Origin of the sequence: Paenibacillus sp. 1A_MP2 (genome assembly GCF_052244825.1) — a bacterium.
GTDB lineage: Bacteria > Bacillota > Bacilli > Paenibacillales > Paenibacillaceae > Paenibacillus > Paenibacillus vandeheii.
The window spans coordinates 2189162-2246832 of the sequence record NZ_JBQQCS010000001.1; the positions used below are offsets into that span (position 1 = coordinate 2189162).

The following is a 57671-nucleotide window of genomic DNA, read 5'->3' on the forward strand; positions in this document are numbered from 1 at the left end:
TGCTTTAAATATGCTGGAAATGTTCCTTGCTCGAACAGGTAAAGTACACGTCGCAGGGCGTGCGGCTAATGGCTTCGATGCGCTTGCTGCACTTGGGGACATCCGGCCGGATATCTGGTTTTTGGATATTGAGATGCCAGGAATGAGCGGATTGGAGTTAGCGGCGAACATACACGATGTGGAACCGGATGCCGTGATCGTGTTCACGACCGCTTATGATCAGTATGCTGTGGCCGCTTTTGAACATGAAGCACTGGATTATTTGCTCAAACCGATCGAGATGGACCGCTTGTCACGGACCATTGAGCGATGGACGAAGGAGAAGAGCAGATCCATGGATCCCGTTGTCGTCAATTCCGATAGTACGGATAAGTTGTTTGTCCAATTGCTCGGAACCTTCCATGTTGCAATCACAAACGGAAAGACGCTGATGTGGCGAACAGCCAAAGAGAAGGAGCTTTTTGCGTATTTGCTGCTGAATAACCCTGCGACAAGTGCGGTTCACCGTGATCGTATTATCGAAAAGTTATGGCCTAATGAACCTTATGAGAAAGCTAAAATTTATTTGCATACCTGTGTGAGCTTGTTACGAAAAAACTTGCGGAACGTTGGTATTGAACATTTGTTGAGATATAAAAGTGAGCACTATATCCTGGATAAGGAACGGATCAGAGCAGACGTATATGATTTTCTGGACGTTTCGTTCAGGATGGAGCAAGAAGTAGATATGCCGATATCGCTAATCGAGCAAACCTTACATTTGTATCAGGAGGAACTGTTACCGCAGGAGGATTATCCATGGGTATTGGAGCTAAGTCATCGGCTGGAGCAATTTTCCTTGGAGCTTAAGTTGAAGCTTTCCGAGAAATATCTGAATTCCAATAACGGCAGAAAAGCAGCAGAGGCAGCAGAACGTGCAATCAGCCAATCACCATACGAAGAAGAAGCCTACCGTCGTGCCATGCAGGCATACTTGTACATGGGCAAACATGATCATGTGCTCCGAATCTATCGCAATCTTAAAGAAAGATTGACCGAGCTTAATATTCAGCCCTCTCTTGTCACGAGACAATTATATGAACAAATTGAGGTCTGAAGAATCAACATTTTCTGTAATACTGCAGCCGCATATTAACACAAAAAACGAGTCGTGGGTCGTATTCCAGCGACTCTTTTTGTGTGTTATGAAAACATTGACAATTCGTTAACAATTCCAGGATTTCCCGTTTACAAATCTCTCCTATAATTACAATCGTGATAGGTAATTTTTACTATGAACGTGGAAGTTTGGGGGATGAGCCGGACAAGCTCTCATAAAGACGATACATGCATTGAATACCAGACAGCAGGGCACGACAAAACAAGTCAAATTAAATGGAATAGAGAAGGGTGACAAGAGATAATGTCAATGAAAAAGGCGTTAGTAGTGTCCATGGTAGCCACAGTGTTAGGAACTTCTGTGGTTAGTGCAGTATCGGCTGCTCCTGCAGCCAAACCTGCGGCTAGTGCAGCCCAGGTACAAAATTCCACGCTTACAATAAACGGTAGCAGTATCATCGTCCGTTCCATCGTTAAAAATGGAGAGACTCTCGTGTCACTTCGTGATGTGATCAAAGCCATTGGCGCGCAAGCAGAAGTAAATAGTGGAACGACAGTGATCAAGTTGAATGATCACACCGTAACACTGCAAAACAAAAGCAAACAAATCGTGGTAGATGGCGCCAAAGTAAATTTGAATCAACCAGTTACCATTATTGGTGGTACAAGTTACGTTGCACTTCGTCCACTGGTGTCCGGCGTTGGCGGTACGATCGTCAAACGAAACGGACTGCTTGAAATCAGCACGGTATCCTTGCTCGAAGAAGTTGAGAATCCACGTTTTGCCGGAGCGGACAAGTTGATTGTTTCCAAGAGCAACAACGATGGCAGAACGGATTATCTCGTGAATACGACAAGTGGTAAATACGATCTGTTGTTAACTACAGACGGGGATCAGATCTCGTCATTTCTCCGAGCGGTGATCAAGCGGCTTATACAAATGCAGAAGGAGCCGTATACGTCATTGATCTGAAGACCAAGTCTTCCAAACTGATCACGAGCGACAACAGCATTAAGCCGGAACTGGTATGGTCTGCTGACGGGAATGCAATCTATTTCCTGCAAGGGGATAAAGGTTCCGTCATTGCCAAGCTGAATTTGGCCGATGGCGCGATTACGAAAGTGGTCGAAGACAAGGTGGACTATAAGGAAAACCTGAATGTTTCTGCTGATGGCAAGAAATTCATCTATACGGTAACGACACTTGGTACAGTAACTTCCGATACAACCAATGTGGATGAAGACAATGTATCCATTGATTTTTCAGCCAATCAACAGCAGGTATTTTCGTATAACACAGAAAGTTCAAAACCAGAGGCGGTGAAGCTTACAACATCAACCGATGATAAGGTGTTTGTATGGTCTGCTGACGGACAAAAAGCTTACTACGTGAGTGTACCTTCCGAAGATGGTAAAGCATCATTGCTGTCTGTGGATTCATCTCAAAAGTCTACGTCGGTGTATGCCGAGTACGATGTAGAACAAGCGATTCTGTCGGGTGGCATCTTGTATGTACTTGCGGCCCAGGATGACAGCAATAGTGTGATCCTTTCGATTGACCCGGTAACTGGCAAACAAACCAAGCTGTACACCGTATCTTCCGACGTATCCTCCATTTCCGTTGCCGGATCGCAAATCTCAGTGGTGGAGAATGGCCGAGTTCTGGTACAAGCTGGCGGCAGCTGGAGAGCTGTTACGAAGTAAGGTTTGACATGAAGTAACATTAAAGCTTTTTAATTCGAGAGGAGTTTAGTTAACATGAAAAAATGGATCAAACCCTTCACAGCAATGCTTATGGCTGTATCTCTAATTGGTGGACTTGGTGGCGCAACGACGGCATCTGCTGCCAAGAGCACAGAGAAAGGCAAAATTGTCATTAACGGTTCCTCAGCGCTGCTTCCGCTCACACTTCAGGCTGCCAGTGAATTCAAGAAAGATAATCCAAAAGTCAAAATCTCCGCTTCCGCAGCAGGTTCCATCACAGGTCCTCAATCCGTTCGTAAAGGGATCGCAGACATTGGCGCTGTAGACTGGGATGCATCCAAAGATGTACCTGGCTTCAAGAAATTTGATGGTTTGGTAGCCAATCCGGTAGCTGTAACAGTGTTTACGGCTGTTGTGAACAGCAATGTGGGTGTAAGTAATCTGACAACCAAACAACTGCAGGACATCTTCTCCGGCAAAGTGACAAACTGGAAGGAAGTTGGCGGATCGGATGCCAACATCGTTGTGGTTAACCGTAAGTTTGGTTCCGGCACACGAGTTAACTTCCAACAAAAAGCACTGGATGGTAAGGACTTCATGAGCAAAGGAGATAACTACAAAGAGGTTGGCTCCAGCGGTGATATGAAAACAACGATTGAAACGACACCTAATGCGATTGGTTATATTGACCTTCCTTATGTAACTAGCAAAATGAAGGCTGTATCGATCAATGGTGTAGCACCAACTGAGAAAAACGTCCTGAACAAAACATATAAAGTATGGGGCATTGGATATTACATGACCAAAGGTCAACCTACTGGAGCAACCAAAGCGTTCATCCAGTATATCCAAAGCAGCAAGTTCCAGAACGGTTCCCTGAAAAAGCTGAAATTCATTCCGCTTGCTGCCGTAAAATAACAAGGCTGCGAACGTTCGCCATTTGTGTATTTCATAAGGAAAGGGATAGCCAGCTTCTGCGCACGGTCGCCAAGCTGGCTTCTCTATGTGAAAGGAAGAGTCCTTCATGATCGATTTAAATCCATCCTCGAACAGCGCTGCTCCGAGTGAGCTCGGCTCAAGCCTTGGCAAGGCTCCCGGTTCGGGAACAAGGTTCGACCGCAAGGCTCGTTTAAGGTGGTCCAACAAACTGTTTCGTATGGTCTGCATCGGCAGTACACTGTTTGTTTGCCTGGTCCTGTTATGCATTCTGGTTCTTATGCTTCGCACAGGCGTGCTCACCTTTGCGGACGTTTCCCTGACCGAATTCTTCTTCTCCACCAACTGGGACCCGGAAAATGAACATTACGGGGCGCTAATCTTTATCCTGGGAACGCTGGCCTTGACCGGTCTTACCATGCTGTTTGCCGTTCCGATCTCCGTCATTATTGCCGTGTTTTTGGCCGAGATGACGCCAAAATGGCTTCGCCAAACGCTGCGTCCTGTCCTGGATTTGCTGGTTGGTATTCCTTCCGTGGTGTACGGTTTCTTGGGACTGACAATTCTCATTCCCTGGCTCCGGAATCTCAGTGGACATGATCTGGCGGACGGTTTACTTGCGGCGTCCATCGTTCTTACGATCATGGTTCTTCCTACAATCAGCCGGATCAGTGATGATGCTATATCCGCTGTACCGAACAAGTACCGGGATGCTGCATATGCACTCGGTGCCAACCGGTTTCAAACTGTAATCCGTGTAGTTTTGCCTGCGGCGAGAAGCGGGATCATGTATGCTGTCATTCTCGGAATGACCCGCGCCATTGGGGAGACGATGGCTGTAGTAATGGTTATCGGGAATACGGCACAGCTTGCAAACAGTCTGTTCACGCCCACCGCAGTGCTGACCAGTAATATTGTCATGCAGATTTCTAGTGTGGAATTCGATTCGATCTGGAATCATGGCCTGTACATGATGGGCTTTATCCTGCTCGCCATTTCCATCTTGATGATCGTAGCAGTGAGAATGCTTCAGAAGAAAGGGGGACACTCCTCATGAGTATAAAAAGCAGGCAACTCCGGTCCCCACCTATTCATTTGCCAAACGGCGGAGCAGTTCTATGTTCATGGACAAGCTTTTTACAGGTTTGGTATGGGGTATAGGCATTATCGTCATTTTATTTATCGTCGGCTTGTTGTTCTTGCTTCTGGAAAAGGGGCTGCCTTTGCTGAGCTGGGATTTCCTGTACGGGGTGCCGAGCGAGATTGAAGAAGGGGGCGGAATTGGCCCGGCGCTGTTCAACTCGTTTTATGTGTTGATTCTCTCCCTGCTCATCTCCATTCCGATTGGCATGGCAGCCGGAATCTATCTGGCAGAATTTGCGCCAAACAACAAGCTCATGGAGATCGTTAGAATTTGCGTGGAGGGTCTGTCTTCGGTGCCCTCCATCATCTTCGGATTGTTTGGGATTGCGCTGTTTGTCGAGTATTTTGAGATTGGTCTTACGATTCTGGGCGCAGCGGTCAGTCTTGCCTTCCTGAATCTACCTGTGCTCACCAGAGTGACGGAGGAATCGGTCAAGGCGGTTCCGGTTGAACTTCGCAATGGATCCTTTGCGCTGGGTTCCACCCACCTGCAAACGATTCGTCATGTATTGCTGCCTGTAGCCCTGAACGGAATCATGACAGGCATCTGTCTGACAGCAGGACGGGCATTCGGGGAGAGCGCGGTCATTATTCTAACCGCAGGGGTATCCACTTCAGGAGAGATGTGGGACTTCAATCTGTTTTCGCCGGGAGGAACCCTGGCTGTGCATCTGTGGTACATCCAATCGGAAGCGATTGTGCCGGATGCGGAGGAAATTGCCCAGAAGGCTACGGCAGTGCTGATTTTTGTGGCCTTGCTCATTAATATTTTGTTCCGTGTGCCACTTTGGCTGAATGCACGCAAAACACAGGTTTAAGACGTCAAAGGCGTACGCACCAGACCTATCGGGTGGGTGCATCGCATTCAATAGACGCATCACACATCACACCAACAGAATATAAGAATCTTATGGAGCTCACCGTATTCATCCAGCAATATACTCTAATTCAACACCGGGAGGGCACGTTGTGCAGCCAATCATTGAAATCAACAAACTGAATTTATATTACGGCGAGTTCCAAGCGCTTAAGGATGTTTCCATTGAAATCCCGGAGCGGGCCATTACCGCTTTTATCGGGCCGTCCGGGTGTGGGAAATCCACGCTGCTGCGTACACTCAACCGCATGAATGATCGGATCCCTGGAACACGGATCGAAGGTAAGGTGGCTGTGGGCGGAACGGATATCTACAATGGTGAAGTGCATGTGGAATCCTTACGCAAGAAAATCGGAATGGTGTTTCAACAACCGAATCCTTTTCCGAAATCCATCTATGAAAATGTGGCCTTTGGCCCAAAACAGCACGGTATTCATGGCAAAAGAAGCTGGATGAAATTGTGGAGCAGAGTCTTCGATCCGCTGTCCTGTGGGACGAAGTGAAGGATAACCTGAAGCGTTCAGCGCTAAGCCTGTCCGGAGGGCAGCAGCAGCGCCTCTGCATCGCACGTGCACTCGCGGTCGAGCCGGACATTCTGCTGATGGATGAAGCTACCGCATCGCTCGATCCCGTCTCGACGTTCAAAATTGAGGAACTGACGCATGAATTGAAGGAACGCTATACCATCGTGATGGTTACGCACAATATGCAGCAAGCAGCTCGGGTTTCCCAGCAGACGGTGTTTTTCCTGAATGGGGAGGTCGTGGAATACTCCGCTACCCAAGACATGTTCGCCGAGCCCGTTGATTCGCGTACGCAGGACTATATTAGTGGCCGATTTGGTTGAGTATGAATTTTTAAGAGGTGGAAGTCTTTCAGACATGATCTGAAAGGCTTTTTCTATTTTCGATTATTCCAACAGACCACGTTGTTTCAGTAATTGTGTCGTCACCTTCCACAGCTTGTTTTGCATTCCAGCATCTCCGCCCGGATACACAGGAGTAATGGATGCCCCGCTTCCAACATTGAAATATCCTCCCGAAACTTCACTATATTCCGATTCCACTGCCAAACGAGTCATGATATCCGCACCCCGCCGTGGGTCGCCGATATGCAAAAACGTTAGAATATGCTCAAGCACACTCGCAAACCATAACTCTCGTCCAAGACCTGTAACATTAAAACCTGGATTCAAAGCATTCACTCGAATTCCAGTTCCATCCCATTGACGGGCAAGCTCGCCAGTAAACATAATATTGAGCAGTTTGGTTTTGCCATAGATGGCGGAGGAGCCGCGTGCAGTAAAGGGATTGGTATCCGTCAAATCATCGGGCAGCATCAGTTTTCCATGATTCCGCGAGGCTTCAGATGCAACATTGACGACTCTGGCGTGGCCTGCCTGAACCAGAGACGTATGCAACGTGTGCGTTAGGAGCCAAGGAGCCAAATAGTTCACGGCCATCATCTCGGAAAACCCTTCGGAAGTGACTCTTTGTTCAAAAGCATGAAGACCCGCGTTATTCAAAAGAACATTGATACGCGGATAAGTGGCTGCAATTTCAAGCCCTATACGTTTTACATCGCTCAGTAAAGACAAATCTCCAAAGAAAAAGTTGATCTTGGCAGATGGCGCAATTTCCCTGATTTTGTTTCTGGTGGTCTCGGCGCGTTCTTCGCTTCGGGCTGTGAGTAAAAGGTGTGCACCGCGTTTCGCAAGTTCCATGGCAGCAAGCTGACCTAAGCCGCTGGTTGCTCCGGTGATCACAATAATGGGGTGTGTTGTTTTCATAATGAGGTCTCCTTTTGACACGAATAGGGTTGGAATATATAATGGACATAAATCAACTATAAATATTAATTGATATTTGTCAACTATATATTTAAAATCCTGTTTTGCTGTATCGAGGAGAGGGGAACCATAATAATGAGTGAAAATCCAGTTAAAACAAAAGACAGAGAAACCCTGGAACTGGCACTTGGTGAGCAGATCCATGCGCTAATTAGTGCTTCGCATGCGCTTAATGTTCGATCTGCCGAGCGTTTTGATGCGACTATGCAGCCTGCCGCTTTTCATTTGGTGCGGTGGTTGTATTCTTACGGTCCTACAAGCGCAGCAGCTTTGGCAGAAGCGACGGCAATGGACCGCAGTTCGGTAAGCCGTCTGATTAAACAACTTGAGAAGGCAGGGTATGTAAGCAAGGAGCCGGACCCCGAAGATCGGCGCGGCGTTTTGTTGTCTTTGACGGAGCTTGGTCAACAATCAACGGTGGGTGCGCTCAAGGAGAAGGAGTCAACTTTTTATGAACGCATATCGGGATGGAATGATGAAGAACTGGAACGTTTCACCTCTATGCTTCGGCAGTTTAATGGGTTTAATGGTTAGTGAGGGGGATCCTCACAGTTTCCAAGGAAGCTGTGGAGGCTTATATCTGAAAAAGGTAGTGTTTTCTTTTCCATCGTTTTTTTCTCATTTAGTGACCTCCACTACCTAGGGAATCATTCCCTTATAGTTGATGTCTTTTAATGACATGATCTCGTCGGATATGTTATTGAGTTTGGCTGAATAAGGTTTGATCGCTTGAAGGAATTCATTAAGAATTTTCTTGCGATCCTTATCAAAGGTGGCCAACGTTATGTAATTCTCTTTTAATACATTATCGTTCTTTACGACTTGTTTAGAATAACTAACTGAATTACCATAATCGATTAGATACGTAGACCCCGTGAATTTGCCGCTGGTTATTGTGCCTTTGGAGAATTCGGATGGTTTAATCCCCATATATATATCTGAAGAATCGTGTTTCTTTTGAAAACTGATAATCGTGTCAAAAAAGTACGGGTCCCCGCTTACCTTTCCATTGAAATAATAATTTTCGAGAGTAATTGTCGTCGTGTGATCCTTATACCCTAATGAGACAATATCTGAAGAGTGGATTGCGTAATATCCCTGAGACATCTTGCCTTGATTGAATGTTCCATCATTAATTGAGTTTATGTAACTCCCAAGTATAGGGTGAACTTCACCATCAGCAGTGAGATACTGTACTTCTAACCATTGCGTAATTTCTTTTCCTTTGCCATGATATGTACCATTAATCCACGATCCGGTGTAGGTTCTTGTAGTGAATTCACCTGTTCCGTGACCCATGTTAGATTCATCATAATCATCAAAGGGCACACCCGCACCTTCGACTAATTTATATGTATACTTGCCTTTACCTTGCCGCCTTCCATTCACCCAGTCCCCTGAGTACATTTCAGATTTCCCCAGCGGGCGGTTCCTTTTCCATGAGGCTTCCCGTCTAGAACTTCGCCATAATACGTTGATCCATCGGACAGTTTTAAGGTTACTTTCTTCAATGCTGCTTCTGTTGGAGCAGAGCCTAGTAATAGTAAAATTAAAGCTATAATAGTTAGCCCCAAACCTGGATAAAATCTTCTCAAAAGTGTGCAACTCCTTCTATGTATCTTGTTCTATGTCTAATGAGCCAGTGCCATCTTCAACATTATCGGTTTATTGGGAGAATATTTCTAGTTAAATATTAAGTGGAGAATGCCCACATTTCACAACTCGTTAACTCTCGCTTCACAGAAGTAAACATGTAAAAGCTAAGTCAAAATCCAGTCCAAACCCAGGGTACTTACGGATTCAGGACGCATTGCGCCTATGCATTCGTAGGTTCTTTTTTTTATATCCGGCCAATGCTCTACGCTCAGATGTTTACAAAGCCCTTCATTATCAGCTCTTTATCGCCCCTGTTACGCCAGTCATCTTCCTAATGATCCACTAGCTGTGGTGGAACTTTCCTGAATGGTGAACAAAATCTGAATTTTTATTCACCCTCTTGCAACCTCTCTCTAGTACATTTCAACTCCTCAATATGGAGTAAGACAGAGCATGATTTTCTTAGATACAGCAAAAAGAATTCGTTAACGAAATGTAAATCGATGCAGGGGGATGTCAAATTTTTAATAGGCGCTTTCAATGCGTTGACCCTGCCCCCCAAAGTCTCTTATATTATTCCCGACACAACAACTCAGAACGGGTGGTGGGATGATTTTGTTCAATAATAAAGGAAAGAAAATGCTCGCTATGCTTACGCTTATACCACTGGCTACAGGCCTGGTTATGGGTGCTTTTCCTGCTGCAGTAACGTATGCAGATGCGGGAGATAACACACCAACCAACAGCTCGGCAACAGGTTCATGGCAAACGGGAGATTTGCACGTACATACCTTTGAGTCCGATGATGCGCAGAATTCGCTGGAAAATGTACTCGACGCGGGTCTGACGAAGTATGGTCTGGACTGGATCGCGCTTACGGATCATTTGCGGTTATCCAAGCGGGATCACAACGGAGTAGACATTCCAGGCGGATCGATTCCGATGTCCCAGGGGATGAACGAATATCAGGTGCCACAGATCAAAGCACTTCAGGAAGCAGGCAAATACGCAGGCAAGACGATTTTCTCCGGTTTCGAATGGGACATGCCGACGCATGAACACGTTGGAGTGGGGATTCTGACGGATGAGCCGAATTCGACCGAAGCGCTGGAAGCTGCAAACGAATTTGAATATCGTTTTACCAATCGGGATGCGAATCTGTTCGATGCGGCTGACGTAGCGAATTGGAATCTGACGGGGGACGTGCCTATACGACTCATCAGGATGCACTGGCTGCTATCAATTGGCTGGCAACCAAGTATCCAACGACAAGTTATGCGATGATCAACCATCCTTCACGCGGCAAAAACAAATATACCATCGCGGACTTCCGTGAGTTCAACGATCTGGCCCCGCAAGTTGTATTCGGGATCGAAGGCATGCTGGGCAACCAGATGGAACCGGATCGCGGCGGGTATAACACAACATACAACGTTGCTAATCCAACAGCAGATGATGGATACAAATATCGTACATACGGCGGTGTGGACTATATGGTCGCCAAGGTGGGCGGTCTGTGGGATGCATTGCTGGGAGATGGGCGTCATTTCTGGAACTACGGCAATTCGGACTACCATTTCAAGACCATTGGCACGAATTCCAGCGGTTATTTTCCGGGAGAATATGCCAAGACTTATTCGTGGGTTGATGGTACAGGTATGCAAGCCGTGCTGGAAGGACTGCGTTCGGGAAAATCATTTTCCGTATTCGGTGATCTGATTAACGCACTGGACTTCACGGCTTCCGGCGCGGGCACTCAGGCTGAAATGGGCGGAGATCTGGGTGTGACCCAAGGCGACGAAGTGGAACTGAAAATCCGGTTCAAGAGTCCAACCACGAGCAACAACTATGAAAAACCAATCAACAGCGGCACGTCTGCTGGACAAATACCGGTGGTTGATCACGTTGATCTCATCGCGGGAGATGTGACGGGCAAGGCGGAGAAGGGCACAGCTGCCTATTCCAAAGACACTAATGACTCTACTAAAGTACTGGCAACCTTCACGTCCAACGATTGGACGACAGATGCCGAAGGTTACCATGTCATCACGTACAAAATCAAAGCCACCGACCAGGATAAATATTATCGCCTGCGCGGTACAAATCTGGGTATGAACGTTGCTGGTGAGACTGTAGATGGTGAACCGCAGCTTGATCCCAAAATCACAACAGCTGATGCAGAGACTCGTTTCAACGAGATCAATGATCAGAACTATCGCGATCTGTGGTTCTACTCCAATCCGATCTTCGTGAGTGCTACCCCTTACAGTGATGCACAGGCGGTAACGGATACGCTTCAAGCGATTGATCTGGGTGATCTGAACGCGGTCACTTCCGACCTTACCCTTCCTGTTGAAGGAAAACATGGAGCCACGATTAGCTGGTCCAGCTCAAACCCGGAATTGATGGATGCACAGGGAAACTTCTGACACAGCCTGAGAATAATAAGCGACTGGAATTGACGGCAACGGTACAACGTGGCAGCGAAACGGATACAAGAACGTTCACTGTCATTGTGGAAGGAACAAATAATCAGGTATTAGTGTTAAAAAGCAAGATGACCACTGCTGACAGCGAGCCGTATCATACGGATACATGGACAAACCAGTCCGTAACGGTTAGTGTAACCAGCGCAGTTTACGCGCCAGCCACTTCGGCGACGATCGAGCTGTCTCTTGATGGAGGTCAGACGTATGAGCCATATACGGAGAATACACCTTTGGAGATAACCGAGGCTGGAGAGCATAAGCTGTTATTCAGAGCGACAGACGATTTGAACGAAATGTATACTTTACCTTTGGTGGTCAAAATAGACCGCGAAATCCCTGTCATCACCCTGCAAGGCAGCAGCCAGATGACATTAACGGTGGGAGATACGTATAACGAGCCTGGAGCACAGGCTGCCGATAATGTGGGCATCCGTGGTTCCGTGCAGATTGCCGGCACAGTGAACACACAAGCAGTGGGGATCTACACCCTTCGTTATAACGTGAAAGATATTGCTGGAAATGTGGCACAAGAAGTGACACGTACGGTTACCGTGCAAGCCCGTTCGGGCAATGGCGATGGTAATGGGGCAACTCAGGCGGGAATTCTGGGGAAGCACACCAAGTGTGCCAACAACGCCTACCGTTCCAACCACACCAACCAACCCGGATACGGGGTCAGATTCATCAACTGAAGTGAAAGTAGAGGTCGAAGCGAATCAACCTGTACAAACGGGTCTCAAAGACATCGTGCAATTCAACGCTCCGGCTGGAGCCATTGGGGAAAAAGATACATTGCAGCTATCTGTCGTGTCCAAGGACCAATTGCAGAATGCAGCTTCGCTGAACGTATTGAGTCAAGCGGTACAAATCAGCCGCACTGGCGGACGGACATTGGATGAGCAGGCAGCACTTAGCTTGCAATATGACGCTTCCAATCTACCTCAAGGAACACAGCCAGCAATCTACTATTATAATGAAGCTCGTCAGAGCTGGGTATTTGTCGGCGGGAAGACAGACGCAGCAGGAACGGTAACGACGAATGTGAATCATCTGGGAACCTTCGTGGTGTCCAGTTACGTACCAGCCAATTTGTCCGATCTGAACGGACACTGGGCATCCGACTATGCAGATCGTTTGATTGGCATGGACGTAATCCAGGGGTACACAGATGGTACATTCCAACCATCCAAGAAGATTACACGGGCAGAGTTTGTTACGTTGATCAGTAAGGCACTGGCCTTGAAGTCTGTGCAGTCGGATACGACATTTGCAGACCAAAGCAATCTGCCAGACTGGGCGAAGAGCGACATCGCCGCAGCAGTACAAGCCGGAATCGTGAAGGGCTATGGAGATAACACATTCAAGCCTAATCAGACGATCACTCGTGCCGAGATGGCTGTGATGATGGCGAATGCGCTGAAGTTAAGTGCAGATGCACAGTCGGGAGCGAGTGGAGATACTGTAAAACCAAGCTTCACTGATGCGACGCAAACGCCGTCTTGGGCGCAGGAAGCACTGAATACAGCCGTTCAGGCCAAGATTGTGGACGGATATACCGACAATACGGTTCGTGCTGGAAATATGACGACCCGTGCGGAAGCCGCAGCAATGATCTATAAATTGTTGATGGCGATGTACGTGTAATCTTAATAAAAGAATGATAAACAAAGGCCACCTGAGAGGGATGGCCTTTGTTTATTTTATAGTTAACTCATATATTTCAAATAAATGATTATTTACTTGTCTCGTCCAACTTTCAATTTTATCACCTACATTAACATCGTTGAAATCAGCTTCGATTCGCATTTTACTGAATTTTGCATCTGCTTGATAGAAGTCACTCGAAGTAACATAAAACCTCGAATTTTTTGTTACATTCAGATATTCCCCATTATCTAGGACGATGGAGTAAAGTACCTTGTCTCCGTCTACTTTACTGTTTTGCTCTTTTATTTCAACGACGGTGCCTGTGTAATATTGTTGTTCCTTTGCTGGTGAAGGCCATCCTTTCATAATATCCGAAAAAAATACAAAATAGACAACTACCAGAAGCATCACGACAAAGCTGCTTATCCAGACAAAAGGCCCAATTTTTTTTGCTTTCAATCTTTTCATCCTTCCTCAATGTACTTAACAGTATGTAGCATTTATTATGTAAGTGAAAGCAATCCAAAACGAAAGTGTCACGAATAGTGAAATATATGCAGCCAATCCTGGAGGGCAAGGGATGGAATAATTAATTCTATAACAAAAAGATAGGAACAAATAAGGCAGGCAGCAGGTTCAATACCTTGATAATTGTGATTTTCAAGATGTTTAACCCCGTACAAAGCGCAGGATGCCACCAATCAGAGTAATTTCGTTCATGATGTTCGTCGTCATGAAGACGGATAAGAAATCAGCCGAGAAGAAGACCAGGACTGCGATGACCAATAGAATGAACGCCGAAAGATGATGCCGATACCGAAGGTAGAAGCCAGAATCAATGACGTAATGCCCGAAAAAATCGTATTGATTTTCAAAAAGTTGTTATCCCCCTGTAGTGCACTTTGGAGTGGTCCCAGGATCGGGATCGATCCCACGCACAGCAATGATATGGCAACAGTTAATCCTTCATTTAGCCATTGGATGAGAATTTGGTCATGATGTTGGACAAGATGTTCTCAAAATTAATCAGTTGCCCAGTGATCCTGCCTAAGGTCAGGAAGATGATAAATATAATCTGATATTGGCTGGTTGATATGCTGCTCATGGTTGTACTAATGCCTATGATGAGTGCACTGATTCCAATCACTTGATTCAAAATGGATTTGTATCCGTCATTCATGAACTTTTTGGAGATGGCTCCAAGGGTACTTTCGCATATAATTAACAATTGATCAATATACCAAGCATGATTTCACTCCTGATCCTTTTCTCAATTCTGAACTCACCAAACTGAGTTTAGAACATCGTCTACTTCTTTTATTCTCGTTACAGATGGTGTTTGAATTAGATTTCCTTTGACCATGACCGTAGAGATGTCTGACAAGGCCTCAATATGTTCCAGAGGATTTTGCTCCATAATAATCAGATCGGCATGTTTTCCGATATCCATTGTCCCTGTAACATCGTCAACACCGAGGATCTTCGCATTGGTTCGGGTCACCATGTCAAGGACCTGTTTGTTGTTCAGATTGGTCTGTCTCATGTAGTGATCCATCTCTCTCCACATATCATAGTGAGTCACATAAGGCATGGCGGCATCAGTGCCGATACCAATGGTGATGTCGTTTTCGATCGCTTGTTTTACGCCTTTGAGCATGGAATCGTAGACCAGTCTGGAATTCTCTTTTACCGTTGCACTTACCTTCGTTACGCTGGTATCCAGTGAAGCGGATGGATAAGCGGCTTGCAGGGTGGGGATGAGTGCGGTGTAGCCATTCAGGGCATTGGGATTATTTTTGTACAAATGGATGATTTCGTCGTCCATCTCCGAACCATGCTCAATGGTATCGACGCCACCCTTCAACGCAACCCTTACGCCTTCCGTGCTTTCCACATGGGCTGCTACCCGCAAACCGATCTTGTGGGCTTCATCGCAGATCGCTGCAACTTCGTCCACCGTCATCTGTAAACGGCCAGCTTCGCCCACCATTTTTGCATCCGTCACGCCACCCGTCACACAGATTTTGATCAGATCTACGCCGTGTTTCACATTTAGCCGTACATTTTTCCGTGCTTCCCACGGGGAGTCGCCCACCAGAGCGAGGAATGGAGCACCATGTCCACCCGTGACACTCAGGAAAAAACCGGATACGAGCAGATTGGGGCCGACAAAGTCACCATTATTAATCTCATCCCGCAACCGGACGTCCGTGTAAAAGAATTCCCCCACACTACGCATCGTTGTCACACCCGCATGGAGTGCGGTCAGGGCGTTGCGTTTCATTCGTTTTTCAAAACGTTTTTTCAAAACGTTTCTACCAAACTTGGTGTTCAATATTCGATCATAGGCAAACTGCAACAAGCCTTCACTAACGGATAGACTGAACGGTTTACCATCTGCAAAGAGGTGCACGTGTGCATTAATCAGTGCTGGCATCACGTATTTCCCTGAGAGGTCGATTGTTGTGTAGTGTCTAGGGATAAGTAGTTCGTTATATTGGCCGATATCCTGAATAAGTCCTTGTTCATTGACGAGAATGGCCATGTTTTTTTGCAGGTTGCGACTTGAGTCGCCGTGGATCAGATTGACGTTTTTCAATGCGTAAGCGGTGTTCATGTTATGTCCCTCCTTTGGATGTAGGTGAGGCTATAAAAGTCTTTTATCGTGTACATGTATGTTCAACTCATCTAGTTTGGATAGGACAGTAGCTTGTATTGGTTAAATGGTAGAGAGCAGTTTTTGTCTAAAAGTGAATTATAAATTCATTTTTGAATCAAAAAAATAGAGTGAATCGCGGTGCTTATTTTTTGCGTGCAAACCAAGTAGAAATTCATCTAATCTGCACGCTGTGCGACGACTGGTGATCTTTCGTAGGAAAGGGCTTGTAGGCCTTCGAGCATTATTCGTTCAAACTCTTCATGCCGTACAGTCTGTATACATACAACGCTTCAAAAATTTGCTTCCGGCTGTCCTCACTCATATCCCGCTTCAACAGTTCCAAGTTCATATCGATTACATTGTGCGCGAGAATGTTCAGCAAGATCAAGTTCTCCTCAGTGCCAATCTCATACCGTTTATATTGATTTTTGAGATAGGCCTTCTTGGTTTCGATCATCAACTCGACAAGTTCATTCTTGGCGTTGGTGTAGATGGTGCCTTTATTCTTTTCGAAGATGATGACAATCTGATTCCGGTATTTACGTAGTACATCCACCTGTTCCTGCAACAGCGCCGACTTCCGCTCGCTATCCGTTTCCTCGAACAAGGTCTGGTTATCAAAGTGAATCGTCTCCACCAACACATTCTTTAAATAATCCACCAGATCCGGCGGCACGACGGCGTAGAATAGTTCTTTCTTGTTCTTAAAATAAGTATAGATATTGCCCACGGAAATATTGATCTCATCCGCGATATCGCTCATCTTGGCATCCACATAGCCTTTTTCAAAAAAGACCTTGAGCGCCGCGTATTCAATCTCTTTCCTGACTTCGTCTTTCTTGGCTTGCACCATTGGAACGACTCCTTAATAGTGAATGGTTGGTTCGTTATTAGGATAGGCTTTTTTGAGGGGGGTTGTCAAATGTGATAGTGTTGAGAAAATTAAATGAATGTTGATAATTTTGTGTTAAGTAATGGAATAATTAATCATATTTCACTCCACTATTAATTGAAACGTTATATAATAAACAATATAGGAGGTTAATAAATAATTAGGAACAAGTGGAATTAAATGTTGAGAAGGGATGATATTATGGAGGCTTTCTACAATCCAGTTATTGCTTTTTCAGGTTTTTTAGGTACAGTTGTATTTTATGTCTTTACTACATATTTAAAAATGACTAAGAATCCATTGCGTTTCTTTGTGTCACTTGAGGAAATATTTTATATGGGAAGTACAATGAAATTTTTTAGATTTGCATACATATGGACTTTAATAGTAATAAGTGCAGGAATTTACGCTGTACTAATGTCTTCTTCTCTTTATAAATGGATGAGCAATGAAATTGTATTTGTTTTTAGTAACGTAGGCTATGCACTTTTTTATTTATTTTTCTTTCTAGCAATTATTCAAATTTTATCATTTAAAAAAATGCAGAGTGCTATTACTTCTTGGGCATATAATAAAAAGAGTACACTAAAAAGAAGAAAATGGTTAATACTTGGCTTAATGATTTTCATTTTGATATATTTAGTCCACTATTCATTATTATATGGTTGGGTGATAAATAAAATTCTAAGTATGCAAGGGAACGTTCTAGGTGAAAATGCAGATGATCCACTTAGTGTGTTGTTATTAATTAGAGATTTTGACCCTTCCACTATTAGTGCCTTAGTGATGATTACAGTTTTATACTTTTTTTTGCTTTTGCGGACAAAAAAGTTATTTAAATATATTGGACACTCGCAAATCTCAGCCAACTTCATACTAAAGGATGGAACAGCCTTTAATAATAAACATATAATTCATACAGATATAGATAAAAGTTACTTAATAGCAGATTCATCTAATGTTTTTGAGTTGAATAAAGATTTAATTCCTAAAGATAATATTAATTTTATAAGTCATAATTACTTTTATTCTAGCTTAGGAAAGATAAGTGAACTTCATGATTCGAAAGAATTACAGATAAACATGCTAAATTCTGAGGAGAGTTCAGTAGTAAATTCACTCCTCAAAAATAATAAAAAATTTGATATTAAGTAATATTGTATCTATTACGCAATGGCGTACCACATTCTCTCATTGGATGTGATATCTTCTCCTTAACAAAGGAGTGGTGACATGACAAGTACCAACAGCGATGACCTCGCTTTGCAGTACGTACAACTCATCGAACAAGAAGACGATTACGTGGCCCAACTGATCACATGCAACAAACTCATTCTGGACGCCATGGACATTATCGCAAAGCAAGCAGGTGTGCTAGAGATGGATACCGTGAAACAAGCAGCATATCACCTTCATTCCATAGAACAGGATTTGAATCGAAAGTTATTTGAAGTTCGACTGGAGAAGAGCATCTTGGCCCATCAAATGAGTCAGTATACATAAAGTCACCTTAACTAAAGGACAGTGCAGGATCATATAAGATGATCTTGAACTGTCTTTTTGCCTTTCCATCCAAACGATTTTTGCTCCCAATTTAGCATTGACTTTCCTCCCGAATCCCCTACGCTTCAATTATTAAAATACTTTTAAAAACATTCATTGAATGGTTCGAGATGAACGGAAGGAGGCATACAACTAACGATGTTACCTACATCACACAACACCCAACAGGTGAAGCGGATCAACGTTGAACTTGTGAAGAACACACTCCGGTCGATGGGCGTAGGCACCAAGGCTTCCATTGCGAACCTGACCAAACTCAGCGTTGCGACATGTGGCACGATCCTGAACGAACTGCTTCAGACCGGAGAGATTATCGATCTGGGCCCGGACGAATCGAGTGGGGGAAGACCGGCGAGTCGGTATCAATTCAATGCGGACTACGCCAGTGTACTGTGCCTGATTATTCGAACGGAGGGCGGCATTCACTCGATCACACATACATATGCCAATCTGAACGGTGAAATGGCGGACAAACAGACTTTCATTTTGGATGAGATTAATGTAATGGTGGTAGAGGATTTGATTGCGAGTCTGATCGAAAAGAACCAAAATGTGCAGGCCATTGGCATTGGTATACCAGGGGTGGCACACAACGGTGTGATAGGCATTTGTGATGTGTCGGAGTTGGCGGGTCAACCGCTTGGGCCAAGGCTCAAGGAACAGTATGATGATGTTGAAGTTGTCATTGGCAACGATATGAACCTCACGGTGTACGGATTGTACAACCAGCAGCAGTTTGAAGAAGAGAAGAACTTCGCGGTAGTTACGTTTCCTGAGAACCATTTTCCGGGTGCGGGCTTTATTATTGACGGTCGTCCGCTCACAGGGAACACGCAATTTGGGGGCGAGGTATCTTTTCTGCCTTTTGGCGTGTCACGGGAAGAACAGCTACGGATGTTGAAAACAGCGGAAGGGTTGCAGGAACTGGCGGTACAGACACTGGTATCCATTATTGCGATCATTAATCCGGCTACGATTGTCGTAACAGGGGATACGATGGACCCGGCCATGCGAGATGGCCTGACGCAAGGTTGTCTGGATCGAATGATTCCATTGGATCATATGCCGGAGTTGATTATCCAGAGAGACACACGACGCGAATATGTGACTGGGCTGGTTGCCGTGACGCTGGAGAGCCTGACCTACCGCATCCAGGTCATTGAGAAGCAATGGTAGACGAACATTGATTAGAAATATGATCTATCAACAGATCAGTAAGCTAACAATCCTTTTATATAAAATGAACTATTTCATTAAACAGGTAACGGAGAGGACAGAAAAAAACTGGAGAAGCGGAGCGGTCGCCTAAAAGCTTTCTGAAAGAAAGCTACATCGGAAGCATACGCTTATCACCAGATTTCCCCTTAGGAAAAGGAATCGAAAAAATCTGGGGATAACAGCGATTGGAAGGTTGTTCTGTCATCGGAGTGTCCGCGTTAATGACCTTTAGGTTCAACTTATATAGACACAATGGAGGAACTTAATTTGAATCAGCAAGCAGGTACGCAAGGGAACAAACGAAAGTTTAACAAGCTGTACGCCATGCAACTGGCAACGATTTTTCTGGGATTTATCGTATTCGGGATATCGGAAAATATTAAGGGACCAGCCATCCCGCGCATTCAATTTGACTTCAATCTGGATGAGAAACAGCTCGGAACGTTATTGTCCCTGAACGCACTGGGTTACCTCATCGCCTGCTCCTTCACCGCCATCCTGGTGCGTAAATGGGGCATCAAGGCGGTTAGCATCATATCGTTTGCATCGATGATCCTCTCGGGTGTGTTCATTTATGTGTCTCAAACATATCCACTCTTTGCTTCATCGTACTTCTTCATGTATATCGGTAACGGCATGCTGGAGATTGCGCTGGCGATTCTGGGGGCGCGGATCTTTGTGAAAACACAGGTACGATGATGAACCTGTCCCATTTCTTCTATGGGTTAAGTTCAACGGTAGCACCTTTGCTGGCGACAGGGGTGATGTCGTTGAGCGTGTTTGGACACGTACTGGACTGGCGCGGCATGTATCTGGTGATGTTGTCACTCTGTCTGCTGCCGATCATCGCGGCGCTCCGCAGCAAATTCCCGGGGACGATCTTCCCCATGAAGATCGGACTTCACTTAAGACGTTAACACGTGATCCTGCCCTTTGGCTGATGGTGCTCATTCTTTCTTTTGGCGTGGTATCGGAACTGGCGGTAGGTGGTTGGCTCGTTAACTTTCTGGAAAAAGCCTACGCGTGGGACACGGTCAAAGCCTCCGGGTTATTATCTGCGTTCTTCCTCACGTTCTCGCTGGGACGCCTGCTGCTTGGACCATTGACTGACCGGATCGGATTTGTATTGTCACTGATTCTGTTCTCGGCTTTCTCGGGAGTATGTACATTCGTGGCGCTTGCAGGGGGAGAGCGTCTTGCGATTTTCTTTGCGATATCTGGCGCGGGCATAGCGATGATCTATCCAACAGTTATGGCGTTTATCGCACGCAGATATCCGAACGGCAGTGACACCGCGATTACATTCACGGTTACCTTGATGGGGGTTGGTAGTGTCATTGGTAACTATGTGATTGGCTGGGTGATTGAAGGTGTGAAGAATATGTATGGTTCAACGACTCAGTTGGGGCTGCTGCGCGGACTTCAGGCGGGATATGGATTCATCGGTTTATGTGCTGTGATCTGTGCGGCATCTGGAGTGGTGTTATATGGGTATTTGAAACGGAAGCAGGAACTGATTTAGATCTCTTTTATTCAGTAACAGAAATCAGAGAATGAACTCAACAAATAAAGGGATGAGCTGACGTAGTTTCTTTAAGTAAGCGGTAAAAGATAGGGAAAATACATTAAAGAGCAGGGACTTCGGTATCCTGCTCTTTTTGTTAAGCTATGCCTTGGGAACTAACATATATTTCAAATAAATGAGTTGTAGTTCTTTCATAGCGTAAAAAAAAAAGGTGGATTTATGATGGGATATGTAAATTCAGGGTTTAAGTCCTATTTTTTTGAAGTTTTATAGAACTATATGAAAATATTTATTGCGCATATGAGAACAAAAGTGACAAATACTTCGACAAAATAGTAAATTATGTACGAATTGACAAATGTAAAAGAGATTATATAATGTGTGTATCTACAAGGTTGTACATGAAGTTACAAATGATTCCAAAATAACGAAACGGCGGGAGTGGGCAAGGATGTGGTTTTTGGTACTATGGTTGCTGGGTCTAATCTCAGGGGGAATTCATCTCTACATGCTAGGGTTTCCGGGGGAAATGAGCGAGATTAGTAGAGTACTGCTGCTTCATCAATTTGTGGTCACATTTGGATTGGTTGGAGTTATTGGCTACGTTGTCAACATAGCCAGAGCCGATCAGACTGCCAAAATGCTGGGATGGCCTGGCGGACCATTTCAGGTCAAGTATGGTTTTTCTCAGGTTGGGCTGGGTGTAATGGGAATTATGGCGATCTGGTTTCAAGGGAATTTTTGGGTAGGCGTGCTGGTAACGATGTACATATACGGTTTAAGTGGTCTTTGGTCACATACTTATGTCATGATTAAAAATCGCAAAGTAGATGGAGACAGCATCGGTAATCTAATTATGGATGTTGTGTATCAGACCTTTATCACGGTTCTATCCATTTGGGCCGGCGGAATTTGGGTAATGCACTAAGCTGTTACTGGATTTTTGCTTTATTAGCTAAATCTCAACTAACGAACGAGGTGTGGTCACGATGAACCGGAAAACCGTTGAACTCTCTGAAACGCAAAAAGGAATCTATTTCGATTGCCAAATGAACGACCCTACTTCGTATAACATCTCTGCTTCGATACAAATTAAACCATTGCAATTGGATATGTTTCATCGGGCCATCAAATTGCTCATGTATGAACAAGTGGTGCTGCGTGCCCGGATCGAGATACAACATGATGTACCGGTGCTGGCTGTTCATGAAGATATGGATCCTGTGCTTGTTTTCCGGGATCTGAGCGGCGAGAAGCAGGAGGATCTGAAGGAAAAGCAGCTAAAAGCATGGATCGGGGAATGCATCGGAACTCCCTTTTCTCTGGAGCTAGGACCTCTGTTCCGCTTGATGGTTGTTCAAATGGACGAAAGCCGTCATATCCTCACCCTGTGTATTCATCATCTGATCTGTGACGGGATGTCACTTGAATTATTGAAAAACAAACTGATACATCTATACGATTGCCTTCTGCTGGAACAGCCAGTGGAGGTAAAGCAGGATGAGGGATTCATCTCCTACGTTGAAGCTGAAAATCAGAAACTGCAAGACAACCGGTACCATCGGGAACAGATGTACTGGATGAACAAAATGAAAAGGGCAGAGCCTCTGGCGTTACAGCATGATTTTCCTACAGGCGCTTCACAAGAGGGCCTGGGATGTGAATTGCGTTTTGACATTTCGGAATCGCTGATGACGGATATCACACAAATATCCAAAGACGACGAAGTAACGGTATTTATGTTCTTTATGGGCGCCTTTGCCATCCTCATGAATAAATATACGGGTACACAGGATATTACGTTTTCTTCCCCGTATTCTCATCGGCCAGGGATGGATTTGGAAGAAACAATCGGTTGTTTTGTCCATATGCTGCCCATGCGTTTTCACCTTGACCTCGAATCGACTCTAACACCTCTGCTGCAACAAGTAGCCGCAACCTGGATCGAGACTTACAGACATATCGGGTACCCGAACAACCTCATCGTCAGGGACAGTATGTTACAGGCTCAGCCAGGATCACCTTCGTTGTTTGATATCTCCTTTGTCTATGATTCCTACGAAGAAGAAGATGCTTTTGAAACGCGTATGCTGGAACAGGACCAGGTTACTTTTCCAGGTGATCTGATGGTCGTCCTGAATCGTTCACCTCAAGGTAATCAATTGAAGCTTCAGTATAAATCAAATCTCTTCCATGCGGATTCCATGAATCGTATGGGTCAGCGGTTCCTGTATTTGCTGGAACAGCTGGTGGCCTCTCCTGAGAAGTCCATCCGTGAGTTCAGTCTGCTGATGCAGGAGGAGAGAGAGACCCTGCTTCACGAGTTCAATCAAACTGCTTATTTCCCGTACATCCCGCAGCATATTATCGATGTATTCCATGAGAAAGTTGCACGATTCCCGGATCGCGTGGCCCTGCTGGAAGGCAACCAACGCCAGACGTATGTGGAGGTCAATACCCAAGCGAATCAACTGGCCAATCAGATCATGGCACGAAAGATAAAGGATAACGAAGCAGTCGGCGTTCAAATGCCCCGCAGCTCGGATCTGGTGATTGCCTTGCTTGCTGTATTGAAAGCAGGATGTGCTTTTGTCCCTGTGGACCCGGCCTATCCATTATCCAGAAAGAGCTACATTGTATCGGATGCAGACATATCGATCGTGCTGGCCATCCAGCCTGAAGAAGAGGACAAGATGCTGGATGTGGAATATATCTACACGGCAGACGGTCATGCCTACACAGGAGATAGCTCCAATCCCGAACATGTACTCAACCCGCATAGTCTTGCCTACATCATGTACACCTCGGGATCAACAGGCAAACCGAAGGGAGTTATGATCGAGAATCACAGCGTGGTGAACACACTGCTTGATCTGGAGCGGCGCTTTCCGGTGCAGGCCGGTGATGTGTATTTGCTGAAAACGGCTTATACCTTTGATGTTTCCGCGACAGAACTGTTCGGCTGGTTTATGGGAGAAGGTGCCTTAAGCATCCTTGAGCCTGGAGCAGAAAAAGATCCTCTCCGTATTGCATCCACCGTCGCGGCACATCGGGTAACGCATATCAATTTTGTCCCTACCCTATTCCGTCTTTTTCTGGAAACGATGGAACTGCGTCCAAACCTGTCGCCGCTTGAAACGTTGAAATGGGTGTTTGTTGGCGGAGAAGCCGTTACACCGGACATTATTCAAAAATATGACAAGCTGGGCATACGGGCAAGTCTGGAAAATGTATACGGCCCGACAGAGTGCACCATCTGGGTATCTCATTATGCCTTAAGCAACTACGAGGGCCCGGGCAATGTTCCGATCGGCTTCCCGCTTAATGAGTCGAGATGGTATGTCGTTGGAAGTGATGACAGCCTTCAGCCTGTCGGCATTCCCGGGAATTGTGCCTGAGCGGTGTTGGACTTGCACGCGGATATCTTAATCTGGAACAGATGACCCGAGAGAAGTTTGTCCTGAATCCCTTTTACAAAGAAGAACAAGATCCGGAATATTTCAGGTACATGTACCGCACCGGTGACCTGGTTCGTTCGCTTCCTAGCGGAACAATTGAATATCTGGGACGCATTGATTTTCAGGTTAAATTTCAGGGAGCGAGACTGGAGACGGGAGAAATTGAGAATGGCCTGACGTCCTATCCGGGGATCATTCAGAGTGTTGTGGTCATGAAATCGTTTGAGGGCAGACCCGACTTGTTATGTGCGTATTATCTGTCAGAGCAGGAACTGCCTGCATCCCAGTTGAGAGAGCATTTATCCCGGTCCCTGCCGGGGTATATGATTCCATCCGTTTTTGTACATAAATCTGAATTTTCGCTGAATAACAGCGGGAAGATTGACCGGAATGCGCTTATGGCGGATATGACACATACCCATGCTTCCAATACGATCTATACCGCTCCGGTCACTGAGCTTGAGAAGATTGTGGCTGCGGTATGGTCCCAGGTGCTGGGCGTTGAGAAAGTAGGCAGGGATGATCATTTCTTCGATTTGGGTGGCAATTCATTTTCCGTTATTCAGGCTCACAATATGCTCAAGCATAATACAGATGTGGACTTCCCCGTTCCCCGCTTTTTCGAATGTCCAACGCTGCGTCAATTTGCAGTACAGGAACAGACTGAGGAAGACTGCGCACTGCCGGCTGAACGGGAGAAGATGTTTCAACGCAGGGCAGGCATCCAGCGTGAAGACATTGCTATCGTAGGTATGGCCCTGAATGTACCGGGCGCGGAGGACATAAGGGAGTTCTGGAGCAATCTGGTTGAACGGCGTGAGAGTATTCACTTTTATAGTGATGAGGAACTGAGAGAGCTTGGCGTGGATGAAGCATTGCTTCGTTCTCCCCGATACGTCAAGGCCAAAGGCCGTGCGAATGGCATCGATGAGTTTGACGCCGATTTCTTTGATTACACGCCAGGTGAAGCCAAAATGATGTCTCCACAGTTCAGACTACTGTACCAGGGAATATGGGAAGCACTGGAGGATGCGGGCTGCAAACCGGATGAGGCAGGGAAAGTGGGCGTCTTCCTGGGCGGGTCCGATGATTTTGAATGGTATCGTCAGGTACTCTATAACGATGCAAACTATAGCAGCAAATATGAAGCCTTTACGCTGAGCACCAATCATTTTCTGGCGACCCGAATGGCGTACAAGCTTAATCTGAAAGGTCCGGCCTATACCGCACTGACAGGATGCTCCACTTCACTGGTCACCCCTCATCTGGCGTGCCAATCACTCATTGTTGGGGAATGCGATGTGGCTGTAGCTGGTGGAATCACGGTGGAGCTGCCGAATGACGGGGGCTACCTGTACGAGGATGGCATGATGTTCTCAGCCGATGGTCACTGTCGTCCATTCGATGCAGATGCCAGCGGAACGGTGTTCTCCAATGGCATGGGAATTGTGGTGCTGAAGCGGGTAAGCGATGCGATGCAGGACGGAGATCACATCTACGGTGTGATCAAAGGATCAGCCATTAACAATGACGGGCAGGAGAAGCTCAGTTTTCTTGCTCCAAGCGTGAGCGGCCAAACCGAAGTGATTCAGGATGCTTACAAGGTAGCCGGAGTGGACCCGGAAACGGTGAGTTATATCGAAGCTCACGGTACAGGAACGCTGCTAGGCGATCCAATCGAGGTGAACTCTTTAACTCGTGCGTTTGCTTCGGATCAGAAGGAATTCTGTTATCTTGGCTCGGTCAAGGGCAACGTTGGGCATATGGATACAGCGGCTGGAGTTGTAGGTTTAATTAAGGTCGCGCTTAGCTTGAGGCAAGGGTATATTCCGGGAACAGCCAATTACGAGAAGCCAAACCCCAAGATTGATTTTTCAAGTACACCATTCAAAATCAATGCGCATGGGGTGAATTGGAAACAGGCTCAGGACGGGCTTCTGCGGGCAGGAATCAATTCATTTGGTGTGGGGGGCACGAACGCTCACATGGTATTGGAGGAGGCACCCGAGATGGAGAAATGCAGTCCGGATGATGATGTTAATCTATTGCTTTTTTCCGCTAAAACAGAGCACTCGCTGAATCGCACGGCTGAACGGATTATGGAGCATTTAATGGAGCAGCCGGAACCATCGATTTCTAACGCAGCCTGGACTCTCCAGACAGGTCGATCTGTTTTTGCATACCGCAAGGCTTTGGTTGTGGACAAAACTTGGAGGGACCAGCCTGACAAGTTGATGCAGCAGCTTCAGAAAGCACGCGTGGTTCACCAATCGGCACCAGGCAGCCGTCCTGTATTCTTTATGTTCCCCGGGCAGGGCAGTCAGTATCAGGGCATGGGTGCAGAGTTGTACAAATCTGCGGAGAAGTCCGGCATAGCCCCGCTGTTCAGAAGTTATATTCAGGAAATTCTTGATCTGCTTCCTGCGGAGGAACGGGAAGATATGCTGTCCGTTGTGTACGGCGATCAGCAGCCTGAACGAATCAACCAGACGGAGTACAGTCAGTTTGCCTTGTTTATGACCAGTTATGCCATGGCCAAATCACTGCTGGATCTGGGTATCTGTCCGAATGGCATGATCGGGCACAGCATTGGAGAACTGGCTGCAGCAGCTGTAGCAGGTGTATTCGAGCTGCGGGATGCCGTCCGGATGGTACGTCTGCGCGGACGTTTGATGCAGCAGCAGCCGCCCGGTGTCATGCTCGCCCTTATGGCAGATGTGGAACAGGTGAAGTTACAACTGGAACCAAACGAAGATGTTTGGCTGGCCCTTGTTAATACCACAGGCTCCTGTGTGGTTGGCGGAACGGCAGCAGCTATTGCACGAATGGAAGCCATTGCGGAAAAACAGGGCTGGAAGAGCGTGCGTGTCAAAACTTCTCACGCATTTCATACCCCGATGATGGCTCAGGCAGCCAACGAATTTGGACGTTGTTTGGCGGAGCTCACACTTCATGAACCCAAAATCCCGTTGTTATCCAATACGAGTGGGACATGGGCTCGTTTCGATGAAATTACGAGTCCGGACTATTGGTCCCGGCACATATTGCAACCGGTATGGTTTGAAGCGAATCTGGCTGAGGTGTTGAAGGATGATTGCGCCGTTTTGATTGAGGTTGGAGCAGGGCGAACGCTGAGTTCCTTTGCCCGACAGCATACAAGGTCTCGTAATTCCCAGACCGTGCTGAACATGCTGCGTCACGTCAAGGAATCAGAGCAAGACCATGTTTATGTAAGCCGAAAACTTGCCGAATTATGGTGCGAAGGTATGGAGCTGAACTGGAAGGTACTCAGGGGCGAGACGATACGCCGAAAATGCTCTTTGCCGACATATGTATTCCACAAGCAATCCTATCCTGTGGGGGTTTCACTTTCGGAGACATCCATGGCTGATCGAACGGAAAACAATAATAAGCGGATGGTTTCGGACCGGAAACAGGCAGGGTATTCCGCATCACTGACAGGAGCAGGGGACATTTTCAATGGTGGGCCAGACCAGTTGAAGCAAGTTGTGCTTGAGGCCTATCGAACGATCTTTGGTATAGACGAGCTGGAAGAAGACGTTAATTTCTTCGCAGTCGGAGGCGATTCCCTCAAAGCTGTCAGCCTGTCGGCGTCCATTCGCTCCTATATAGGCATTCAACCCGAGGTTGCCGATGTATTCAACTATTCTACGCCTGTTCAGTTAGCAGAGCATCTCTATGATGTGGCAAAACCGGACTTGAATCAGCAAGGTCAGCAGATGATTTATCCTGCGCCTCCGATGGACGCTTACCCGATCTCTCCTGCACAGATGCGTATGTTTACTCAGGCTATGCTTGATCCAGGCAGTACAGCATACAATTTGCCATCTGCAACCATCATTGAAGGGGATTTGAATCCCATGAAGGTCGAAGCCGCTTTGGCGAAGCTGGTGCAGCACCATGAAGTTCTCAGAACATCGTTTGAGATCCAGGGGGATCAGGTCGTTCAATTAATCCATCCGTCTGCACGTTTGGAGATGGGCTATGCCCAAAAGGAATTGGTGAACGATCAGGAGGTAACATTGTTGATCGAGTCACTGATTCGTCCGTTTGATCTGAAGCAGACGCCACTTATGCGGGTGGAACTGATCCGAATTGGCGAGCGGAAGCATCTGCTGTTCTTTGATATCCACCATATTATCGCAGATGGTACATCTGTCGAGATCATCACCCGTGACTTCAATACGCTGTATTTCGGCGGAGAATGTGCTGCTCGTATGCAGTACAAGGATTACGCGGTATGGCAGCAGCAGCGTCTCGCTTCACAGGGCTATCAATCGCATCAGGCGTTCTGGCTGGAACATCTGGGCCCTTCGGTGCCTGTCCTTCAGCTTCCGCTAGATCATGCACGTCCTTCGCAGCGAACCATGCAAGGGGAACGTCTCCATTTCACCTTGAGTCCTTCGCTGACAGAGCGCCTGCACAAGCTGGCATCTTCTTCCGAATCTTCGATGTATATGGTGATGCTGAGTGTGTGGAATCTGCTGCTTGCACAGCACACGGGCAGGAGGATATTGTGGTAGGAACGCCTGTTGCGGGAAGGCTGCAAGAGGAGATTAGGGATACGGTAGGCATGTTCGTCAATATGCTTGCCATGCGAAACTTTCCAGCCCGTGGGCGTGTGTATGCTGATTTCCTGCGTGAACTCAAGCAGCACACTCTGGACGCTTTTGCATATCAGGAATACCCGTTTAATGAACTTGTGACGCAGTTGGGTGCCAAGCGGGAGTTGAATCGGAATTCGATATTTGATGTTTGTTTTGATTATCAGAACATGGAGCTGCATGGACTTGAGCTTGATGGTTTGTTCTTCAGCTCGTTTCCGTTTGAGACGGGGACGTCTACCTATGATCTGCTGCTGACCTGTCAGGAAAACAGGGAGAAGCAAGTGATGGAAGGATATCTGGAGTTTTCGCTGGATGTGTTCGAACGAACAACCATCGAAAAGTTTATGGAGGATTTCATCGGCTTGTGTGAGCAGGTTGTTCAGCAGCCGAATCTGTCTGTGGGCGAGTTGCTGGAGCGCAACGCCCTTGCTCGGATGTCCGCCGTACATAGGCTCAATGGTCCACATCTGGAGTATGATTTCTCGTTTGGTTTGCACGGGTTGTTTGAACAGCAGGCGAAGCTTGTGCCAGACAAAGTTGCACTGTTAACTGCCTCGGGAGCTGCTCTTACGTACAGGGAACTGAATGAGAAGGCGAACACGCTGGCATGGCAGCTGTTGGATCAGGGCATTCGCCGGGATGAACCTGTAGGCATATTGTCCAGACGAAATGAGGCGCTGATTATTATGCTGCTTGCCGTGCTGAAAGCAGGAGCAGCTTACGTACCTTTGGACCCGGCTTTCCCGGAACAGCGGATTGTGAACATGATCGAAGACAGCCGCATGAACCTGCTGTTATGCACTTCCGGGGAAGAGGATACCGGCACTTTTGGCGGTGTACGGATGATCTATGATCCAATGGTCGATGGCGTCCGTTCATCCATCAATCCGAACGTGGGTGTCGTGCCTTCCGACCTGTCCTGTGTCATCTTCACTTCAGGATCAACCGGCAGACCCAAAGGGGTCATGATTACGCATGAAGCGATGGTTAATTTTGTCGAGGATATCCGGAACAGAGGAATTTTTGAACAGGAGACAGACCGCGTAATCAGTGTAACGACCATCTCCTTCGACATCTTCGGATTTGAAGTGTGGACGCCTATATGTACAGGACACTCCCTTTATCTGACCGATGAGCAGGAGCAGCTTGATCCGGTCCTGGCTTCGCTCCGTATTCGTGAACATGGCGTTACACACATTCTCAGTACTGTGTCGCGAATCAAAGCATTTGTTGAGAATGCCGATTTCGCCAGGGGGCTGGGCAATCTGAAGTGTGTTCTCACCGGAGGTGAGCGAGTTCCCGCGGGACTGCTGTCTGATCTGAAGCGACTCAGTTCAGCAAGAGTCTTTAATATGTATGGCCCAACGGAAACAACAATCTGGTCAACAACAAAGGAATTGCATGACCCGGCTAGCATTACCATTGGCCATCCGATTGCTAATACAGAAATTTATATTTTGGATGAACAAGGTGCCATGCTGCCGCACGGGAGTTATGGTGAACTGTGCATCGCAGGCAAAGGGTTATCCCGAGGATATCTCAACAACCCGGACGAGACGGAAGCCCGATTCATTACGAATGGCAATGTGCTGGGTGGCCGTTTGTATCGTACAGGTGATCTTGCCCGCATTCGACCGGATGGTGAGATTGAGTTGTCGGGACGGCTGGATCAACAGGTGAAAATTCGAGGTTACCGCATTGAAATGAATGAAATTGAACAGGCAGCGATGGCCCATGAAATGATCAGGGAAGCTGTTGTCAAAACCGAAGGTAATGAGCCGTACCAGCTGCAACTCATTTTGTTTTACAGTCTGAAGCCTGAAGCTGCCCTGATGGGAAGTGAGGGGGATGCCATGCTTCGTTCATGGCTAAGAGAGCGGCTTCCGCAGTACATGATGCCTTCCCGCTTGATTCGTCTGGACAAGCTGCCGGTGCTGCCTAACGGCAAACTGAACCGCAACGCGCTTCAACCGGCTGATGACGAGGTGAAGCAGATGGCTGATCCGGCCCCGGCATACAGCGCATCCCTTTCGGGGGCGGAACAGGCCAAAGCAGCACTGGAGCAGATGCTTGTGGAGGCCTGGAAGGAAGTACTCAACGTCGATCACGTTGGTGTACATGATCACTTCTTTGACATCGGCGGCAACTCACTGGGACTGATTCTGATCAATAACCGATTGAATACGTATCTGGACAAAAGTGTTCCGCTTGTGCAGTTGTTCGAGCATTCCTCTATCGCATCACTGGTTGATCATCTGATGTCCGGGGAAGTGTCCTCACCCGTTTCGCCGCCGATACGGGTGGATTATGTCCGCGAGATTTCGACAGCACCTCAAGTAATGGGACTGAATCCGGCTAGAAGTTTTGCGCCTTACGAGTTGAACCAAGCAGCAGCGGAACAAGTGAGGCCGGAAATGCGTGAACAGGAAGCTTCCGAGCAGGAACGCCCGGTTCTTTCGAAGCAAGCCCCTGCCACAACGTCCGCTTCGTCCGATATAGCTGTCATCGGTATGGCAGGACACTTCCCCGGTTCGAGGAATATTGATGAATTCTGGGCGAATTTAATGGCTGGCAAGGATGGAATCACCCGTCTGACAGAGAAGGACCTAACGGATGCGGGCGTCCGGCCTGAGGATTTTGGACATCCGGATTATGTCAGAGCTAAGGGTATATTGCAAGATACCGGTTTCTTTGATTCCGAATTCTTTGATTATCCGCAGCAGGAATCCAATATGATGGATCCGCAAATTCGCTTGCTGCATCAGTGTTCCTGGGAGGCGCTTGAACATGCCGGATGCGATCCTTACAGCTATGAGGGCTCCATCGGTCTGTTTGCCGGCAGCGGGCTGAGTTTGCCGTGGATGGTACAGTTTCTCGGTCGCTCGGGCAATCTGCTGCAAGCTTTTGAAGCGATGACACTGAACGAGAAGGATTATATTACAACCCGGGTATCTCATAAATTAAATCTCAGAGGGCCTAGCATGGCTGTACAGACGGCATGCTCGACTTCTCTGGTGGCCATTCATCAGGCAGCAGAGTCACTAATCCGGGGAGAGTGCGATGTAGCCCTTGCCGGAGGGGTATCCATCTCCTATCCGCTTAGAGAAGGCTATCTCTGGCATGAAGGCATGATTTATTCCAAAGACGGCCATTGCAGACCGTTCGATGAGCAGGCCTCGGGTACCGTGTCAGGCAATGGATGTGGGATGGTTGTGCTTAAATCGCTCAGCCAAGCCCTCAAAGACGGAGATCATATCTATGGTGTGATTAAAGGCTCGGCCATTAACAATGACGGTCTGGACAAAATCGGATATACGGCACCAAGTGTTGCCGGACAGGTCAAAGTGATTGAGGCGGCTCTTCAACGTTCGGGCATTGCTCCGAGTGAGATTTCCTATCTCGAATCGCACGGAACAGGCACTAAACTGGGTGATCCGATTGAGATTGAAGCGCTCCGGCAGTCATGGGGAACGGCAAATCAAAATTATTGTGCTTTGGGTTCGGTCAAAGCCAATATCGGGCATCTGGATGCGGCAGCAGGTGTTGCCGGTTTTATCAAAACCGTGTTGACGCTGTACCACCGGGTCGTTCCGCCCCAAATTCACATGCAGCGGACCAATCCGATGCTGAACCTGGAGCGCAGTCCTTTCTATATCAATACGGAAGCGCAGCGTTTCAGCAATCCGGCGCAAGTTCTGCGTGCGGGAGTCAGTTCGTTTGGAATCGGCGGAACGAATGCTCATGTGATCCTGGAGCAGCCACCTGTTCAGGAAAGTCATGCCAAGTACCAGTCATTGCAGCTGCTGCCATTCTCGGCCAAGAGCGAAACGGCGCTGGAACGAACGTATGAATCGGTTTTGCAGGCCATCAATGCCATGCCGGAGCAGTTGTCCGATGCCGCCTGGACCCTGCAGAAAGGCCGAAGCAGATTCAATCACCGAAAGGTGATGGTTGCGGTAGATGGATATATCCCGCCAAAGGGACAGGCCAACGAATATGAGACTCGGGCTAATATGACGGAGGGAAGACCGAAAGTTATATTCGACCTCAGCGGAACTGCAAATTGGGAAGCACGCTACATTCGGGAGCTGTATGCTTCCGTTTATCGGAGTCAGATTTCAGAGATGTTCAAACTCCATTTTGAAGAGATACTGAACCTTTTTGAATCCAAGGAACAATATACGATTCGCCAAGGAATGGGACGACCGTTAACGGATTCCAGGCTGGAGCGTATGCAGTGCTTTGTTGTACAGTACGCACTGTTCAGGACGGTCATGCAGTTCGGTGTCCAACCGGACGTTGTATGCGGACAGGGGGTTGGCGAACTGGTTGGCCTGGTCATTAGCGGTGCGCTTGAGCCAGCTCATGCTGTTGCCCTTTTATATGGGAAGGAGGACTGGACCTGGCAGGAAGGCGCCTTGTCAGACGGGTTGACTGGAAGGGTGACAAATGAATATGCAGCAGCCCTTGCATCCAGGATTCGACCGCTTTGTTCAAGAGATGTGCTATTTCCTTTACAGAATCGAAGGTCTTCTTCGGAGAGTGCAGGGAGCAGGAGTGTGCTCTGGATCACGGCAAGTCCGCAGCAGGATAAGGAACAAAGCATTGAAACCGTGTTTTCGGAATCTTCCAATGTCATTTCTCTTCTGGAGAATCGCCAGGGTTCGCTTGAGGCGGATGTATATTTCCTGAAAATACTTGGCTTTTGCTGGTGCTCCGGTGTAGAGCTGGATTGGACACAGCTGTATGGAGCGGATCAAGGGCATATCATTTCCTTGCCGACGTATTCCTTTGATCCGATTCCTCATATTCATGATGTTCCCCTGTACCAGCTTACAGGGATGCCGCAGGCAGCAGTGAGTACAGGACAACGGGCAGAGTTGTTATTGTCTCAAAGTGCAAAGGTTCCCATGACAGGGAACGAGATACAGGCTGCTTTGCTGCAATTGTGGCAGGAACTGCTTGGTTGCGATTCAGTGGATCCCGAAGACGATTTTTTCCAGCTTGGCGGGCACTCACTGAAGGCGATATCCCTGGCGTCCAGATTAAAGGATGTCTTCGGACTGCATTCAGGATTGAACGATGTGTTTGAACATTCAGTTTTTGCACAGATGGTGCAATGGATTAGTGAACATCAATTTGATCATCAATCTGCGAACAACTACAGTTCAATGAAGAATTCCATTCCACCTGTGAAGCAGAAGAACAGGTACAAGACGACCTCTGCGCAACGAAGAATGTACGTGATGCATGAGTGGATGAACGGGGAGAGTACGGCGTATAATCTCGCCAGTTTCTACAGGATTAAAGGGGAGTTGGATATTGCTCAATTCCAGACAATTATGGATGCGCTGGTACAGCGGCATGAATCGTTCCGTACCCGGTTTGAAATGGTGGACGGTGAGCTTTTTCAGATCGTGGAGGATCAGGTTCCATCCGTTGTTGAAGTGCTGGAATCGGAGAGCATGCCGATAGAACATGTACAGAAGTGGATACAACCCTTTGATCTGACTCATGCGCCATTAATTCGTGTGAAACTCGGGCGCCTTTCAAGCAACGAGCACATCTTGTTTATCGACATGCATCACATCATTTCCGATCAGAGCTCCATTGCCATTCTGATGCAGGAATTTGCTCGCCTGTACCTGGGAGAGGTTTTGGAACCACTCGACATTCAATATAAGGATTATGCAGAATGGCTTCATGAGCGTACGCTGAACGGTACATCAGCTGAAGACGCGCAATTCTGGAAGCAGCAATTCACGGATATACCGACACCACTCGAATGGCTTACTGATTACCCCAGACATGAGGCTGCGTCTTACAAGGGAGACAGAGTATCGATAGTTCTGGATGAGTTGTTGAGTGGGCAGGTAGACGAATTCTGTACCCGACATGGCATTACACCATATATGCTGTTCATGGCAACGCTGAATGTGTTGATCTGGAAGTACACAACTCAGGATGATCTTGTAGTTGGTACGGCGGTGGCGGGACGTGAACAACCCGAACTGGACAGTGTTGTTGGAATGTTTGTCAACATGTTAGCTATTCGCACGAGAATGGACAGAGAACTGTCCATCGAGGATTACGTAAAAGGGATGCGTGATAAGCTGCTGTCCTGTTATGCACATCAACAATATCCGTACGAGGCGCTGGTAGAGCAGCTTGGTTTATTTGGTGACACCAGCCGTAATCCGCTATTTGATGTCGTGCTGAATTACATCAACATGGGGACGGCTGATCCTGAAGTGGGTGAATTGACGACCTTTGTACCATGGATCGAGGGCAGTGTGGAGGCCAAATTTGATCAGACCTGGACAGTGGCCGAACATGAGCAGTACTACACCGTGGAACTGGAATACCGTAAGGACCTGTTCAGAGCAGAGTCCATGCAGCAGATGCTGGACAAATTCCGGTATATTCTGTCCCAGATTGCCTCAGGTGAGGTGGAACAGATTCGTCAGATCAGCCTAACCACACCGCAGGAGGAAGAGTGGCTGCTGTACGGGGTGAATGACAATGCCGTTGAATATTCGCGGGATGCAACCATTTCTCAGTTGTTTGAAGAACAGGTTCGGTTACACGGACAACGGACATCTCTGGTCTGGGAAGGTTCCGAATGGAGCTATGCTGACCTGAATGACCGGGTGCAATGGCTGGCTTCCAGGTTGCTGAGTGAAGGTGTGAAATCAGGCTCCCGTATTGCCCTTATCCTGGACCGTGGACCGATCCAAATCGTCAGTATCCTTGCTACACTCAAGGCGGGCTGCAGTTATGTACCGATTGACCCTGCTTCACCATCAGCGAGAATCGAGTTTATTTTGCAGGATAGTGGTGCTTCGGTCCTGTTAACGGAGATGGAGTATGCCTTCACCTGGCAATCGGTGGTACCTTGTATCGTGCCTGCCGATGAACTGAAAGGGTTCATTTCGCCTTTGATGACGGAACTTGAGAACGATATGGAAGGTAACGATACAGGTGATATGGGGACCACTGCTCTCGATCCGGCTTATATCATTTATACATCAGGATCAACCGGAACCCCAAAAGGCACGGTGATGAGTCATCGTAATGTAATCAAAGTGATGAAGACCAGCAACTTTGTGACCGTGGTGCCTGAAGATCGCGTCCTGCAGATTTCCAATTATGCATTTGACGGCTCCATCTTCGATATTTTTGCTTCATTAATAAATGGGGCAACCCTTGTATTAATCTCTAAAGAAATCATTCTGGACATGGCCAGCTTGGCTGACGTCATTCGTCAACAACGAATAACCGTATTCTTCATCACAACCTCGTTGTTCAATCTGTTGGTGGATTGGGATGCCGAATGTTTGAAAAATGTGCGCAGAGTTATGTTTGGCGGTGAGGCCGCATCGGTGAGTCATGCCAACAAAGCTCTCGCAGTAGTGGGGCCAGGCATATTGTTGAATGGATATGGGCCAACGGAAGCGACCTTTTTTGCCTCCTACCATTTACTTGAACAAACGGAGCCTTACACAGGTTCGTTGCCTATAGGATATCCATTATCGAATACCGCTTTATATGTTCTGGATGATGATCTAAAACCTGTTCCACCCAATGTTCCTGGTGAACTGTATATCAGCGGAGATGCCGTTGGGATCGGCTACCTTAATCGTGAGGACCTTACAAACAAACACTTTCTGGACGATCCTTTCCGCAAGGGAGAGCGGATGTACCGGACAGGGGATATTGTCAAACGTTTGGTGGACGGCAGTTTGATATTCATTGAACGCGCTGATTTTCAAGTCAAGATTAGAGGGTTTCGGATTGAGTTGTCGGAGATTTCCAACTGCATGGAACGCGTTGCGGGGGTTCGGGATGCATTTGTCATGACAGCTGCCGATGCGTCAGGCAGTCTCTATGTCACCGCCTATTACACCTGTGAATCCCAAACTGTAATTCATGTGGAAGAGCTTCGAAGAGAGCTGCAACAGCGGCTGCCTGAATATATGGTCCCGGCACAGATTCGACGTTTGGATTATCTGCCGATTAATGCGAATGGCAAAGTGGACCGAAAAGCCTTATCGGAGATGCCTGAAGTCCAACCGGTGTCTCTGCATGAGGAATCACCTCGGACAAGGGTGGAACGGATTATTCTTGACGCCATGCGTCAGGTGTTGGGGAATCCGTCGATCGGCATGGAGGATCATTTCTTTCAGAACGGTGGCCATTCGCTGAAGGCGATTGCTTTAACTCAAATTTTGTCAAAAGAAGGAATTGCCATCAAGGTAAACGAATTATTCCAATATCCGACAGTTCGAGGGCTAGTCAATCTGGTACAGATCCGTCCTCAGACGTCCGTTTTGTACGAAGAAAGCCTGCAAATTCAGTCCCCCATTTCCATTCCACAGGACATCACACTACATGAGAATCAACTGGACAGTCTGGTCCTGCATGTGTTGAACAGCTGTAATCAGGTTTCATCCTTCATGGCGGGCACGACCACCGTTGGTCGCTTCCCACTTTCTCCAATCCAACAGGCACATGTTACTGCAACTTCACGAGCAAGCGGATTTATAACAACACTTGAAGGCGATTTGAATGAACAGGCTGTAAAAGCATTGATCCTTAGGGTTGTAGCCCGGCATCAACTGCTGCACAGCATCCTACATGAGGAAGGTACCTTGAAGTGGCATCAGTGTGATCTGCCGTTAGCCGCAGATATGCTGCAACAATTGATACCGTATCTGGATACGCGTCATTACGCTCAGGCTACCCTGGTGCGATTGGAGCATAAGCTGGCACAGACCCTGCTGCATCAGACATACGATCTGAACGAATTGCCTTGGCGACTGTGCATATTGCGTACAGGAATCAGGGAGCACAAGCTCTTTTGGAGTTTTGATCATCTGGCGTTTGATGGCATGAGTGCAGAGATTATCAAACAACAGCTGGAGATGGAGGCATATGATAGCGAGCAAGAATTCGAAACCGTTCATCCATACAATGTACTGAAGTATGAGGACTACGTGCGGTTGGTATCTCAAGGGCCGGTAGGTGTGGACGAGAATGAACTGGAACAACAATTCTCACTCCAATCGTGGGAAACGTGCAACAACATTGTCATCGACAAGTTCCAGGAAACAGAACGTCTGCAGCCTTCATCAATTACGGTTGAATTACCTCGTGTCGGGAAAGAGGATACGGATGACTGGTGGGTATGTTTCCAATCCTTTGCCAACATTATCGCAACCTATCTGGATGTAAACCGGTTGCCTGTTGCTCTGGTGCACTACGGCAGGGAATACGGCGAGCAGTCCTTTTACGACCATGTGGGTGAATTCCTCGATCTGATCCCGGTGCTTTTGGACCGTGAATTTACTCAGGATGACCTGATGAAACAGCTCGAACGGGTGAAACGACATCATATTAATTTTATGGCACTGACACAGGAAGTTCCTGTTTCAGCAAACTATGCTGTCATTCAGAAACACTTGGGAGCAGCTTATCGGCAAACGCTAAGCCAGAAACGGCGAAATTTGATTCTGTTCAATTATCAGGGCTTTATCTCCAGCCGAGAGGCGGTTCCGATGTTTGAAGCATCGGATGAGCACGACATGTCGTCAGCTCTAGCTCAATTGGAATGGGTCATTCATTACGACGAAGAGTGTCTGTATGTTCACCTGACATGTCAAGCCGGGCTGGATACCAAGCGGTTACAACAGCTTGTTCACCAGCAGATGGGCAGCGATGTGAAAGTGAAAGTTCATAATGAGCCAGTGGAGGTGCAGCATGTCCAGTAAATCCATACAACGAGGGCCCGAACTGATTATGCCGGAGCATTATTCGACTGTGGCTGAGCTTCTAATATATATTTCAGCGGTTCATTCCGAAAAGGGAATCACGTATATCAGTTCTTCAGGTGACGAACAGTTTGAATCGTATCCGGAATTGCTGAATCAGGCTCGTATGTACCTGCAGGGTTTACGTGATCAGGGTATCAGGCAAGGACAGGTTGTTATTTTGGAAATAGATCATTCCCAGGAATTTTACCGTACATTTTGGGCTTGTATGCTGGGCGGCATTGTTGTCGCCCCCGTCAGCCCTCCGTCAGCCTGGGAACCTGGCTCAGCTGGGTTGGAGAAATTTACGAAAGTCTGGGAGGTGCTGGAGCGTCCGGTTGTGGTCGCTGAGGAAGCCTACATGCCGAAATATCAGCAACTTGCGGACAGCGCGGTATTCGAAGGCCTTTCGTTAATCAGTGTGAACAAGCTCAAGGCCTCCCGAAATCCGGCGGAGGCGTGCACAACAGCACCCGATGATATTGTATTTCTGCAATTCTCATCAGGCAGTACAGGCATTCCCAAAGGGGTTCAGTTGACGAACCACAATATTATTGCGAACAGCATTGCTTGCAAGACATTCCTTGGGTCGGAAGAAGGAGACAACGTGTTTACCTGGTTGCCTCATACACATGACATGGGGATGTTTGGACAGCACCTTACCCCTATTTTGAGCGGAGCCAATATCATGGTGATGTCCCCTTATACTTTCGTACGGTCGCCTTATCTGTTCTTGCGGAAAATTACGGAGCACCAAGGGAAATGGTTCTGCTGCACCAACTTCGGTTTTGAATGGATGGTTCAGAAGATTCCGGATTCGAAGCTCGCAACACTTGATCTGTCTTCACTTCGTATGACACTGAATGGTGCAGAGCCTATATCTACAGCAGTAATTGAGCGCTTTGTTCAGAAATTCGGAGCTTGCGGTTATCGACGGGACATGATGTTTCCTGCGTACGGCATGGCCGAAGCGACTGTAGGTGTATGTACTTCCTATCTGGGGAAGAGCCGCGCATAGAACGAATTTCCCGAACCAAACTTGTGCAGGAAGGACTTGCTGTTCCGGTCGATTTCACGGAAAGTGAACCAACGGATGTGATTGAATTTGTTCATGAAGGGTATCCCATGACCGGCATTCAGATTCGGATTGCAAATGAGCAGGGGGAAGTGCTGGATGAGCGTGTCGTCGGCGAAATCCAGATTCGCGGTGAATCGGTAACGTCCGGATATTACCACCTTCCCGACCTGAATCGCGAAATATTTGTGGATGGGTGGCTGCGGACAGGCGACCTGGGTTTCATGGCCGGCGGCTCGCTCGTTGTCAGCGGACGAATTAAGGATATCGTGTTTATTCGGGGACAGAATTATTACGCGCACGATCTGGAAGAGATCCTGTACCAGAATCGAAGCATTCCGAGAGGCAACCTGACAGTAGTAGGCCATTTTAACAGCGCCAAACAAGTGGAGGAGATGCTTGTATTTGTGAAATACAAATCGGTTGCTCCACAGTTTCTGGAGGTGCGTCAGGATTTGATTCACCGGATGAGAGCCGAATTGGGCATTGAGATCACTCATGTGCTCCCGATCAAGGTGATACCGAAGACGACCAGCGGAAAGGTCCAGCGTTTCATGCTCAGAAATGAATACGAGTGCGGAGCATTTGATGCGGATATTGAGGTTATTGAAAAACTGATTTCCCAAAACAGACAACAGCAGCAGTCCGAGGGGATTGAACCGGCGTCATTGGAACAAACGGTACGTGAAGCTTGGGCCGAAACGCTCCAGCTTCCCCTAGGTCAGATTACGACGGATGCTTCTTTTCTCGCATTAGGAGGCAACTCCATTCTGTCATACCAGCTGCTTGACAGGCTGTCTGCACTTATAGGGCGTGAACTGGGTCAGGAACTGCTTGTTTTTTGCAGGACTGTACGAGAAATGGTGGAGTATCTGCAGGAACTTCCGGCGGAAACAGAGCCAAGTGAACAGGCTGTGCGAGCGGATAATCATCTGAACGTACATCGTGCCATTGCCATTACCGGACTAGCCTTGCGTTTGCCTGATGCGGATACTCAGGAGCAATTCTGGAACAACCTGGTTCAGGGTCTTGACAGTGTTGAGCGGATTAGCGCCGATCGTGCAATGCGTTCGAAGCGTCCGGACTGGGATGACTGGATTGGGGAACTCAAACATCCGGACACCTTTGACCACGAGTTCTTTGATATTCCATCGGAACAGGCTGCATTTATGGACCCGCAGCATCGCAAACTGCTGGAAGTTTCTTATGAAGCTCTTGAAGATGCAGGTATGCTTGTGGATCAGGAGGATAAGCGCAATGTGGGTGTGTACGTGGGCATTAACCCAAGCACCTATTTCGATCTGGTCGTTGACTATATGAATCAACGTGATGGAAAGGATGTTCATTCCCATGCAATGGTAGGCAATATGTCCAATATTGCGGCGGCTTCCATCTCTCATCTGTATAACTTTACGGGTCCAGCCCTTGCGATAGATACAGCTTGCTCGTCCTTTCTTGTAGCACTGACGCAAGCTGCTGCAGCCATTCAGGAAAAGCGAATATCCGGTGCAGTTGTAGGGGAGCAACCATTCTGGCTTCACCGCATGTACATCAGTTATCCCGCCATGCGGGAATCTGCTCATCCACGAAACACACCAAGGTCTTTGACCGGGAGGCCGATGGTTCAGTGATCGGGGAGGGTGCAGTGGTTGTATATCTGGAGCCGCTAACAGAGGCAGTTCGTGCCAATAAACATATTTATGGACTGATTCGCGGGACAGCGGTTAACAACGATGGCTATTCTCTGGGCATCATGGCACCGAATCCTCAAGGACAATACGAGGTGCTTCGCTCCGCTTACCAAGATGCCAATCTGAATCCGAGCGAGATATCTTATATTGAAGCACACGGGTCGGGTACGAGGATCGGAGATCCGATAGAGGTGAACGCCTTGCTCCGGTTATTTCAGGAAAAAGGGTACGACAATACCACTTCCATTGGCTTGGGTTCCGTCAAAACCAATATAGGGCATCTATTCGCAGCTTCAAGCGGTGCCAGTCTGGCCAAGGTTCTGCTCAGTATGCAGCATGCCGAATTGGCACCAAGTCTGCATATGGACAAGCCCAATCCGGCCCTCAGGCTGGAACAATCGCCTTTTCACATCGTCAGTGAGCATCGGTCATGGGATGTTCCGGTAGGGAAGACACGCAAAGCGGGCATTAGTTCGTTTGGGCTTGGAGGAACCAACGCTCACATTGTTCTGGAAGAGTGGAAAGCGACTGTTCGGGCAGAGGGCTCGGGGCTCGTGCAATTATTAACGTTCTCTGCCAAGACAGAGCAGGCTCTGCAGAAGCTGATTCATAACACCAAGCGATTTGTGTCGGAACATGAGGACCTGCATGCGGCGGATCTGTGTTTTACACGGAACAGGTACAGAAAGCATTATCGGTATCGTGCAGCGGTCACGGTGAATTCAAGCGAGGAGTGGGATTTGGAAGGTATGCAATTCGGTTTCAAGCCAAGGAATCGTGCTGCTCGTGTAACGATTGTTATAGACGGTCATGCTGCACTTGAGGCGACTTATTGGACAAGCGTCATTGAAACACTCACTCGCCTTGTACCTTCTATTCAAGAGGTAAGAGGAATCAATGCCGGAGAAGAGCTGGTTGCCAGGTTGGACCATCCTCAAGATCCGTCCAGCAAGCTAGCAAAGGCAGACATCGTCATTGCGATTGCTGCCGATCCTTCGGATCAGACTGCGGGGCTTGCGGATTGCACTGGCAAGGAGCAATGGATTCATTTATCCGGCATGCCTTCACTGGGTGTGGAGGAACAGCTTGCATCCTTGCTGAGACAGTTATATGTGCTTGGTGCTGCTTTGGATTGGGAACAGTTACACCCGGATGGTTCGGGCCAGATTGTACATCTGCCATCACATCCATTCGAGCCGCATGTCCATTGGGTCGATGTGAATCAGGGAACGGAGGTCATGATATGACAAAAGAGGAAATCGTACTGTTTATGAAAAGCGAAATTGCTGCCGCACTGAATGAGGAGCCGGAGGACATTGATGAAGAGATGAACTTTTTGAAAATTGGCGTCTCTTCTGTACAGGCTCTCAAAATAATTAATCGTACGCGCAAGCACCTGCAGGTGGATATCAGTCCGGTAGCTTTGTTTGAATACAAAACTATTGCTGAATTTGCCTCATATCTCCATGAATCCCTTCTTCAAGAGGGGGTAGTTGAATGATTGAACTGGATCTGCAACAAGAGATTATTCATGAGGCTGAGCAGTTTGCTGCCAGCGAGATACGTCCCTATGCTCAGCAGATTCAGGCACAGCAAGCCATCCCCGGATCACTGATCCGGGCCATGGCCGAAAAAGGCTACCTGGCGGCTTCCGTACCGGCTGAATACGGCGGTCTGGGCCTTGGACCCAAGTCTTATGGACAGTTGACGGAAGTGTTTGGCAAGGCCCTTCCGGCGGTGCGCAGTTTATTGACGGTACATACGTCCCTTGTAAGTGAAACTCTGGTGCGTTTTGGAACGGAAGAACAAAAGTCTTCCTGGCTGCCCAAGCTGGTACGTGGGGAATGGATTGGAGCCTTTGGCCTCACTGAACCGGAAGTGGGCTCGGACGCCAAAAATGTGAAGACAGCGTGGCGCGAAGAAGACGATGCTTATGTGCTGAACGGGACAAAAAAATGGATCACCTTCGGGCATTTGGCAGATGTGTTTATCATCATTGCATCAAAGGACGGAAGAAGCACGGCTTTTTGGGTGGAACGAAAATTCGATGGTGTACAGACCAAACCCATTGAAGGCGTTATGGTGGGCGGGGAAACCGGACTGGCTGTGATTGAGCTCCATGAGGTGCGTGTACCCAAAAGCCATATCATTGGACGGCTGAATGAAGGCTTCGAATATATTGTTACCGGTGCGCTTGACCAGGGCAGATACAGCATCGCTTGGGCCGGATTGGCGATTGCGCAGGAAGCACTCGATTCCATGGTAACCTATTCGCGGAAGCGAAAGCAGTTTGACCAGAAACTCCATCACTTTCAACTAATCCGCGGCATGATTGGAGATGCAGTAACGAAAGTCCATGCAGCAAGGGCATTATGTTTGCGGGCAGCCGAGCTAAGAGAAGCCAGGGACCCGCAGGCTGTCATGGAAACAACCATTGCCAAATATTTCACGTCCAAAGTTGCTGTAGAAGTTGCAAATGATGCGCTCCAGGTTCATGGGGCAAACGGCATTAGCAATGACTATCCCGTATCTAGGCTGTATAAGGAAGCTAAGGTTCTGGAAATTATCGAAGGATCTTCCCAGATGCAGCAGGAGATGATCTCGCATTACGGACTAAAAGCGTATTACAAGCGCGGCGGCGTATGACGATCTGTGCCTTATTTCCCGGACAGGGGAGCCAGTATATCGGAATGTGCTGTGATGTGCTGAACAAAGAGCCGGAGGCAAACCACATTTTTGCCGAGGCGAGTGAAGCTCTTGGTTATGATCTGAGAGCGCTGATTATGGAAGGAACGCTGGAGCAGCTTACAGCCTCTGTGCATGCCCAGCCCGCCGTCGTGACAGCAAGCTACGTGCTCTTCGACTCATTTGTTCGCCGGACAGGGCTCATTCCCGAGTATGCGATCGGTCACAGCCTGGGAGAAATTTCGGCTCTCGCAGCCGCGGGAGCGATGCGCTTTGCCGATGCGGTTCGATTTACGGCAAGAAGAGGCGAATTAATGCACCGTGCGATCCAGGAACAAAAAGGCAGAGCCGGACTTGTGGTGGATATCACCCAGGCAGAGCTTGAGGAAATGGTCAAGACTATACGCCAAACGGAATATGTGACCATCTCCGGCTACAATTCACCGAGACAATTCGTCGTTGCTGGTACGGCGAACGGGCTGCGGTTGCTGGACGACAACATGGATCACACTGGCGGGGAGTTCATTCCTTTCCGCATGATGCCCATGAAAGCAGACGCACCTTATCACTGCGAGCTGATGCAGTTTATTCAACCGGAGCTTGAAGAGATGCTTGCCGGAATAACGTTTGCCGCGCCCCGATTCTCCATCTGCTCCACGGTTCAGGGAGAACTGATTCAGGGGCCTGAAGACATCGCCAAGCTGCTCAGTCATCAATTGCTGCAGCCGATTCGCTGGAATCAGGCATTGGCACATGTACATCAATTGGGAGCAACGGTATGGGTTGATGTTGGTCCAGGGGAAAGTGTCAGAAACATGGTGGCCGAGAATACAGCACTGCCTGCTGCTTATTCCCTGGATAAACCGCAAGATCGTTCCACGTTGGTTCAGTTATATGAAACCCTCACTCAGAGCAATACATAAAGGAGGCACAGTGGGATGATTACAGACATGTCGGATTATAACCAGCGGGTGAAGCAACGACTGCCCGGAGGCGTGCATTATAATTTTCATCTTCCTTGGGAAGAAACGCCGCTCCATTTCACGCATGCTTCCCGAAGCAGAGTGACGGACATGAATGGTAACGAGTATCTGGACCTGTATGCCCGGTTTGGTGCCCTGATCGTAGGTCATGGGAATGAGGAGTATAACGAGTGTCTAAAAGAAACCATTGATCGTGTTCTGTCCGTGAGTCATTGTGATCTGGATGCAGAGGCTCTGGAATTAATCCATCAATATGTACCTTCGGCAGAGATGATTCGTTTCGGGTTATCCGGTACGGAGATTGTTCAGAATGCACTTCGACTTGCGCGAGCATGGACAGGGAAAAACCGCTTTGTCCGCTTCGAAGGCCACTATCATGGCAATGCGGATAATATTATGGGCGGCAAGACCGCACGTACAGGTCTGCCGGTTCCTTCCGACTATCCTGGCGACATGAAAGGAACGAAAGGAAGGGCAAGGGATGTCATGGAGTCCCAGTCCTATCTGCTGCCATGGAATGACACCGAACGTTTGGAGGAACTGTTCCGGCAGCAAGGTGATGACATCGCAGCCGTCATCATGGAGCCCGTATGTGTCAATGGAGGTGGAGTGATGCCTGCTCCAGGTTATCTGCACAAAGTGAGACAGCTATGTGACGATCATCAGGTCGTTCTCATTTTCGATGAAATTATTACCGGATTCCGCATGGGACTGGGCGGGGCTCAACAGATGTTCGGTGTGACGCCGGACCTGACGACACTTGGAAAGGCGATCGCTGGCGGCGGGGTGCCAGTATCCGCACTGGTTGGAAAGTCGGAGATCATGAAGCTGCTTGTGGACAAAAAAGTGATTCATGCGGGAACGTTCAATGGGTATCCGCTGGGCACGGCTGCAGTAAAGGCAACGTTGGAGATGCTTGGCCGCAACGGGGACAGGCTATGGACACCATGAACCGTCATGCCGAGATGATTCATGATGTGCTCCTCCGGGAAGCAGGAAAGGTTGGACTCCCGCTGATTGTTCAGGGGCCTCCGGGCTGTGCCTCTTATCACTGCTGTACAGAACCGCTTCAGGATACGGCTGAGTATACGTTTGAATTAATGTCTTTTGATATTTTGTTGAACGGCAAGCTTGCCGAGCATGGCATTCTAGTGTCAACACTCTCGCGGATGTACCCAAATATCATGCTGGACATGAAGGATGTTGCCTGGTTCAGCGAGCGTGTTCCTGCCGCACTGGCGGAGATGAAAGAGCTTTATGACGAACTGATCTGACGATAGCTCAACAAGGAGAGTGGTTAGGTTTGCATAATCAACTCATTGCAATTATCGGCGCAGGGGTGATGGGCTGTGCTACAGCACTGGATGTTGCGAGGGCTGGATACCGGGTGATTCTGCAGGATATTTCCGAAACAGCTGTCGCCCAGGCACCTGAAACCATCCGTCGTGAATACCGTTCAGCTTGCTTTTTGAAGCGGGGATACGGAGATGTTCCACTGAGCCAGATTATGGAGCGAGTCTCGTTCCAGACACAGGATGCGGGGATTGAAGAAGCTCATATCATTATTGAAAATGTAACCGAGAATCTGGAATTGAAAAAGGAAGTCTATGAACGTCTGGGCACCAGGGCGCGTTCGGATGTGATATTTGCCTTGAACACGAGCTGTATTTCCGTCACGAAGCTGGCCTCCTTTCTGCCTGATCCCGGCAGGGCCATCGGGGTGCATCTAATGAATCCGGTTCCCGTCAAATCGATGGTTGAGGTGATTAAAGGCCACCATACCACACCGGATACCGAACGAGAAATGGTGGCGTTTCTGGAGAGTATCGGGAAGAGTCCGGTTGTGATCGAGGATTTGCCCGGATTTGTCTCCAATCGTCTGTCCCATCTGCTGATGAATGAAGCGGCGTTCATTGTACAGGATGGCATTGCAACGCCTGAGCAGGTAGATGCCATTATGAAAAAGGGTTTTAACTATCAGATGGGCCCTCTGGAGACCGCCGATCTAATTGGTCTGGATACGGTCGTGCACTCACTCCAAGTATTGTACGACAGTTATCAGGACCCAAAATTCCGATGCTGTCCGATGCTGCAAAAAATGGTTGATGCCGGACAATGGGGACGCAAGACAGGTCAGGGATTCTATGCCTATTAAAATGAAGGAGGGCATGTCCATGGAACGGAGCAAGGATATCAAATGTATCGTTTGGGATCTGGATCATACGATTTGGGATGGTGTTTTGCTTGAGACGGGGGATGTACAACTGAAGGCGGGCATTAAGGAGGTGATCGAAAAACTCGACCAACGAGGTATTTTGCACTCTATTGCCAGTAAAAATGATGCAGAGATGGCTTGGACAAAACTTGTTGAACTGGGCATTGCCGAATATTTTCTGTATCCCGAAATCCATTGGCATGCAAAGTCTGTCTCTGTTCAGCGTATTCAGCAGAACATTAATATCGGCATGGATGCGCTTATGTTTGTGGATGATCAGCCCTTTGAACTGGAGGAAGTGCAAAGTGTCCATGCAGACATCCATGTTCTTCAGGCGGATCAATACGAGACCTTGCTTGATGATCCGAGGCTTATGCCCCGGTTCATTACAGCAGACTCCGCGCGCAGAAGGCATATGTACCAAGCTGATTCAATCCGCAAGCAGGCGGAGGATCAGTATGAAGGGCCATCTGAACAATTTCTGGCCAGCCTTGGCATGAAGTTTGTCATCTACGAAGCCGCCGAAGAAGACCTGCAGCGTGCGGAGGAACTTACGGTTCGCACCAATCAGCTTAATGCCACAGGCATTACTTACAGTTATGAGGAACTGCATCAATTGATGACCTCGCAGGATCACCTGTTACTGGTGTGTGAACTGGAGGACAAATACGGGACGTATGGAAAGATTGGACTTGCGCTGATTCATATGCAACCAGATGTATGGAGACTGAACATGCTGCTAATGTCTTGCCGAGTCATGTCCAGAGGGGCGGGCAGTGTGCTGCTTACTCACATTATGCGTGAAGCCAGGAAGCAGGAGAAACAGATGCTGGCTGACTTCAAAGATACGGGAAAAAACCGGATGATGAACATCAGCTACCGTTTTGCTGGATTTCAGCAGAGATCCGCAGATGAGGACGGAAACGTATTGTTTTATCATAACTTGCAGCAAGCTGTGGAGTTTCCAGATTACATTGAAGTTTGTGTGCCTGAGGGGCAACATCAATAACAAGGGGAAGGGCAGTGGATTATCGTCAGGAAATTCGAGAATTCATCGGAAACAACCTTACTATGGATCATGAGGACACTCCAATTAACGATGATGACAATTACTTTGAGCTGAGGTTTGTCAATTCACTCTTTGCGATGCGTTTGGTTGACTTTGTGGAACGTAGATTCCAGATTGAAATCGGGAATGAGGATCTGGATTTGTCCAATTTTTGCACCATTAACCGCCTTCAGGATCTGATTGAGAGAAAGCTGACTGCGAAGGGGGCGGCGATATGATTTCAGCGAATCAGGCATCCATCCGTCCAGTCACAAGTCCGGCAACCAGTCCATCCAACAAATACATGTATCTGTTTTTGGGCATTTCCTTTGGTGCGTGTTACGGCATTGCAAGTTTGTTTATGTTCTTTGCCGACTACATCGTCCCGATCACAGGTGAATTACACCTGATGCATCCGCTCGCAATCATTGCGCTGTACTCACCTTCGATTGCCGGATTAATTACTTGTTATTTGATGGGCGGCAAGAAAGCGCTCAAAGGCATGTTTCTAAAGCTGGTTCCACGCAAAAAGGACCTATTCTGGATTCCGCTCATTATCGGAATTTCCATCGTCTTCGCTTCAACGATGCACTTTGGTTCCTTGTTGTTCGGCATACCAGTCCCTGAGCTGACATATAGTGTACCGGAAATGATTTGGCTCGGTATTCTGAATTTGGTTAAGGAAACGGGACTCATTGGCGGGTTGTTCGGCTGGATCGGATTTTTGCTACCCTTTCTGCAAGGAAAGCTGAAAAATAACGTCACAAGTGGTTTGCTCACAGGTCTGTTGTTTGGATTATGGGTGCTTCCGGGTTACCTGATTTCCTCCTTTGGCACCTCAACCACCTACATATACTATGTTGTTCAACTTATGGCATTTATCGTTTTCCAGAGCTACATTTTCAATGCTACCAGAGGTACACTGCTATTCTATCTGTTAGCCTTCTGGCTCGTAGCCACGGGAAGCCAAATTGACCTGTATTACTTTAATCCGCAAGTGCAAATTATGCAGTTCTTCTTCTTTGTCATATCCGCAGTTGTCATTCATGTCATCTTCAAACGCAAAAAAGTGGATGTTCAGCTCCAGACATTTCCTGCTTATGTTCTGGACACGAAGTAGGCGAGTGGTGGTGAATACAGGATGGAATTAAAGTATCTTGAACAGTTGCAAACGGGGAAGGGAAACAGACAACTCGTCTGTTTTCCCTACCTTGGCGGTCACTCTCAGAGCTTTCAGCCGCTTGTTGGGGAACTGCCGGACACAGAGATTTGGGCCTTCACACCTCCGGGCCATGGTCTGAATACCCAAGCTCCTCTGGAGCACATGCAGCAACTGGTGGAGCTGTATACCAGCCAGATTCTGCATGTGATTCGACCGGGCAGTACGTTGTTTGGACACAGTCTGGGAGGAATTACGGCCTATTTCGTTGCACATCGTTTATATCAGGAAATTCCGGATGTTGCGCAAACGCTGCAGCTTGTATTATCTGCCTGCAACACGCCATCCGAGTGCGGTAACCAGCATTACGAAGGAATGTCTGATGAGGGGCTGATTGATCATTTGTTCTCCTATGGAGGGCTTCCTCAAGAGTTGATGCATGAAAAGGAACTGCTATATTATTTCCTGCCTGTGATTCGGGCTGATTTCAGACTGCTTGAATCGGCAGCAAGCCTTGAGCATCAGCCTTTGTCAATGCCGGTGCTGTATTTGTGGGGGAACGAGATCGCACGGTTTCCCTTCAATCGGCGCTGAAATGGGGCCGATACGTTGAATCACCAATGAAGTTTCAGACCATCAGAGAGGGCAGTCATATGTTTATGATGCATCAACCTTCATCGGTGGCGCAGGTTCTGACAAGCTTTATGACTCCAGATGAATAGGAACAACTTATAGATGAGAGGAGCCATGTTCGTTTATGCTGCTACGAATGCTGAGAAATGATATCACGAGAAAGAAAGGGATTACGGCTGCGCTGTTTATTTTCGTGCTACTGGCTGCCTTGCTGGTATCTTCGGGGTCAAGGATGATTATGGAATTGACGAGTTCTATTCAATATCTGTTCTCTGAATCCAAGACACCACACTTTGTACAAATGCATGCCGGAGAACTGGATCAGGCCAAAGTAAACAGTTGGGCCGAGGGTCAATCCACCGTTGCACAGCATCAGATTGTAGAGATGGTCAATATTGATGGCGCCAATCTGTTTTTCGGGGCAGAGTCGGAGAAAAGCAGTGTCATGGATATCGATTTTGTTACACAGAATCAGGATTTCGACTATTTGCTGAATTTGAACAGTGACATCATTCAGGTTAACGATGGGGAGATCGCGGTTCCTGTATATTACATGCAGCAAAGACAATTAAGCATAGGAGATCAGGTCCAAATCGACAATGGACAATTTCAGCTTTCGTATACCATCGTTGATTTTGTTCGAGATGCCCAGATGAATCCTTCCGTTGTTCACTCCAAACGTTTTGTAGTGAGTTCAAATAATTTGGAGGAACTGAAGCAGGGCGTCGGGGAGATGGAATATCTGATCGAGTTTCGCTTAAAGGACCCTGGACAGACAGGAGAGTTTACCCAAGCTTACCAAAATGCAGGCCTGCCCAATGCCGGTCCGGTCGTGACTTACGGTCTGTTCCAGTTACTTAATGCCATGACCGATGGTGTCATAGCAGCCGTCATCATATTGGTCAGTCTTGTGCTGATTCTGATCGCCATGCTCTGTATTCGGTTCACGATGCTGGCAACAATTGAAGAGGATTACCGGGAGATCAGTGTCATGAAAGCCATTGGAATCGCGGAGAAGATATCAAGAAACTGTATCTCATGAAGTATATATTTATGGCAGGCTTGGCTTCCCTGCTGGGTTACATTGCGTCACTTGGCGTAAACAGGCTGTTTGTCGCAAATATTATGTTGTATATGGGCAAAGCACCTGCAACCGTGCTGCATTTTGCCGTGCCATTACTGGCTGCCGGATTGATCTTTGTCATGGTGGTGCTGTTCTGCCGAACGGTACTGCGGCGGTTTCGTTCCATCTCTGCGGTGGAAGCGCTGCGGACCGGAAGTTTGGGAGATACGCAGATCGTTCGCAATCGTCTCAGTCTGTCCCGCAATCGCTGGTCTTCCGTACCTGTCTTTCTGGGACTGAAGGAAGTCGTACAGCGAATCAAAATGTTTCGTTTGTTATTATTTGTATTTGTCGTCAGTTCGTTCATTATGATTGTGCCGATTAACTTCCTCAATACCTTGCAGGCACCAAGCTTTATCTCCTATATGGGCGTTGGACAAAGCGACATTCGTATCGACTTGAGACATACGGACGATGTGGAGCAGCGCTATGAGAATCTGATTACCGAGATCCAAAATGACCCGAGTATCAAAACGTATTCTCCGCTGGTAACCAGCCAGTTCAAGGTTCGGAATGCGGAGGGCAGCTATGATAATCTGAGCGTGGAGACCGGGGATTTCAGCATTTTCCCTTTGTCCTATGTCAGTGGTAATGCGCCAGTAACCGGGAACGAAATTGCATTGTCGGATGCGAACAGCAGCGAGCTCGGTCTGAAAATGGGGGAACAGCTCACCCTGCTGGTAAACGGCAAAGACCAGGTCATGACGGTCAGCGGTATATATCAGGATGTGACAAACGGTGGGAAAACAGCGAAAGCTCTGCTGCCATACAACAAGGACAGCGTTTTGTGGTATGTGGTCAGTCTGGATCTGAAAGATCGCGGTCAAATGGCGGCCAAAATTGCCGAATTTGAGACGTCCTTCGCTCCTGCCAAAGTGACGGATCTCCAAGGGTATCTCGATCAGACACTCGGAGGAACCATTCAGCAATTAAAGCTGGTGACCATGCTGGCCTTGGCTATCGGTGTATTCATTTCGATATTAATTACCTCGTTGTTCCTTCAAATGTTGGTAGCTAAGGACAACAACGATATAGCTGTATTGCGAAGTCTCGGTTTTGCCTTGTCCAAGATCAAACTGAAGTATGTAGTGATGTCGCTTATTATTTTGGTCGTGGGCGTTACTGCCGGAACGGTACTGTCCAACACGCTTGGACCATTGCTTGTCAGCAGTATTATGTCCACCTTTGGTGCATCCAGTATCGTCTTCGTAATTGACCCGGTACAGGCGTACATTCTGTGTCCGTTGTTGCTTGCAGGTACCATCGTATTGACGGCTTGGATCAGCATCCAGTCCATCAAAGAAACTAGCATATCCAAAATGATCGTGGAATAGGGGAGAATCAGCGATGACAACGATACTAGAAGCAAAAGACGTGAATAAATCCGTAGCAATCGGCGAAAATGAAGAACATAGCATTTTGAAAGATATCAATCTCCAGTTAAAAAAGGGAGAGTTCGTCTCGATCATGGGACCGTCCGGCTCAGGTAAGTCTACATTGCTGTACAACATCAGTGGCATGGATCAGATCAGTGGCGGGAGTGTCTATTTTAACGGCAAGAAAATATCGGCATTTCAGGAGAGTGATCTGGCCAGTCTGCGCTTGACCAGAATGGGGTTTATCTTTCAGAACATTCATCTGCTCAAAAACCTGAACCTGCTCGACAACATTGTGATTTCGGCGTATCTTGCCAAGAACAGCAGCAGGGATGCAATTAATACACGGGCGATGTCACTCATGAAAAAGATGGGGATTGATACGTTGGCTCAACACAATATCACGCAAGCTTCAGGGGGACAGTTGCAGCGGATTGCCATTTGCCGGGCGTTGATCAACAATCCGGATATTCTGTTTGGGGATGAGCCGACAGGGGCACTCAATTCCAAGTCGACACACGAGATTATGGATATTCTCGGGGACATCAATGCTACCGGCACGACCATTCTCCTGGTAACACATGATGTCAAAGTGGCCGCCCGATCGGAACGGGTTCTGTTCATGATGGATGGCAAGCTGGTCGCTGACAAAAATATCGGTAAATATGCAAGAGAACGTCAGGATCTGAAAAACCGGGAAAGTCATCTGTCACAATGGTTAACTGAAATGGGGTTCTAATCGTAGAACTTCACGACTAGAATAGACCGACAGTCGGTCTAATGGATTGGAGGACAGAAGTTGAGATTGATCAAAAATCCGGAAGAACGCAGAAATGAAATACTGGATGCCGCCGAGATTCTGTTCGTGACAAAAGGATACACCAAAGCGACTGTCATGGATATCCTCCAGGCTTGCAGCATTGCGAAGGGTACCTTTTATTATTATTTCCAGTCCAAGGAAGAGGTAATGAACGCCATTGTCATGCGTTTTATTTTGAACGGGGAGGCATCGGCCAAACGTGTGGTAGCTGATCCGAATCTGAACGCGCATGACAAAATTTTTCGCATTATTATGGCGCAGAATCAGCCTGATGACAACAAGCTGGGACTGATTGAGCAATTGCACCATGTACAAAATGTGGAAATGCATCAAAAGAGTCTTGTTGAGACAGTTCTTCGATTAAGCCCCATCCTGGCTGAAGTGGTTGAGCAGGGCATTCAGGAAGGATTGTTTCACACACCCAATCCCAAGGAATCGATTGAATTTTTACTGGTATCCTCACAATTTTTACTGGATCAGGGCATTTTTCAATGGGAAGAAGATCAGCTTCTCAAAAAAGTGGAGGCTTTCGCTCATATCACAGAACGTGTTCTGGGAGCGGAACAAGGAAGCTTCGCCTATGTTACCCGGTTGTATTTCCCTCATCAAGCCTAAACGAGAAAGGAGCACTATCCATGGAACACACGGTTCACAAGTCCTTCGGTAAGTTTCTGGTTGTATGGTTTGGTCAGTTGATCTCCATGATCGGAATTGGTCTCACAGCCTTCTCACTGGGGGTATATGCTTTTGAAAAGACGAATACGGCAACAAGTGTTGCCCTCATTACCTTGTTTACATTTCTGCCCAATATTTTGCTTCGGCCGATTGGAGGTGTCTTGGCAGACCGGTTTGACCGCAGAACGATGATGATCATTGGTGATTTGGGTTCGGCTGCCGGTCTCGTTTTTATTCTGACCATCATGCTTACGAGCGATATTCAGTTATGGCATATCTATGTTGGGGTAGCATTCAGTTCTGTGTTTTCGGCACTGCAAAGCCCGGCATACAAGGCTTCCGCCACCGATTTGCTGGATAAAGACCAATTCTCCAAAGGAAGCGGACTTGTGCAGCTGGCCGAATCCTCCAAATTTTTATTTTCACCCATTATCGCGGGCATACTGCTCAGTATCACAACCATTGAAGTCATTCTGGTCATTAACATTGCGACTTTCCTGATCGCCATTCTGGCCGTGCTGGTTATACGGAAGAGCATGAAGGTCGAGCGGGAGGAAAAGGAAGACCAAAACTGGATGACGGATATTCAGGAGGGATGGCGCGAGGTTGTAACCAATAAGGGAGTACTGCTGCTGGTCATTATTATCTCTTTGGTTACCTTCTACCTCGGATTCCTGGAAACGTTGATTGGTCCAATGCTCTTGTCTTTCACGGATGCCAAAACACTTGGAACATTTCAGTCTGTTAGCGCCATCGGCATGCTGATCAGCAGCTTATGTATCGGCATATTCACGATGACGAAGAAATACGCCAGTGTGCTGGTGATGGGCTTGATCATGTGCGGACTATCCTTCTCACTACTTGGGGTCTCCACGAACATTTATTTTATCATCTTCGCGGGGTTCCTGTTCCTCTCGTCACTTCCGTTTGTCAACATGAGTGCGGATGTGTTGGTGCGTAACAACATTTCAAATGAGAAGCAGGGCAGGGTATGGGGCATCATCGGTATTCTGTCGCAGCTCGGCTTCATCATCGCGTACAGTTTGGCCGGATTTCTGGCCGATCATGTGTTCAACCCGCTGATGGTGGAGGGCGGTGCACTTGCGTCTTCTGTGGGTCAGATCATTGGAACCGGGCCGGGTAGAGGTATCGCCTTGCTGTTTATCATTGCAGGTCTGTTCGTGATCCTGATCGCCCTCATAACGTCCCGCCTGAAGATGATCAAATCACTGGAGCAAAGCAGCGATATTACATCTCCTCCCGATGTGGGGGGATTGGCACACGATTAATCGGATAAGGAATGAGGGAGAGTTAATATTTTTTAAAATGGAACAATTGCGGGAGGTCATCGCTTCTTGAAATTTGAACTGGGACGTTGCTTACTGAATGAACGATTGATGGAATCCGGAAAGTCAGCGGAATGGCTGGCAAAAGAATTGCTTTTTAAACCAGAACGAGTTTACGACTTTATTGATAACAAAAGAGTGATGCCACTCAAAATGGCCATATCAATCGCCGATTCCATCGGTTGTGACGTTCGTGCCTTGTATGAATTAATTCCGAATGATAATAATGCAATGTGAGATTAATGGAATAAGTGGTAGGTTGAATGCATTAAGGCTACAAACTTGATGCATTAAGCTAACGGGTAGGTTAGTTCAATCGTGTGGAGAGTACCTCTTAGAGACTCACAAAGGCAGGAAAGGTCGCAAATCATGTGGAATAAATATACAACTTTATCTTTTTTGGAGGTTGTAAAATGGCGTTCCCGACACATATTGTATCTGCAGGCGGAATTGTTGAAGATGGAACTGGAAATATCCTTTTAGTAAAAGCCCATGACGATGGTTGGGTGTATCCTGGTGGGATAACTGAAGTTGGAGAAAATCTGATTGATGGCGTCATTCGTGAAATCAAAGAGGAAAGTGGAATAGACGCCACGGTTAGCCATTTAATTAGTGTTGTTTCGAATACAGCAATTCATAAGTGGTATGACGGTGTGACTGATGTCCCTACGAAGGTCATGTTTGATTTTGTGTGTAAAGCTGAGGGTGGAGAGTTAGCTACTTCTATTGAAACGAGCGAATGCAGGTGGGTTCCAAAGGAAAATGTTCTGGATTTGATTACTTTACCTGGAATCCGCATGCGTTATGAAGCTTATTTGAACTTTAACGGCTCTGTGAATTATATAGAGTATGTCACTGCGTCAACGACAGAATTTAATGTCAAGCTTCAAAGGAGTGTTTAGTTGTACGAGGAATCGTGTATTGAACTAACGGGTAACGAGAGTTGAATAAAGAAGAGAAGGCATCTGGTCAGAGCGATCAGTTGCCTTTTTTAAGCTAACCGGCAGGTTAGTTCGGATTGGTGATTTCACTGCGCTAGATCATTAGAACGAGCTGTGTGGTAAAATATAGGAGAACTATTCAAAAAGAATGGAGGAGGCAACAATAGATAATGCTCAATGTATACCGAAAACGTGGTCCATTCTTTTTGAAGAATAGAATAATTCAGATAGCATTTCAGTTTTTTATATCAGCGATAATCGGAGTTATATATGCATTTATGATCATTAATGAAACAATAGGTGGATATATTAATAAAGTATTACCGAGTAACGATGGACCGGATCTTCATCAATATTTGCCCATTGTGATCACTGTGTTCATTTACTCATGCTTCATTCAAAAGAAACAAAGAAATGTTCTGGAAAAAATCTCATTCAGCTGTCTTCATATTTTCATTGCTATACTAAGCTTTATTTCTTCTTTTGTCGTTATATTGATGGTTCAATTCCCATTGATGAATTAATACATCAATACGCTTACGGGAAAGGGTAGTTGAATAAAAAACAAGAAAGCAGTCGATTTATGTAATCGGCTGCTTTTTGTTAAACTAAGGGGCAGAAAGTTGTCCTTTCTTAATAAAAGAGTTTAAAACGTGATGAGTTTCGGTCGATCAAGGTTTACAAATCGATTTTCCAGTTGCCCATCATCTTGGCGACTTCGGGATCGCGGTACGATAAGAAAAGACTTTCCCGCGTATCGAGGGCCGAAATTTGTTCGATATCGTCAGCGCTCAACTCAAAATCAAAAAT

At 47.4% G+C, this 57671-nt stretch carries 43 protein-coding genes and 4 pseudogenes (2 of these 47 running past the window's edge); 39 read left to right on the plus strand and 8 right to left on the minus strand.

What is annotated here, in order from left to right; genetic code table 11:
• The 7 genes and pseudogenes from ACTWJ7_RS10780 to pstB form a co-directional block, all read left to right on the plus strand.
• Positions 1-1096, plus strand: partial view of a response regulator gene (locus ACTWJ7_RS10780; RefSeq protein ID WP_079350564.1) — the 3' portion only. The gene continues 35 nt to the left of window position 1, outside the view; 1096 of the gene's 1131 nt are visible here — the last part of the coding sequence; the start codon falls outside the window, past its left edge; its stop codon occupies positions 1094-1096.
• Positions 1097-1408: 312 nt separating this feature from the next.
• Positions 1409-2071, plus strand: coding sequence for a stalk domain-containing protein (locus tag ACTWJ7_RS10785; protein ID WP_443145410.1), 663 nt, complete (start codon positions 1409-1411; stop codon positions 2069-2071).
• Positions 2072-2196: 125 nt separating this feature from the next.
• The gene (locus ACTWJ7_RS10790; protein ID WP_443145411.1) at positions 2197-2802 is read left to right on the plus strand and encodes a hypothetical protein; all 606 of its coding nucleotides are present in this window, start codon (positions 2197-2199) and stop codon (positions 2800-2802) included.
• 54 nt (positions 2803-2856) lie between these two features.
• Positions 2857-3720 (plus strand): phosphate ABC transporter substrate-binding protein, encoded by an 864-nt coding sequence (locus ACTWJ7_RS10795; RefSeq protein ID WP_079350563.1) that lies wholly within the window; start codon positions 2857-2859, stop codon positions 3718-3720.
• Positions 3721-3826: 106 nt separating this feature from the next.
• Positions 3827-4795 carry a phosphate ABC transporter permease subunit PstC gene (gene pstC, locus ACTWJ7_RS10800; protein WP_301878197.1) on the plus strand — a complete coding sequence of 323 codons (969 nt, stop codon included), beginning with the start codon at positions 3827-3829 and terminating at the stop codon, positions 4793-4795.
• Between the two features lie 67 nt (positions 4796-4862).
• Positions 4863-5699 carry a phosphate ABC transporter permease PstA gene (gene pstA, locus ACTWJ7_RS10805; protein WP_443145412.1) on the plus strand — a complete coding sequence of 279 codons (837 nt, stop codon included), beginning with the start codon at positions 4863-4865 and terminating at the stop codon, positions 5697-5699.
• A 151-nt stretch (positions 5700-5850) separates the two neighbouring features.
• Positions 5851-6605: pseudogene (pstB, locus tag ACTWJ7_RS10810) on the plus strand (phosphate ABC transporter ATP-binding protein PstB).
• Between the two features lie 63 nt (positions 6606-6668).
• On the opposite strand, the gene ACTWJ7_RS10815 reads toward pstB, so the two are convergent.
• Positions 6669-7547: an SDR family NAD(P)-dependent oxidoreductase gene (locus ACTWJ7_RS10815; protein WP_301878195.1), complete on the minus strand. Its 879-nt coding sequence runs from the start codon at positions 7545-7547 to the stop codon at positions 6669-6671.
• 135 nt (positions 7548-7682) lie between these two features.
• On the opposite strand from ACTWJ7_RS10815, the gene ACTWJ7_RS10820 reads away from it, so the two are divergent.
• Positions 7683-8141 carry a MarR family winged helix-turn-helix transcriptional regulator gene (locus ACTWJ7_RS10820; protein WP_301878194.1) on the plus strand — a complete coding sequence of 153 codons (459 nt, stop codon included), beginning with the start codon at positions 7683-7685 and terminating at the stop codon, positions 8139-8141.
• Positions 8142-8246: 105 nt separating this feature from the next.
• Here the strand turns inward: ACTWJ7_RS10820 and ACTWJ7_RS10825 are convergent, their stop codons facing one another.
• Positions 8247-9014: a hypothetical protein gene (locus ACTWJ7_RS10825; RefSeq protein ID WP_443145413.1), complete on the minus strand. Its 768-nt coding sequence runs from the start codon at positions 9012-9014 to the stop codon at positions 8247-8249.
• A gap of 804 nt (positions 9015-9818) precedes the next feature.
• Here ACTWJ7_RS10825 and ACTWJ7_RS10830 point away from each other — a divergent pair.
• Genes ACTWJ7_RS10830 through ACTWJ7_RS10845 form a run of 4 tightly spaced genes read left to right on the plus strand, consistent with a single transcriptional unit; the run spans position 9819 to position 13336 of the window.
• Positions 9819-10487 carry a PHP domain-containing protein gene (locus tag ACTWJ7_RS10830; protein WP_443145414.1) on the plus strand — a complete coding sequence of 223 codons (669 nt, stop codon included), beginning with the start codon at positions 9819-9821 and terminating at the stop codon, positions 10485-10487.
• A complete protein-coding gene (locus ACTWJ7_RS10835; RefSeq protein ID WP_443145415.1) occupies positions 10388-11632 on the plus strand; it encodes an immunoglobulin-like domain-containing protein in 1245 nt (414 codons plus the stop codon). Before ACTWJ7_RS10830 ends, ACTWJ7_RS10835 begins: the two co-directional genes overlap by 100 nt.
• A gap of 29 nt (positions 11633-11661) precedes the next feature.
• A complete protein-coding gene (locus ACTWJ7_RS10840) occupies positions 11662-12384 on the plus strand; it encodes an immunoglobulin-like domain-containing protein (RefSeq protein ID WP_443145416.1) in 723 nt (240 codons plus the stop codon).
• Entirely contained in the window at positions 12317-13336 is a 1020-nt protein-coding gene (locus tag ACTWJ7_RS10845) for an S-layer homology domain-containing protein (protein ID WP_443145417.1), read from the plus strand. Before ACTWJ7_RS10840 ends, ACTWJ7_RS10845 begins: the two co-directional genes overlap by 68 nt.
• 51 nt (positions 13337-13387) lie before the next feature.
• On the opposite strand, the gene ACTWJ7_RS10850 is transcribed toward ACTWJ7_RS10845, so the two are convergent.
• The 5 genes from ACTWJ7_RS10850 to ACTWJ7_RS10870 form a co-directional block, all read right to left on the minus strand.
• On the minus strand, positions 13388-13798 hold the full coding sequence (locus ACTWJ7_RS10850; RefSeq protein ID WP_301878191.1) for a hypothetical protein: 411 nt from the start codon (positions 13796-13798) through the stop codon (positions 13388-13390).
• A gap of 272 nt (positions 13799-14070) precedes the next feature.
• The gene (locus ACTWJ7_RS10855; protein WP_301878446.1) at positions 14071-14274 is read right to left on the minus strand and encodes a DUF554 family protein; all 204 of its coding nucleotides are present in this window, start codon (positions 14272-14274) and stop codon (positions 14071-14073) included.
• Positions 14275-14309: 35 nt separating this feature from the next.
• The gene (locus ACTWJ7_RS10860; RefSeq protein WP_301878190.1) at positions 14310-14567 is read right to left on the minus strand and encodes a DUF554 family protein; all 258 of its coding nucleotides are present in this window, start codon (positions 14565-14567) and stop codon (positions 14310-14312) included.
• Between the two features lie 54 nt (positions 14568-14621).
• The gene (locus ACTWJ7_RS10865; RefSeq protein ID WP_443145418.1) at positions 14622-15956 is read right to left on the minus strand and encodes an amidohydrolase family protein; all 1335 of its coding nucleotides are present in this window, start codon (positions 15954-15956) and stop codon (positions 14622-14624) included.
• 283 nt (positions 15957-16239) lie between these two features.
• Positions 16240-16851, minus strand: coding sequence for a TetR/AcrR family transcriptional regulator (locus ACTWJ7_RS10870; RefSeq protein WP_301878187.1), 612 nt, complete (start codon positions 16849-16851; stop codon positions 16240-16242).
• Positions 16852-17091: 240 nt separating this feature from the next.
• Between ACTWJ7_RS10870 and ACTWJ7_RS10875 the strand changes: the two genes are divergently transcribed.
• The 27 genes and pseudogenes from ACTWJ7_RS10875 to ACTWJ7_RS11005 all read left to right on the plus strand — a co-directional run bounded on the left by ACTWJ7_RS10875 (position 17092) and on the right by ACTWJ7_RS11005 (position 56822).
• On the plus strand, positions 17092-18045 hold the full coding sequence (locus ACTWJ7_RS10875; RefSeq protein ID WP_301878186.1) for a hypothetical protein: 954 nt from the start codon (positions 17092-17094) through the stop codon (positions 18043-18045).
• A 78-nt stretch (positions 18046-18123) separates the two neighbouring features.
• Positions 18124-18393 (plus strand): hypothetical protein, encoded by a 270-nt coding sequence (locus tag ACTWJ7_RS10880; protein WP_301878185.1) that lies wholly within the window; start codon positions 18124-18126, stop codon positions 18391-18393.
• A gap of 198 nt (positions 18394-18591) precedes the next feature.
• Positions 18592-19629, plus strand: coding sequence for an ROK family protein (locus ACTWJ7_RS10885; protein ID WP_301878184.1), 1038 nt, complete (start codon positions 18592-18594; stop codon positions 19627-19629).
• A 366-nt stretch (positions 19630-19995) separates the two neighbouring features.
• A pseudogene (locus tag ACTWJ7_RS10890) lies at positions 19996-21193 on the plus strand (MFS transporter).
• Between the two features lie 454 nt (positions 21194-21647).
• Complete coding sequence (locus tag ACTWJ7_RS10895; RefSeq protein ID WP_179132915.1) at positions 21648-22124, plus strand: DUF6790 family protein; 477 nt, start codon at positions 21648-21650, stop codon at positions 22122-22124.
• A 61-nt stretch (positions 22125-22185) separates the two neighbouring features.
• Positions 22186-24594, plus strand: a complete 2409-nt coding sequence (locus ACTWJ7_RS10900; RefSeq protein WP_443145419.1) for a non-ribosomal peptide synthetase — start codon at positions 22186-22188, stop codon at positions 24592-24594.
• Between the two features lie 541 nt (positions 24595-25135).
• Positions 25136-39049 (plus strand): annotated as a pseudogene (locus ACTWJ7_RS10905) (condensation domain-containing protein); the annotation flags it as partial.
• Positions 39042-40109, plus strand: coding sequence for an AMP-binding protein (locus tag ACTWJ7_RS10910; RefSeq protein ID WP_443146363.1), 1068 nt, complete (start codon positions 39042-39044; stop codon positions 40107-40109). The pseudogene ACTWJ7_RS10905 and the gene ACTWJ7_RS10910, both read left to right, overlap by 8 nt.
• Positions 40110-40720: 611 nt before the next feature.
• A pseudogene (locus ACTWJ7_RS10915) lies at positions 40721-41784 on the plus strand (beta-ketoacyl synthase N-terminal-like domain-containing protein); the annotation flags it as partial.
• A gap of 9 nt (positions 41785-41793) precedes the next feature.
• Positions 41794-43104 (plus strand): ketoacyl-synthetase C-terminal extension domain-containing protein, encoded by a 1311-nt coding sequence (locus ACTWJ7_RS10920; RefSeq protein ID WP_443146364.1) that lies wholly within the window; start codon positions 41794-41796, stop codon positions 43102-43104.
• Complete coding sequence (locus tag ACTWJ7_RS10925) at positions 43101-43358, plus strand: acyl carrier protein (RefSeq protein ID WP_079350544.1); 258 nt, start codon at positions 43101-43103, stop codon at positions 43356-43358. The genes ACTWJ7_RS10920 and ACTWJ7_RS10925 overlap by 4 nt, the downstream gene beginning before the upstream one ends.
• Entirely contained in the window at positions 43355-44503 is a 1149-nt protein-coding gene (locus tag ACTWJ7_RS10930) for an acyl-CoA dehydrogenase family protein (protein WP_301878181.1), read from the plus strand. The genes ACTWJ7_RS10925 and ACTWJ7_RS10930 overlap by 4 nt, the downstream gene beginning before the upstream one ends.
• A complete protein-coding gene (locus ACTWJ7_RS10935) occupies positions 44500-45465 on the plus strand; it encodes an ACP S-malonyltransferase (RefSeq protein ID WP_301878180.1) in 966 nt (321 codons plus the stop codon). Before ACTWJ7_RS10930 ends, ACTWJ7_RS10935 begins: the two co-directional genes overlap by 4 nt.
• A 15-nt stretch (positions 45466-45480) precedes the next feature.
• Positions 45481-46476, plus strand: a complete 996-nt coding sequence (locus tag ACTWJ7_RS10940; RefSeq protein ID WP_443145420.1) for an aspartate aminotransferase family protein — start codon at positions 45481-45483, stop codon at positions 46474-46476.
• A complete protein-coding gene (locus tag ACTWJ7_RS10945; RefSeq protein WP_443145421.1) occupies positions 46464-46799 on the plus strand; it encodes a hypothetical protein in 336 nt (111 codons plus the stop codon). Before ACTWJ7_RS10940 ends, ACTWJ7_RS10945 begins: the two co-directional genes overlap by 13 nt.
• A 29-nt stretch (positions 46800-46828) precedes the next feature.
• On the plus strand, positions 46829-47680 hold the full coding sequence (locus ACTWJ7_RS10950) for a 3-hydroxyacyl-CoA dehydrogenase family protein (protein WP_079350540.1): 852 nt from the start codon (positions 46829-46831) through the stop codon (positions 47678-47680).
• Positions 47681-47699: 19 nt separating this feature from the next.
• Positions 47700-48749: an HAD-IIIC family phosphatase gene (locus tag ACTWJ7_RS10955; protein WP_079350539.1), complete on the plus strand. Its 1050-nt coding sequence runs from the start codon at positions 47700-47702 to the stop codon at positions 48747-48749.
• Positions 48750-48763: 14 nt separating this feature from the next.
• Complete coding sequence (locus ACTWJ7_RS10960) at positions 48764-49027, plus strand: acyl carrier protein (protein WP_079350538.1); 264 nt, start codon at positions 48764-48766, stop codon at positions 49025-49027.
• Positions 49024-49908, plus strand: a complete 885-nt coding sequence (locus tag ACTWJ7_RS10965; RefSeq protein WP_179132913.1) for a hypothetical protein — start codon at positions 49024-49026, stop codon at positions 49906-49908. The genes ACTWJ7_RS10960 and ACTWJ7_RS10965 overlap by 4 nt, the downstream gene beginning before the upstream one ends.
• A gap of 21 nt (positions 49909-49929) precedes the next feature.
• On the plus strand, positions 49930-50541 hold the full coding sequence (locus tag ACTWJ7_RS10970; protein ID WP_443145422.1) for a thioesterase II family protein: 612 nt from the start codon (positions 49930-49932) through the stop codon (positions 50539-50541).
• Between the two features lie 163 nt (positions 50542-50704).
• Entirely contained in the window at positions 50705-51622 is a 918-nt protein-coding gene (locus ACTWJ7_RS10975; RefSeq protein ID WP_443145423.1) for a hypothetical protein, read from the plus strand.
• Positions 51619-53037, plus strand: a complete 1419-nt coding sequence (locus ACTWJ7_RS10980; RefSeq protein WP_443145424.1) for an ABC transporter permease — start codon at positions 51619-51621, stop codon at positions 53035-53037. Before ACTWJ7_RS10975 ends, ACTWJ7_RS10980 begins: the two co-directional genes overlap by 4 nt.
• A 13-nt stretch (positions 53038-53050) precedes the next feature.
• Positions 53051-53818, plus strand: coding sequence for an ABC transporter ATP-binding protein (locus ACTWJ7_RS10985; RefSeq protein ID WP_079350535.1), 768 nt, complete (start codon positions 53051-53053; stop codon positions 53816-53818).
• Between the two features lie 60 nt (positions 53819-53878).
• Complete coding sequence (locus ACTWJ7_RS10990; protein WP_079350534.1) at positions 53879-54514, plus strand: TetR/AcrR family transcriptional regulator; 636 nt, start codon at positions 53879-53881, stop codon at positions 54512-54514.
• A gap of 20 nt (positions 54515-54534) precedes the next feature.
• On the plus strand, positions 54535-55863 hold the full coding sequence (locus tag ACTWJ7_RS10995; protein ID WP_079350533.1) for an MFS transporter: 1329 nt from the start codon (positions 54535-54537) through the stop codon (positions 55861-55863).
• Between the two features lie 66 nt (positions 55864-55929).
• Positions 55930-56157, plus strand: coding sequence for a transcriptional regulator (locus ACTWJ7_RS11000; RefSeq protein WP_079350532.1), 228 nt, complete (start codon positions 55930-55932; stop codon positions 56155-56157).
• Between the two features lie 176 nt (positions 56158-56333).
• Complete coding sequence (locus ACTWJ7_RS11005; RefSeq protein WP_079350531.1) at positions 56334-56822, plus strand: NUDIX hydrolase; 489 nt, start codon at positions 56334-56336, stop codon at positions 56820-56822.
• Positions 56823-57539: 717 nt separating this feature from the next.
• Here ACTWJ7_RS11005 and ACTWJ7_RS11010 read toward each other — a convergent pair.
• Positions 57540-57671 carry the 3' end of an aldo/keto reductase gene (locus ACTWJ7_RS11010; protein ID WP_079350529.1) on the minus strand. 720 nt of this gene lie beyond the right edge of the window, so the window shows 132 of its 852 coding nt (coding positions 721-852); its start codon lies off the right edge, out of view; it ends in the stop codon at positions 57540-57542.

Bases quoted from the DNA above. Each gene is read 5' to 3' on its own strand.
- ACTWJ7_RS10785 (WP_443145410.1), top strand. From the start codon at position 1,409: ATGAAAAAGGCGTTAGTAGTGTCCATGGTAGCCACAGTGTTAGGAACT.
- ACTWJ7_RS10795 (WP_079350563.1), top strand. From the start codon at position 2,857: ATGAAAAAATGGATCAAACCCTTCACAGCAATGCTTATGGCTGTATCT.
- pstC (WP_301878197.1), top strand. From the start codon at position 3,827: ATGATCGATTTAAATCCATCCTCGAACAGCGCTGCTCCGAGTGAGCTC.
- pstA (WP_443145412.1), top strand. From the start codon at position 4,863: ATGGACAAGCTTTTTACAGGTTTGGTATGGGGTATAGGCATTATCGTC.
- ACTWJ7_RS10815 (WP_301878195.1), bottom strand. From the start codon at position 7,547: ATGAAAACAACACACCCCATTATTGTGATCACCGGAGCAACCAGCGGC.
- ACTWJ7_RS10820 (WP_301878194.1), top strand. From the start codon at position 7,683: ATGAGTGAAAATCCAGTTAAAACAAAAGACAGAGAAACCCTGGAACTG.
- ACTWJ7_RS10825 (WP_443145413.1), bottom strand. From the start codon at position 9,014: ATGTACTCAGGGGACTGGGTGAATGGAAGGCGGCAAGGTAAAGGCAAG.
- ACTWJ7_RS10865 (WP_443145418.1), bottom strand. From the start codon at position 15,956: ATGAACACCGCTTACGCATTGAAAAACGTCAATCTGATCCACGGCGAC.
- ACTWJ7_RS10870 (WP_301878187.1), bottom strand. From the start codon at position 16,851: ATGGTGCAAGCCAAGAAAGACGAAGTCAGGAAAGAGATTGAATACGCG.
- ACTWJ7_RS10875 (WP_301878186.1), top strand. From the start codon at position 17,092: ATGGAGGCTTTCTACAATCCAGTTATTGCTTTTTCAGGTTTTTTAGGT.
- ACTWJ7_RS10880 (WP_301878185.1), top strand. From the start codon at position 18,124: ATGACAAGTACCAACAGCGATGACCTCGCTTTGCAGTACGTACAACTC.
- ACTWJ7_RS10885 (WP_301878184.1), top strand. From the start codon at position 18,592: ATGTTACCTACATCACACAACACCCAACAGGTGAAGCGGATCAACGTT.
- ACTWJ7_RS10895 (WP_179132915.1), top strand. From the start codon at position 21,648: ATGTGGTTTTTGGTACTATGGTTGCTGGGTCTAATCTCAGGGGGAATT.
- ACTWJ7_RS10900 (WP_443145419.1), top strand. From the start codon at position 22,186: ATGAACCGGAAAACCGTTGAACTCTCTGAAACGCAAAAAGGAATCTAT.
- ACTWJ7_RS10910 (WP_443146363.1), top strand. From the start codon at position 39,042: ATGTCCAGTAAATCCATACAACGAGGGCCCGAACTGATTATGCCGGAG.
- ACTWJ7_RS10925 (WP_079350544.1), top strand. From the start codon at position 43,101: ATGACAAAAGAGGAAATCGTACTGTTTATGAAAAGCGAAATTGCTGCC.
- ACTWJ7_RS10930 (WP_301878181.1), top strand. From the start codon at position 43,355: ATGATTGAACTGGATCTGCAACAAGAGATTATTCATGAGGCTGAGCAG.
- ACTWJ7_RS10935 (WP_301878180.1), top strand. From the start codon at position 44,500: ATGACGATCTGTGCCTTATTTCCCGGACAGGGGAGCCAGTATATCGGA.
- ACTWJ7_RS10940 (WP_443145420.1), top strand. From the start codon at position 45,481: ATGATTACAGACATGTCGGATTATAACCAGCGGGTGAAGCAACGACTG.
- ACTWJ7_RS10945 (WP_443145421.1), top strand. From the start codon at position 46,464: ATGGACACCATGAACCGTCATGCCGAGATGATTCATGATGTGCTCCTC.
- ACTWJ7_RS10955 (WP_079350539.1), top strand. From the start codon at position 47,700: ATGGAACGGAGCAAGGATATCAAATGTATCGTTTGGGATCTGGATCAT.
- ACTWJ7_RS10965 (WP_179132913.1), top strand. From the start codon at position 49,024: ATGATTTCAGCGAATCAGGCATCCATCCGTCCAGTCACAAGTCCGGCA.
- ACTWJ7_RS10970 (WP_443145422.1), top strand. From the start codon at position 49,930: ATGGAATTAAAGTATCTTGAACAGTTGCAAACGGGGAAGGGAAACAGA.
- ACTWJ7_RS10975 (WP_443145423.1), top strand. From the start codon at position 50,705: ATGCTGCTACGAATGCTGAGAAATGATATCACGAGAAAGAAAGGGATT.
- ACTWJ7_RS10980 (WP_443145424.1), top strand. From the start codon at position 51,619: ATGAAGTATATATTTATGGCAGGCTTGGCTTCCCTGCTGGGTTACATT.
- ACTWJ7_RS10985 (WP_079350535.1), top strand. From the start codon at position 53,051: ATGACAACGATACTAGAAGCAAAAGACGTGAATAAATCCGTAGCAATC.
- ACTWJ7_RS10995 (WP_079350533.1), top strand. From the start codon at position 54,535: ATGGAACACACGGTTCACAAGTCCTTCGGTAAGTTTCTGGTTGTATGG.
- ACTWJ7_RS11005 (WP_079350531.1), top strand. From the start codon at position 56,334: ATGGCGTTCCCGACACATATTGTATCTGCAGGCGGAATTGTTGAAGAT.